This window comes from Flectobacillus rivi (assembly GCF_030056655.1).
In the GTDB taxonomy this organism is placed as follows: domain Bacteria; phylum Bacteroidota; class Bacteroidia; order Cytophagales; family Spirosomataceae; genus Flectobacillus; species Flectobacillus rivi.
The window spans coordinates 173,015-220,625 of record NZ_JASHIE010000014.1 but is presented as its reverse complement, the minus strand read 5'-3'; the positions used below and the strand labels follow the sequence as shown (position 1 = coordinate 220,625).

At 37.2% G+C, this 47,611-nt stretch carries 37 protein-coding genes, 2 tRNA genes and 2 rRNA genes (1 of these 41 only partly in view); 21 read left to right on the top strand and 20 right to left on the bottom strand.

Features of this window, described 5'->3' with window-relative positions:
- Positions 1 to 218: ribosomal RNA gene (locus QM481_RS19475) — 23S ribosomal RNA — on the top strand; the annotation flags it as partial.
- A gap of 95 nt (positions 219 to 313) precedes the next feature.
- A 5S ribosomal RNA gene (gene rrf / locus QM481_RS19470) occupies positions 314 to 425 on the top strand.
- A 343-nt stretch (positions 426 to 768) separates the two neighbouring features.
- Here the strand turns inward: rrf and QM481_RS19465 are convergent.
- On the bottom strand, positions 769 to 2,001 hold the full coding sequence (locus QM481_RS19465; protein WP_510186020.1) for a transposase: 1,233 nt from the start codon (positions 1,999 to 2,001) through the stop codon (positions 769 to 771).
- 388 nt (positions 2,002 to 2,389) lie between these two features.
- Positions 2,390 to 3,394 (bottom strand): helix-turn-helix transcriptional regulator, encoded by a 1,005-nt coding sequence (locus tag QM481_RS19460; protein ID WP_283382978.1) that lies wholly within the window; start codon positions 3,392 to 3,394, stop codon positions 2,390 to 2,392.
- A 128-nt stretch (positions 3,395 to 3,522) separates the two neighbouring features.
- On the opposite strand from QM481_RS19460, the gene QM481_RS19455 reads away from it, so the two are divergent.
- From QM481_RS19455 to QM481_RS19445, 3 genes are all read left to right on the top strand, one after another.
- Complete coding sequence (locus tag QM481_RS19455) at positions 3,523 to 5,043, top strand: TROVE domain-containing protein (RefSeq protein WP_283382977.1); 1,521 nt, start codon at positions 3,523 to 3,525, stop codon at positions 5,041 to 5,043.
- A 461-nt stretch (positions 5,044 to 5,504) separates the two neighbouring features.
- Positions 5,505 to 7,034: an RtcB family protein gene (locus QM481_RS19450; protein WP_283382976.1), complete on the top strand. Its 1,530-nt coding sequence runs from the start codon at positions 5,505 to 5,507 to the stop codon at positions 7,032 to 7,034.
- 105 nt (positions 7,035 to 7,139) lie between these two features.
- Positions 7,140 to 7,907: an Eco47II family restriction endonuclease gene (locus tag QM481_RS19445; protein ID WP_166550418.1), complete on the top strand. Its 768-nt coding sequence runs from the start codon at positions 7,140 to 7,142 to the stop codon at positions 7,905 to 7,907.
- Here QM481_RS19445 and dcm read toward each other — a convergent pair.
- Positions 7,883 to 9,118: a DNA (cytosine-5-)-methyltransferase gene (gene dcm / locus QM481_RS19440; RefSeq protein ID WP_374760919.1), complete on the bottom strand. Its 1,236-nt coding sequence runs from the start codon at positions 9,116 to 9,118 to the stop codon at positions 7,883 to 7,885. The two genes, QM481_RS19445 and dcm, sit on opposite strands and share 25 nt — an antisense overlap.
- A gap of 121 nt (positions 9,119 to 9,239) precedes the next feature.
- Between dcm and QM481_RS19430 the strand changes: the two genes are divergently transcribed.
- A complete protein-coding gene (locus QM481_RS19430; RefSeq protein WP_283382975.1) occupies positions 9,240 to 10,514 on the top strand; it encodes a replication-associated recombination protein A in 1,275 nt (424 codons plus the stop codon).
- Between the two features lie 123 nt (positions 10,515 to 10,637).
- Here QM481_RS19430 and QM481_RS19425 read toward each other — a convergent pair whose 3' ends face one another.
- Together QM481_RS19425 and QM481_RS19420 are read right to left on the bottom strand one after the other, a co-directional pair.
- The gene (locus QM481_RS19425; RefSeq protein WP_283382974.1) at positions 10,638 to 11,864 is read right to left on the bottom strand and encodes an S-adenosylmethionine:tRNA ribosyltransferase-isomerase; all 1,227 of its coding nucleotides are present in this window, start codon (positions 11,862 to 11,864) and stop codon (positions 10,638 to 10,640) included.
- Positions 11,865 to 11,929: 65 nt separating this feature from the next.
- Entirely contained in the window at positions 11,930 to 12,445 is a 516-nt protein-coding gene (locus tag QM481_RS19420) for an SdpI family protein (RefSeq protein ID WP_166550422.1), read from the bottom strand.
- A 414-nt stretch (positions 12,446 to 12,859) separates the two neighbouring features.
- Here QM481_RS19420 and QM481_RS19415 point away from each other — a divergent pair, with 414 nt between their 5' ends.
- Entirely contained in the window at positions 12,860 to 13,408 is a 549-nt protein-coding gene (locus QM481_RS19415; protein ID WP_095167950.1) for a cob(I)yrinic acid a,c-diamide adenosyltransferase, read from the top strand.
- Between the two features lie 29 nt (positions 13,409 to 13,437).
- Positions 13,438 to 14,502, top strand: a complete 1,065-nt coding sequence (locus QM481_RS19410; protein WP_166550423.1) for a branched-chain amino acid aminotransferase — start codon at positions 13,438 to 13,440, stop codon at positions 14,500 to 14,502.
- Positions 14,503 to 14,758: 256 nt separating this feature from the next.
- On the opposite strand, the gene QM481_RS19405 is transcribed toward QM481_RS19410, so the two are convergent.
- The gene (locus QM481_RS19405; protein ID WP_166550424.1) at positions 14,759 to 15,340 is read right to left on the bottom strand and encodes a hypothetical protein; all 582 of its coding nucleotides are present in this window, start codon (positions 15,338 to 15,340) and stop codon (positions 14,759 to 14,761) included.
- 370 nt (positions 15,341 to 15,710) lie between these two features.
- Between QM481_RS19405 and QM481_RS19400 the strand changes: the two genes are divergently transcribed.
- Positions 15,711 to 16,361, top strand: a complete 651-nt coding sequence (locus tag QM481_RS19400) for a response regulator (protein WP_166550425.1) — start codon at positions 15,711 to 15,713, stop codon at positions 16,359 to 16,361.
- A 219-nt stretch (positions 16,362 to 16,580) separates the two neighbouring features.
- Positions 16,581 to 17,051: a LytR/AlgR family response regulator transcription factor gene (locus QM481_RS19395; protein ID WP_166550426.1), complete on the top strand. Its 471-nt coding sequence runs from the start codon at positions 16,581 to 16,583 to the stop codon at positions 17,049 to 17,051.
- A 319-nt stretch (positions 17,052 to 17,370) separates the two neighbouring features.
- On the opposite strand, the gene QM481_RS19390 is transcribed toward QM481_RS19395, so the two are convergent.
- Positions 17,371 to 18,753, bottom strand: coding sequence for a BamA/TamA family outer membrane protein (locus tag QM481_RS19390; RefSeq protein ID WP_283382973.1), 1,383 nt, complete (start codon positions 18,751 to 18,753; stop codon positions 17,371 to 17,373).
- Positions 18,754 to 18,883: 130 nt separating this feature from the next.
- Here QM481_RS19390 and QM481_RS19385 point away from each other — a divergent pair, with 130 nt between their 5' ends.
- Entirely contained in the window at positions 18,884 to 20,218 is a 1,335-nt protein-coding gene (locus QM481_RS19385) for an MFS transporter (protein WP_283382972.1), read from the top strand.
- Positions 20,219 to 20,309: 91 nt separating this feature from the next.
- On the opposite strand, the gene QM481_RS19380 is transcribed toward QM481_RS19385, so the two are convergent.
- Both QM481_RS19380 and QM481_RS19375 read right to left on the bottom strand, forming a co-directional pair.
- Positions 20,310 to 21,971 carry an AMP-binding protein gene (locus tag QM481_RS19380; protein ID WP_283382971.1) on the bottom strand — a complete coding sequence of 554 codons (1,662 nt, stop codon included), beginning with the start codon at positions 21,969 to 21,971 and terminating at the stop codon, positions 20,310 to 20,312.
- A gap of 297 nt (positions 21,972 to 22,268) precedes the next feature.
- On the bottom strand, positions 22,269 to 23,042 hold the full coding sequence (locus QM481_RS19375) for a biotin--[acetyl-CoA-carboxylase] ligase (RefSeq protein ID WP_283382970.1): 774 nt from the start codon (positions 23,040 to 23,042) through the stop codon (positions 22,269 to 22,271).
- Positions 23,043 to 23,167: 125 nt separating this feature from the next.
- On the opposite strand from QM481_RS19375, the gene rsfS reads away from it, so the two are divergent.
- From rsfS to QM481_RS19355, 4 genes are all read left to right on the top strand, one after another.
- Entirely contained in the window at positions 23,168 to 23,554 is a 387-nt protein-coding gene (rsfS, locus tag QM481_RS19370) for a ribosome silencing factor (protein ID WP_095167965.1), read from the top strand.
- Positions 23,555 to 23,764: 210 nt separating this feature from the next.
- On the top strand, positions 23,765 to 25,861 hold the full coding sequence (gene ftsH / locus QM481_RS19365; protein ID WP_166550431.1) for an ATP-dependent zinc metalloprotease FtsH: 2,097 nt from the start codon (positions 23,765 to 23,767) through the stop codon (positions 25,859 to 25,861).
- Positions 25,862 to 25,998: 137 nt separating this feature from the next.
- Positions 25,999 to 26,805 (top strand): UDP-2,3-diacylglucosamine diphosphatase, encoded by an 807-nt coding sequence (locus QM481_RS19360; RefSeq protein WP_283382969.1) that lies wholly within the window; start codon positions 25,999 to 26,001, stop codon positions 26,803 to 26,805.
- A gap of 265 nt (positions 26,806 to 27,070) precedes the next feature.
- Complete coding sequence (locus tag QM481_RS19355; protein WP_283382968.1) at positions 27,071 to 28,615, top strand: glycoside hydrolase family 32 protein; 1,545 nt, start codon at positions 27,071 to 27,073, stop codon at positions 28,613 to 28,615.
- Positions 28,616 to 28,719: 104 nt separating this feature from the next.
- On the opposite strand, the gene QM481_RS19350 is transcribed toward QM481_RS19355, so the two are convergent.
- Together QM481_RS19350 and QM481_RS19345 are read right to left on the bottom strand one after the other, a co-directional pair.
- A tRNA-Val gene (locus QM481_RS19350) sits at positions 28,720 to 28,794 on the bottom strand.
- A 16-nt stretch (positions 28,795 to 28,810) separates the two neighbouring features.
- Positions 28,811 to 28,888 (bottom strand) — tRNA-Val (locus QM481_RS19345).
- A 484-nt stretch (positions 28,889 to 29,372) separates the two neighbouring features.
- Here QM481_RS19345 and QM481_RS19340 point away from each other — a divergent pair.
- A complete protein-coding gene (locus tag QM481_RS19340) occupies positions 29,373 to 30,206 on the top strand; it encodes a TerC family protein (protein WP_374760920.1) in 834 nt (277 codons plus the stop codon).
- 301 nt (positions 30,207 to 30,507) lie between these two features.
- Here QM481_RS19340 and QM481_RS19335 read toward each other — a convergent pair whose 3' ends face one another.
- Positions 30,508 to 30,957: a thioredoxin family protein gene (locus tag QM481_RS19335; RefSeq protein WP_095162007.1), complete on the bottom strand. Its 450-nt coding sequence runs from the start codon at positions 30,955 to 30,957 to the stop codon at positions 30,508 to 30,510.
- Positions 30,958 to 31,231: 274 nt separating this feature from the next.
- Between QM481_RS19335 and QM481_RS19330 the strand changes: the two genes are divergently transcribed.
- Positions 31,232 to 31,693, top strand: a complete 462-nt coding sequence (locus QM481_RS19330) for a (2Fe-2S)-binding protein (protein WP_166550568.1) — start codon at positions 31,232 to 31,234, stop codon at positions 31,691 to 31,693.
- Positions 31,694 to 31,698: 5 nt separating this feature from the next.
- A complete protein-coding gene (locus tag QM481_RS19325) occupies positions 31,699 to 33,858 on the top strand; it encodes a xanthine dehydrogenase family protein molybdopterin-binding subunit (RefSeq protein WP_283382967.1) in 2,160 nt (719 codons plus the stop codon).
- A 236-nt stretch (positions 33,859 to 34,094) separates the two neighbouring features.
- Here QM481_RS19325 and dnaN read toward each other — a convergent pair whose 3' ends face one another.
- The 3 genes from dnaN to QM481_RS19310 form a co-directional block, all read right to left on the bottom strand.
- A complete protein-coding gene (dnaN, locus tag QM481_RS19320) occupies positions 34,095 to 35,219 on the bottom strand; it encodes a DNA polymerase III subunit beta (RefSeq protein ID WP_166550436.1) in 1,125 nt (374 codons plus the stop codon).
- A gap of 125 nt (positions 35,220 to 35,344) precedes the next feature.
- Complete coding sequence (gldG, locus tag QM481_RS19315) at positions 35,345 to 37,006, bottom strand: gliding motility-associated ABC transporter substrate-binding protein GldG (RefSeq protein WP_283382966.1); 1,662 nt, start codon at positions 37,004 to 37,006, stop codon at positions 35,345 to 35,347.
- Positions 37,007 to 37,110: 104 nt separating this feature from the next.
- Positions 37,111 to 39,225 carry a peptidylprolyl isomerase gene (locus tag QM481_RS19310; RefSeq protein ID WP_283382965.1) on the bottom strand — a complete coding sequence of 705 codons (2,115 nt, stop codon included), beginning with the start codon at positions 39,223 to 39,225 and terminating at the stop codon, positions 37,111 to 37,113.
- A gap of 558 nt (positions 39,226 to 39,783) precedes the next feature.
- Here QM481_RS19310 and QM481_RS19305 point away from each other — a divergent pair.
- Positions 39,784 to 40,041, top strand: a complete 258-nt coding sequence (locus QM481_RS19305) for a hypothetical protein (protein WP_283382964.1) — start codon at positions 39,784 to 39,786, stop codon at positions 40,039 to 40,041.
- Positions 40,042 to 40,075: 34 nt separating this feature from the next.
- On the opposite strand, the gene QM481_RS19300 is transcribed toward QM481_RS19305, so the two are convergent.
- From QM481_RS19300 to QM481_RS19280, 5 genes are all read right to left on the bottom strand, one after another.
- A complete protein-coding gene (locus QM481_RS19300; RefSeq protein ID WP_283382963.1) occupies positions 40,076 to 41,197 on the bottom strand; it encodes an aspartate aminotransferase family protein in 1,122 nt (373 codons plus the stop codon).
- A 71-nt stretch (positions 41,198 to 41,268) separates the two neighbouring features.
- Positions 41,269 to 42,114 (bottom strand): hypothetical protein, encoded by an 846-nt coding sequence (locus QM481_RS19295; RefSeq protein ID WP_283382962.1) that lies wholly within the window; start codon positions 42,112 to 42,114, stop codon positions 41,269 to 41,271.
- A gap of 174 nt (positions 42,115 to 42,288) precedes the next feature.
- Entirely contained in the window at positions 42,289 to 43,248 is a 960-nt protein-coding gene (gene argC / locus QM481_RS19290; protein ID WP_283382961.1) for an N-acetyl-gamma-glutamyl-phosphate reductase, read from the bottom strand.
- A 90-nt stretch (positions 43,249 to 43,338) separates the two neighbouring features.
- Positions 43,339 to 44,541 (bottom strand): argininosuccinate synthase, encoded by a 1,203-nt coding sequence (gene argG / locus QM481_RS19285; RefSeq protein WP_166550443.1) that lies wholly within the window; start codon positions 44,539 to 44,541, stop codon positions 43,339 to 43,341.
- 96 nt (positions 44,542 to 44,637) lie between these two features.
- Positions 44,638 to 45,357 carry a GNAT family N-acetyltransferase gene (locus tag QM481_RS19280; RefSeq protein WP_095161987.1) on the bottom strand — a complete coding sequence of 240 codons (720 nt, stop codon included), beginning with the start codon at positions 45,355 to 45,357 and terminating at the stop codon, positions 44,638 to 44,640.
- A 612-nt stretch (positions 45,358 to 45,969) separates the two neighbouring features.
- On the opposite strand from QM481_RS19280, the gene aat reads away from it, so the two are divergent.
- Positions 45,970 to 46,602: a leucyl/phenylalanyl-tRNA--protein transferase gene (gene aat, locus QM481_RS19275; RefSeq protein ID WP_283382960.1), complete on the top strand. Its 633-nt coding sequence runs from the start codon at positions 45,970 to 45,972 to the stop codon at positions 46,600 to 46,602.
- A 135-nt stretch (positions 46,603 to 46,737) separates the two neighbouring features.
- On the top strand, positions 46,738 to 47,611 hold the 5' portion of the coding sequence (proB, locus tag QM481_RS19270) for a glutamate 5-kinase (RefSeq protein ID WP_166550445.1). It continues 161 nt past the right edge of the window; 874 of the gene's 1,035 nt are visible here — the first part of the coding sequence; it begins with the start codon at positions 46,738 to 46,740; its stop codon lies beyond the right edge, outside the window.

Genomic DNA, 47,611 nt, shown 5'->3' with positions numbered 1-47,611 from the left:
GTTGGACTGACCTCTGGTGTATCAGTTGTCCTGCCAAGGGCATAGCTGAGTAGCTACGTCGGGACCAGATAAGCGCTGAAAGCATCTAAGTGCGAAACTGACCTGAAGATGAGTATTCCCAATAAGGGCCGTTGTAGATGACAACGTCGATAGGTTGCAGATGTATGGGTAGAGATACCAGAGTCGAGCAATACTAATTACCCAAGAGCTTATGATATCTCTGTACTAAGGATTTAATTCTTACTTGTTCAACATCTTTCACGATATACGTCAATTGGACTATAAGACATAGAGAAGAGATTCTCGCAGGTTTTATGGAGCCGATAGGACTGGTGTTCACCTCTTCCCATCTCGAACAGAGCAGTTAAGCCCAGTACCGTTGATGATACTGCAATCAAATGCGGGAAAGTAAAAAAGCTCCAAAATATTACAAATTAGAAAAGAAGCCACTTCAAAAGAGTGGCTTTTTTCGTTTTACAAGATTCAGCACCGTTGAGGATACTGCAGGCTACGAGCCCCGGACTACGCATCGCGACCAATACGGGAAAGTAAAAAGGCTTCCCTTGAAAATTACCTTTTCCAGCAAAGACCTACGAAAAGTCCACTCAAGTACGAGTGGATTTTTTTATTTGATAACTAGTCAAACTATGAATAATACAATTTTCTGCCAGATTCAACTATCCAACCTTTTTACCTCTAAAGTTTGAGCATACCTATCTAACCCTATCATTTTAGGATCTATTCAATTTGACAGTAAAATAGGATTGTTTAAGCAGCTTGGGGAATCTCTTTTTTGGCTTTTTCTCGTCGTCTTACAATCTTAACAGCATTCGCTGTGTGGATTCCAAAAAACAGCCAAACTTTCTCTGTTTTAGGATTGTGAGCCTTGATTTTATTGAGTAAATAATGCTCTTTTTCCGTCCCAAAACTCCCTTCTAAACTAGTACTTCGTTGCTTATTTAAAATATCCTTTATTTTCTTAGTTAGCTTATCATCTTTTCCTGCTCCTTTCCGACAAAAGTTCGTTTGAATTTTGTTTTTAGTACAATGTTTTCGATTTTCATTGGTCGCATAAATCTTATCGGCTGATATATGAGAGCATTCTCCAAACATCCTATTGTGCTTTAGTATACTTATTTTCAATCTTTTACATTCATTAAAGGCATCGTAACTATCATGTTCAATTATATTAATTCCACCCACCTGCATCTTATGTACTTTGATACCAAACTCGACGGGTTTATTCTCTTTTCCTCTGACAATCGGTCTGATGTAGGGCTTGTAAATGCTTACGATTCGGTCTGAAATCTTAGCTTTGGGATTGTCTAGGTGATGTTTCTGTTGTTGATAAACTACCTTAATCGTCTTAAAAATTTGGGCATCCTGAGAACTTAAATTAACTGCTTTTGTTTGATTAAGAATTTGCTGAAATTCAGTAATCCCCTTCAATAATAAGCGTAAACTTGCTCGTTTTCTTGCCTTAGTTTTCTGATGAGATTTCTTGCGAAGTTTACTATATGTCAAATGTTTTTTGCGCTGGTCTTTGAACTTTGAACGTGGTTCTTTTAGCCTATTTAACTTACAAATTGCTGGAATTTGCTTTGCCCATAACCATTCACAGGATTCCCAAATAAGCTTGACATCAGTCGGAAAACGAATATAAACTTCATAGCAGGTTGCGTCTTCTAAAAGTATATTTTTATCTGGAATTTCGTCTTGCCAGTTCTCAATTATTTTGTGCTGAAACTCTTTAAAATCAACATATTTTCCAAGATATCCTCGTACCCTTGATACAAAAGAATTATCCTTAATCATTTTATTATCAGGCAGTAATGTGCCACAAAACATCTGAATTGCCCAGTCAGTATTGAATCGTTCCAGTAATTTCTCATCACTTAGTTTTAGATAATGTTTAAGAAACATAAGTCCGAAGTAGCCTTGTGGCGGAAGCCAAGAGGGAGCTCCTACCATGGTTTTTTTCTCAGGAAGAAGCTTTATCAATGACGCCCAGTCTATTGTCTGATAAATAGAGCCTAAATCTGTATTGTTCTTGAATAAGTACGGGGACGCCCAGTCAATTTAGTAAAATTTGGAGAATTGAGGTCGAATAGAGTATATTGCATGAGTATTTTAATTTGGTAGCACATCTAAAATACAAAAATCCCCGAAATATGCCAAATGTGCGCATTTTCGGGGATTGCTTTTTGATAAAAATGCTTGATAATCAATTGCTTATGCTCTAAAAGGGAAGCCTAAAAAAGCTTCAAAATATTACAAAGTAAACAGAAGCCATCTCGATAGAATGGCTTTTTCGTTTTACAAGACTCAATAGATATTTTAATGACCCGACAAGATGGAGTAAAGCTGAAAATCATGTTGCTTTTTCGAATTAATAATAATTTAAAGCACGGCTTAGTCTACCTTGAATGACCTTTCTTAGCTTTAGAGGAGCTAAAACTTCAACTCCATCACCGAAACCTAAAATTTCTTTTTCTAACTCAAAATTGATTTGTAAAGCTAATTCAATGGTGAGTCCTCTCTCATTTTCCTCAATAACCTTTTGTGAGTGATGTAAAGGTTTGGTAATTACATAAGGAGCATGCAAAGGAGTAAACTTTAATACTATTTGTTGTGGACGAAGATTATTTACAGTTACGCCAATGGTATTTTTATAGTATTCTTCTTGAACAATGGTATCATTTGGTAGATAAGTAATGTCTTCGGAGATGTGAAGGCTTTGGATTCTATCTAGTGCAAGATGTAAAATACTTTCATTTGCTCTTCTTTTACCTACTAGAAACCAACGGTTTTTAAATTCTTTTAACCACCATCCGTGAAATATAAAAACACCCTCCTGTCGTGCTTTGAATGACTTGTAAGTTATAACAAGAGCTTTTTTAGCTAAAATTGCATGATAAAGGTCGTCTAAAAATGAGAGTCCCTTCAGGTTCTCATTTTTTTCAAAATCAATAATTGAACTTCGTTTTTCTTGAGCACTATAAACATGTTCTTCCAGCTTATTGACCACTTCACTCAATTGTTCAAAATGAGAAAAACCTTTGAATTGCTTTAATAAAGACAGCGCTTCATTCATTTGAATAAGGTCTGTTTGTGTAATAGGTGATTTTGTGATACTAAAGTTAGGATCAGCATAGGTATAAAACTTTTTATCAACAACGATTATTGGGGCTTCATAACCTAATTTATCACTACGCATAACTTGAATATCTGCTTGAATGGTACGCAAGCTGATTCCTTTATCAATTCCTTCGTATTCATAGAGCGCATCTGATACTTTTTCTATTAAATCTTCCAAGGTCCATTTCCGCTGACGATTTTGTAAACAAGCATCGATTGTTTTGTAACGGATAAGGGCATTTCTATTAGTAGGCATACTTGATTCGATCTGTTTATAGATTTTTGAGATATTTTTACAAAAAAGTAAAAATAAATTGAACTACGCAAAAAGACTGCGTAGACACCATGCAATTTTGTATTAGAAATTTAAAACAACCTAATGTCATGAAATTCAATTTCTTAAAGAAGACTAATACTATTCTCAAAAATTATGAAGGAGTACCTTCGTATCAATTGAGTCCAGAAATGGAATTATATAGTGCTACGGTGTCGAGCCTGCTTCATGACAGTTTCTACGAAAAAGCTGAAGACCGATTAGTGCGCCTACAACAATTGATTGAAAAAGTATCGCCAGAATATTGCGCTAAATTAGCCGTATATGCGCGTCGTTCGATGAACTTGCGCTCTGTGCCAATTGTGCTTTCGGTAGAGTTAGCGAAAAAAGCTGAGGCAGGAGCATGGGTCGGAAAAGCTATTGAGCAAGTAGTTATGCGACCAGATGAGATCACAGAAATATTAGCCTATTATCAGCAAACTAATCAAAGAACAGGTACAAAGCGATTGAATAGACTTTCGAAACAAATTCAAAAAGGTTTAGCAAAGGCTTTTAATCAGTTTGATGAATATCAGTTTGCAAAGTATAATCAAAATACGGAGGTAAAGTTAAGAGATGCCTTGTTCTTGGTTCATCCGAAACCTAAGGATTTAGCACAACAAGCAGTTTTTGATAAAATCACCCAAGATACCTTATCAACACCATATACATGGGAAACTGAACTTTCTGCGCTTGGACAGCTTCGTTTTGAAAGTGAAAAGGCAAAAAATAAAGCCTTCAAAGACAAGTGGGAAGAGCTAATTCTGAGCAAGAAAGTAGGTTATATGGCCTTGCTAAGAAATCTGAGAAATATGCTGGAAAGTAATATTTCGGATGAATGTTTAGATATGGTTTTAACGTACTTAGCTGATGAAAGCGCCATCAAGAGTGCTAAGCAATTGCCATTTAGATATTGGTCTGCTTATCGAGAATTGAGTAATTTAACTGATGGTCGGGTTTCTGGCGTTTTTGATACGTTAGAAAAAGCAATGCTGGTAAGTGCTCAAAATATGAAGGGGTTTGGTGCTGATACTAAAGTTGTTTTGGCCTGTGATGTCTCTGGTTCGATGCAGCAAAAGTTATCTGCCAAAAGCAGCCTTATGTATTTCGATATAGGTTTGTTATTAGCTATGATTTTACAAAGTCGTTGCAAAAATGTAATTACAGGAATGTTTGGAGATACTTGGAAGGTTATACCCGTACCCAACAAAAATATATTATCAAATGTGGAAGCATTTCATAGACGTGAAGGCGAAGTAGGATATTCAACGAATGCACACTTGGTAATTGAGGATTTGCTAAAACGTGAGTATCGAGCTGACAAAGTCATGATTTTTACGGATACACAGTTATGGAATAACCAAAATAGGAATATAAATAGCATTCAAACGACTTGGCAAAAGTATAAGAGTAAATATCCCAAAGCAAAATTATATCTCTTTGATTTGGCGGGTTATGGTCAAAGCCCCTTGAGAGTAGAATCAGGAGATGTGTATTTGTTGGCGGGCTGGTCGGATAAAGTTTTTGAAGTACTCGATGCCTTAGAAAATGGACAGAGTATTGTGGATTTTATTCAAGCAATAGAATTATAAATACTGATGTGTTAAGTTCTAAGCATAAGGCTATCATATTGAAGATTTTGTAAAATGCCGTAAGGTTGAGATACTTCGCTCCAATATAGGGGAGGAATGGCGTGATTGAGTAATACAATGAGGTCATCTGGTTCGACTCCAGCAATGCAATGCCCCATTCTCGACCTGCCTATTGCTTTTACAAAAAACTACCAGAGTGCCGTAAAAGAGCGATACTTCGAATGTAATCGACTCCTTTTATCATCGCTTTTTGCTCATTGCCTTTGGTTTATTAAGATATTGAAGAGTGTCGTAAAAAAGCGCTACTTCGGCTAATTGTGTCGTAGGTTCGACTCCTACCTGTCTCGTACAGTAGCTCAGTGGTAGAGCAAATTAATAATGTCGCTTTTTGTCTGTTACCTCTTCAATCCCTTTTAAAATAGTTCTACATCTTTTAAAACAATTGTACAAATTCTAAAAAAATGGAAACAGAAATCATTACCCAAGAAGATTTACAACAATTGGGTGTACATCATGAAGAAGCCTATCCAAAATTTTTAAGGGTAGCCAATGGTTTGTTAAAAAATGAGGTTTATCCCAAGTCACATATATTGTTGTTGTTTGCTCAAATGATAGATTCGCCAAAGAAGTTTAGTTTTTCCAAAAACAAACTAACCAATTTGGCACTTTACACCAAGCATTTGAAAGAATTAGGTCAGGAACTTGTTTTATCAGAATATGGACAATCCTTGTTGGAGGCAGAGAAAAGCAAACCTAAATATGAATTACCTAAGACTGGTCGTCAGGCAGAAAATTACTTTGACTTAAGAGAAGAAGCATTATCGTACCGTATTTACGGAGGAAATTACATTGAGCAAGGCGCCTTGGACCAAATGCAAACAGCCATGAGGTTGCCTATTTCATTAGCAGGTGCATTGATGCCCGATGCACATCAAGGATACGGATTGCCTATTGGTGGGGTTTTAGCCACTAAAGCAGATACTGTTATACCGTATGCTGTTGGGGTCGATATTGCCTGCCGTATGTGTATGAGCGTATTTGATTTACCTGTGTCGATGATTCAACGAGAAGATAAATTGTTGAAAAAAATGCTTGAATACCATAGTTTCTTTGGGATGGGATCAGAGTCGAAGCAGAAATATGACGATACGCTTTTTGACCGCTCGGAGTGGACTGCGACAAAATTGATTCGTGACTTAAAGGATAAAGCATATCGACAATTAGGAACTTCAGGAACGGGAAATCACTTTGTTGAGTGGGGAGTATTGGAAGTGTTAGCACAGGATGAGCTGATGGATTTACCCGTAGGAAAATACCTTACGTTATTGTCACATTCGGGTTCAAGAGGCTTTGGAGGGGCTATTGCCAATCATTATTCAAAGATAGCTATGCAAAAAACTAGGCTTCCTAAAGAAGCTAAACATTTGGCTTGGCTAGATATGAATAGCGATGAAGGGCAAGAATATTGGTTATCCATGAATTTAGCAGGTGATTATGCCTCTGCCAATCATCATGAGATTCACAATAAAATTGCTGTTGCTCTCAATCAAAACCCACTGAAGCGAATCGAGAACCACCATAATTTTGCATGGGAAGAACGCCTTGCTGATGGAACCCCTGTGATTGTGCATCGGAAAGGAGCTACGCCTGCTGGTAGCCAAGATTTAGGGATTATTCCTGCCTCGATGACTCAGCCTGGCTATGTGATTCGTGGAAAAGGAATAAATGAAGGTTTAAATTCTGCTTCGCATGGTGCAGGTCGTAAAATGTCAAGAACCAAAGCACTTGGTATGTTGACAAAGGATGATTTGCAAACAGAATTAAAAAAAGCACAAGTACAACTCATTGGTGCCGATTTGGATGAAGCTCCTCAAGCATATAAGGATATTCGGAAGGTCATGGATGCCCAAACGGATTTAGTACATGTAATAGCGCAGTTTAGTCCAAAAATCGTTCGAATGGCCGACGGTCGTGAAAAGGCAGAAGACTAAAATCTTATGAACAATAAGCCTTCTATTCTCAGGAGTTTTTCTGAAAATAGAAGGCTTTGTTATTTTTAAATTTTATTTTTGATCCAAAATTTAAAAATAACATCTATGGCAAATACCTATTTATCATTTATTAGCGACGAGCACTTATTGAATTGTGTTGCTAATCTTTATAAATCCTATCAAAAGGCAAAAAATGATATTAATAAAAAGAAATTCTATAGTAATAAAATTGATGCTTTTAAAATGGTTTTTGATGTAAAATTCAATAATATGGATGAGGAAGCATTGATTCAGGCTGAGATTTTACGTCAAATAGATAAATCAATCAATAATTCAATCGGAACTTTTCATGAAGAAATACTTGGAGGAATAGCTGGTTACGAAAAAGGAAATTTGAGCGGATTTGATATTAAGGCTATTGACAACACGTTATTTGCTGATATTAAAAATAAGCATAATACGATGAATAGTAGTGCTGCTGAAAGTCTGTTTCAGAAGTTAAAACGATATGCAGATGATCATAAACAAGCAAAGTGCTATTGGGTACAAATATTAGCTACACAAAGTTTTTGCGAAAAATGGACTAGTATTATTAATGGTAAAGAATATAGCCATAGTAGAGTCTATAAAATATCGGGAGACCAATTTTATAAACTACTTACTGGAGTTGATAATGCACTATTTCAATTATATAGTGTCTTACCAAAAGTGATAGAGGATTATCTGAAAAGTATTAGTGCTGGAGAGTCTGAGAAAAAGCAAAACTCCGCACTAATCGAAATTAAGGATGGGTCTCAAAAATCTGGTAGAACCATCCTTAATGAAATTACGTATGAAAATTACCAGTATTATCTGGGTTTTGATAAACTGTAATACTGATTTAAAAATTTTACAATTGAATAACCTACCTCTCTGCCAAGATTAACAGGTACTGCATTACCAATTTGTTTATATTGTTGAGAGGTAGAACCAGCAAACTTCCAGTCATCTGGGAATGTTTGAATTCTTGCATATTCACGTACGGTGAATGGTCGAGTTTCTTCTGGATGACAACGTTCCGTTTGCTTTTGTGCAGGAGAACAAGTTAGGGTAAGACTAGGTTCGTCCCATCCAATTCTACGAGCCATTCCAGTTTTACCACCCCCTAGATAAAAACTTTTACCCATATAACTCTTTTGAACATCCAAAGGTAAATCACGCCAGTATCCTTTGGGAGGCACTAAATCTAATACAACTTTCTTTGATTTGGGATATTTGGCTCCATCAGACTCAGGTACGTCAGTGTCAAAAAGCTCACCCTTTTTTAAAGCATCAGCAAGGTTATATATCTTTTTATAAGGTTTAGGATACTCAAATGGAATATCTATATCTTTTCTGATTCCAACTAAGATAAGTCGTTCACGTTTTTGAGGTACCTTATAATTAACAGCTTTTAATACTTGAATAGGTACTACATTATAGCCAATTTCATTCAAAATTGAAATCATGCCTTGAAGTGTTTTGCCATTCTCATGACTTAGTAAACCACGCACATTTTCACCGACACAAATCAATGGGTTGATTTCTTGCACAGCTCTGGCAAATTCGTAAAATAACGTACCCCTAGCATCATCTAGCCCAAGCTTCTTTCCTGCATAACTGAAAGCTTGACAAGGAAATCCTCCAGTTACCAGGTCGACTTGATTATGGTATTCTGAGAAATTAAAGCTTTTTATATCTCCTTCTAATACATTCCAGTGTGGTCTGTTACGTCTTAGTGTTTCACAAGCCCATTTATCAATTTCATTTAAAGCTGTACACTCTATACCAGCCTGTTCGAGACCAATGGCTAACCCTCCTGCACCCGCAAAAAGCTCTACTACTGAATAAGGATATAATGGTTTTTCATAGTTTGAAATTTCTTTATCCTCTTTTGATTTGATAAAATCATTAAAAATATTTAATTGCTCTCGAGAATACACACGATAATTACTCATTGGTTCGCGTACGGCTTGAAGTTTACCTTCTCTATCCCATCTTCTCAAAGTTTCTTTACTTTTGCCTATTATTTCAGCCGCCTCATTTAGTGTTAAAAAATCATCCATAACCACCTTGTTTAACCTTATACAATGGTTACAAAATTAGGCTATTTTTTTTGATAAACAATTTGTTTTGGATTTATTTTGAAGCTGAGAATGTTTTATTTGAATAAAAAAGATAGAAATCATGCAACCATTAGCCGAAAGGATGCGTCCGCAGACGCTTGATGATTATGTGGGTCAAGACCATTTGGTTGGAGAAAAAGCTGTTTTGCGCAGAGCTGTTGAGGCTGGGCGGATTCCTTCCTTTATTTTATGGGGACCTCCAGGGGTTGGTAAAACTACTTTGGCGAGTATCATTGCTAAAACCCTTAAGCGCCCTTTTCATACACTTTCTGCTATTAGTGCAGGAGTAAAGGACATTCGTGAAACCATCGATTCTGCCAAGAAACAAAAGTTTTTTGATACGCCTTCGCCCATACTGTTTATTGATGAGATTCACCGTTTTTCAAAATCACAACAGGATTCTCTATTGGGTGCTGTGGAGCAAGGGGTGGTGACGCTGATTGGTGCTACCACTGAAAACCCATCTTTTGAGGTAATTTCGGCATTATTGTCTCGTTGTCAGGTATATGTACTGAAACCTTTGGAAAAAGATGATTTGATATTGATGTTGAATCAGGCTTTACTAAAAGATAGTTTTCTGAAAAATAGAGATATAGAAATTGTTGAATACGATGCTATTCTTCAGTTTTCGGGAGGTGATGGACGAAAGCTGTATAATATCCTTGAATTGGTTACAAATTTCCAGCAGACTGGAGAATCATTGAAGATTACCAATGAAATGGTGGTGGATAAGTTGCAGCAAAATATTGCGATGTATGACAAAGATGGCGAGCAACATTATGACATTATCTCAGCATTTATTAAGTCTATTCGGGGTTCAGATCCTAATGCGGCTGTGTATTGGTTGGCTCGTATGCTGGAAGGGGGCGAAGATATAGAGTTTATTGCCAGACGCTTGGTTATCTTGGCTGCTGAGGATATTGGTTTGGCAAATCCTAATGCTCTTTTGATGGCTAATACTTGTTTTCAGGCGATTCGGGTGGTTGGTATGCCTGAATCTCGGATTATCTTATCGGAGGCGGTCATTTATTTGGCGACATCTCCCAAAAGTAACTCTGCTTATTTGGCAATCGGCGAGGCACAAGAGTTGGTTAGACAAACGGGAAATCTCCCTGTGCCACTGCATTTGCGAAATGCACCAACAAAACTGATGAAATCTTTAGATTATGGCAAAGGTTATAAGTATGCTCACGATTATAAAGGGAATTTTGCCGAGCAAGAGTTTTTTCCGAAAGAGATAGAAAAAACAAAACTATTTGAACCACAACAAAATTCAGCAGAAGAAAAAATCCGTCAAAAATTACGGAATGATTGGGGAGAATGGTATCAGTATTAAGAGGGCTTTGGGATTTCGGCTATCAGCTTTGGGCAAATGAAAAATGTTTTTTCGTTTTGACTTAAAAGCTAATAGCCGACTGGTAAGCAGTTAGTATAAGATGTTATTATTCACAACTTATTATTATGGCAACAACAGCGATGAGTCGCCGTAACTTAAAAAGCGATAGTCTTTCTCCATAGCTTCTTGATATACTTTACGCCAATCTTCGCCGATAAGGGCAGCGATAAGTAATACCAAAGTACTTTCAGGTTGATGATAATTGGTAACAATTCCTCTACAAACCTTGAAATGATAACCAGGGAAAATAAAAATCTCGGTTTCCCCTGTAAGCTCTTCAATATCATTGCTTTCCATGAAATTTAGAATAGTCGCAAATGATTCTTGTCGACTAGGAAGAGTCTCCGTATGCTGATATGGATAGAGTTTTTCAATGAAAAATTCAGAATCACCTTTTCCTAATTTTACTCCAAACCAATACAAACTTTCAAGCGCACGCATAGACGTGGTACCCACTGGAATAATAGGACCTTCGTGTTGTACTAGCATCTGAAGATTATTTCTGGAAAAAACAATCTGCTCGTTGTGCATGCGGTGTTCTACAATATTTTCAACCTTGATAGGTTGGAAGGTTCCAGCGCCAACGTGTAAGGTCAAAAAATCTTGTTTGAAACCAGTTTCCTGAAGTTTTTGTAAAACCCTTTCTGTAAAATGTAATCCTGCGGTTGGTGCTGCTACAGCTCCTTTTTTCTCACTATAAACAGTCTGGTAAGTTTCATAATCAGAAGATTCTGTTTCGCGATTCAAGTAAGGAGGCAAAGGGATTTCACCCAATGACTGAATCAAATCTACGAATAGAATAGGAGTATCGTTACTCAAATTTTGCCAAGAAAGCTCTACATGATTTTGCTCTTCATCGGCTAGTTTGGCTGATACAATAACCTCATGACCATTGACTTGTAAAGTACGTTGAAGAATATCATTTTTCTTAAAACGCTTTTTGTTGCCAATCATACATTCCCAAATGCAGCTTTCGCTTACCTCCATAGCCAAATTGATGACCGCTGTTGGAGCAATGGGGTGTAATAAGAAAATTTGAATGGTAGCTCCTGTCGGTTTTTGAAAATGAATTCTTGCTGGAATTACTTTGGTATTATTAAAAACCAACAGACTACCCTGTGGAAGATAGTCTGTGATTTGATAAAACTGAGTATGTGTAATTTCACCTTGATGATATACCTGCAACTTGGACTGGTCTCTTTCGGTCAAGGGAAATTTGGCAATTCTTTCATCAGGAAGCTCATAAGTATAATCAGATAACTTTATATCTGTTATAGAATGCTCGTTCATGGTATTGTTAATTAAGTATTTGTACCGATACTTTTAGTTTCGGAATTAGAGCAATTGTTGTCAAATTAATCCTCTACTTCTACTACAGTTGGACTGGTATATAACAATTTGATAGGCAAATAAAATAACCAAGCCAAAGTAAGTACCACGCCCACTACTAGCAAGTAAGAATAACTTGTATTAAAACTGCGATCGTCGTTGAGGGTAAGAATAGCACGAAGAACTAAAATCAAAAAAGTATTGATAAAAGCAGGGAGAAAGTTCAACCAGTTGCCTATGGCAGCATTTAAGTCTTTACGATTGGCTTGCCATTTTTTATTAGGAATCCAAGAGAAAGACGTATCTGGTAATTTATTGATCATTTTTGCCAAGGAAATAGGCAAAATGTTGACAACCAGAGAAATGGCTAAGAAGAGATAGAAAATTTGGTCTTTAGGTAAGAAGCCATCACCTCTACCATTTGGCCCAAAGTGAACTGCTGTATAATCTGGTAGACCACGATAGGTAAACAACAATATTAGCGCAAATGCTAACATAGAGGCATAACGCCACGTTCTTGAGATAAATAATTCTACACTCATTTTTTCAGACTGTCTCTTATCTTTGGTAGGGTTGTGATTTAGTCAGATTTACGTTTTATGAACCAATGACATGAGACTGAGCGACTAAATCCCCATTTTTCAGACTGCAAAATTACTTCAGAAAGCTTAGGTTTTCTAATTTTGTGAAAACAATTCTCGATTGACTTTTTTCAGTTCTTGACTAATCGCATTAGGATGTTTGGTGTCGAATGGATATTGACTAGAGTTTGAAGGATTTACGCCAAATAAAATTTTGTTGTTATAACAATTATTTTTTGCAATTTTATAAGCAAAAATCCTCAAAAAAAACATAGCTTTGTATTATTAAGCATTTGGGCTAATTGATTGGCTATGAATTAGCTTCGAGAGGTAAAAAATTAGGTTAGTTGTAAAACTTTGACGGTTAAGTTCTTCATGAAAATTTATACAAAAAGTGGTGACCGAGGGACAACTTCGTTAGTAGGAGGTACAAGAATTTCGAAAGCAGAATTGCGAATTGAAGCTTACGGAACAGTTGATGAACTGAATGCTTACATTGGATTGTTGGGTGATTTTGAAGTAAATACAGATAAAAAAGCCCTTTTAAAAGAAATCCAAGATAGATTATTTACCATTGGTTCGATATTGGCTTCAGAACCAGAGCAAACAAAGAAACAAATTCCTGATTTGCACGAGAGTGATATCGAAGCTTTGGAAAAAGCGATGGATGTCATGAATGAAGACTTAGAACCTATGCGATTCTTTATTTTGCCAGGCGGGCATCAACATGTATCGTTTGGGCACGTAGCCAGAACCGTATGTCGAAGAGCCGAACGCCAAGTGGTACGATTGGCAGAAGAAAACGATACCGATTACTTGGTTATCCGTTATTTGAATAGGCTATCCGATTATTTATTTATACTTTGCCGTTTTATGGCCAAACAACTCGGTGTGGCAGAAGTGGCTTGGAAAGCCAGAGTTTAGTTGAGAAAATAGCATAACGCAATATTAATATGACAGATACAGTGCAAATCGAAATTCATCAGATTGAGAAATCGAGAATTGATGCGGTTGATTTCGACAACCTAGTTTTTGGACGCTCGTTTGCTGACCACATGTTGGTGGTTGATTACAAAGATGGTGCTTGGCAAACGCCTCAAATTGTACCTTATGGTCCTATTTCTTATACGCCAGCGATGATGTCGCTACATTATGGTCAAGCAATTTTTGAAGGTATGAAAGCCTACAAAAATGCTGAAGGTGAAATCCTCGTATTTAGACCACATGACAACTGGGCTCGTTTGAACAAGTCTGCTGTTCGTATGTGTATGCCAGAAATTCCTGAAGATATCTTTATGGAAGGTCTTTCGGCATTGTTAAAGCTCGATTCTGCATGGATTCCTGCTAAGCCTGGATGTTCTATGTATATTCGTCCTTTTATGTTCTCGACTGACGAATACGTAGGTGTTACGCCTTCAAAAACGTATAAATTTATGATTTTCAACTGTCCAGTAGGAGCTTACTACAGCAAGCCTTTGCGTGTGAAAGTTGAAACTCAATATATCCGTGCTGCTCATGGTGGTGTTGGTTTCTCAAAAAATGCAGGTAACTACGGTGGTTCATTATACCCAACGCAGTTGGCAGCACAAGAAGGCTATGACCAAATCATTTGGACAGATGCAGCTACACACCAATATGTAGAAGAAGCAGGAACAATGAACTTATTGTTCGTAGTTGATAACAAATTGGTAACAGCTCCAACAGGCGATACTATTTTGGATGGTGTGACTCGCAAATCTGTATTACAAATCGCTCGTGATTGGGGTATGGAGGTAGAAGAACGCCAACTTTCAGTAGCTGAATTAGTAGAAGGAATTAAAGCAGGTAAAGTACAAGAAGCATTTGGTGCTGGTACAGCGGCTGTTATTGCTCCAATTTCAACGATTGGTTTTGAAGGACAAGACTACGAATTACCTGAGCGCCCAGCAGATGCTTTCTCGAAAAGAGTGTATGAAGAAATTAACTCAATTCGTTTAGGTGTGAAAGAAGATTCAAGAGGTTGGGTATATAAAGTTTAGTGATTTGGAAATTATTTTCTCAAATAACAAATTGGAGACATCATCAATTTGGGTATTTGAGTTATGCTCCAACTGAGTATCAAAAAAAGCGGTCGAAAATTGTTTTTCGACCGCTTTTTTTGATATTATATTTCAAAGGAATACATCTTTAACTACAAACTATTGTGTCTCTACCGGTGAATTTCTTCTTAAAAGAATCACTCAATCACAAATCACTAAATTTGGAATGACTCCTTTTTGTTATTTGAATATTACCTTATTGAACTTCTTTGTCAGATTTGTTAGCAAAAACAATTTTAAAACCTGGGTCTTTTTGAGTACTTACATTTTGAAGCACTAGCAATTGCTTTCCATCAGCAATTTCCCAAGAGGTAGTTTTTGTTTTGTCTGTTCCAGCACCGTATTTTTTATTAAAGTACGATTTGAATTCTTGAAAAAGGCTATCAACTGTTGGCTGTTTTTCTATATAAACATCTATCGCAATTTCGCTTACTTTATTGGTTTTATCCTTACTATATAAAATGTCGGCAAAATTGAGGTCAGTATTGTCAAAATACTCTGTGTAGCTACGACCATTGTCTGGTTGAGTTTCAGAAGGAAGCGTACTTTCTTTGATACCGTCGAATGTATCACCTAACGATACACCTCTCGCCATTCCAGCATCTGATTTTAGAATTGACTGAAAAATAGGAGAGTAGTTGTTCAAATCTGAGCCTTGATTGTTAGTAGTGGCATCGAGACTATTGACTTGAATTTGGTCGTTACTTTTCTTTTCTTGGCAAGCTTGTAATCCACCTAAAAGAAAAATAGAACAGAAGAGAAGTATTTGTTTTTTCACAATAAATGAATGATTGAGTAACACTATGTATGGTTAACAAATATGCAGTAAAAGTATTGTGACAAAGGTAAGAAAACTTTCTGAGTCGTTTGTTAGGTTTCTATTAATACTCCACAAATGAGCGTCTTGCCGAATGAATCCGTTATTAATCGTATTAATAACAGAAAAAAAATAGCTTATGAGCTTTTGTGCTCATGGCAAATATACACATATCACATGATGATGTGGCGTTAACTCATTTTATCCTCTGATTGAAGGCTATCTCTAGCTTTTCTTTGTATATTTATGACGCTTATCACGGGTTTTATTCACCTTTGAAAGCAAAAACATCTATTACTGCTTGGAATTAATCAATAAAGGAAAATTAAACATGGATACATCACCCATCAAAATAGTTGTGTATGAAGATAATCCAGATCTTCGAGAGAGCCTTTCGGTACTCTTGAGAGGTTCTATGGGTTTTGAATTAGTCGGAGCTTTTGTGAACTGCGAAAACGTAGAGTCACAAGTAAACCTATACAAACCCGACGTGGTATTGATGGATATAGATATGCCCGTTGCCAATGGTATTAATGGTCTGAAGACAATAAAGAGAATAGCCCCACAGGTTAACGTATTGATGTTCACGGTATTTGATGATAACGAAAACATCTTTGAAGCTATCTGCTCGGGAGCAGTAGGATATATGCTCAAGCGCACTCCGCCTACCAAATTGCTTGAAGCAATCATTGATGCGCACCATGGTGGAGCTCCAATGACTTCCAGTATTGCCCGAAAAGTACTACAAATGTTGCCCCAACAACAACCACGTGTGGCAGACAATGTATCGTATAAGCTTACAGAACGCGAAACCGAAATTCTTAATTTGTTGGTAAAAGGGAATAGCTATAAAATGATTGCTGATAAATGTGGTATAACTATGGACACTGTACGTTCGCATATCAAAAAGATATATGACAAACTTCATGTTCATTCGCAAACAGAGGCAGTGGCAAAGGCAATTCATGAAAGAATTGTGTAAGAGTAGAAAACCATAGATAGTTCAAAATACTGAAAGTAGTATTTTACGAAGAGAAAATAGATGGATTTAGTGATTACTAGGTGTATTGGGGGATAGGTATCACATCATGATGTGATTGACAGGTACCATAAAAATCAGGAATTTTGTGATACCAATTTACCTAACCATGACTTAGTCCTTTAAATATTTATATTTTCCGAACGTAACTTATTAACTATCATGGTAACATCAAGAATTTCTAACTTGCCCTCTATTGCTGTATCTGTACCATCAACAGAATACAATGCCTACTCATTGGAGACACTTCGTCTACCAAAAATTTCTGACGTTGTAAAACGTGAGAATATCAAAGAAGGTTTTATTTCTTTGCCTGTTTGCTGCAAAAAAAGCATCTCTGTGGCTTGGAAAGACATCACTCATCTCGAAGCAACGAGCAATTATACCAAGTTTTACTTCAGTAATGGAAAAAACTTACTAGTTTCTCGTACAATGAAAGATTTTTTGAGTAAATTAGATGCCGAAATGTTTGTGAGAGTTCACAAGTCATTTGCGGTTAACCTGAACTACATTGTTCAGTACGATGTGAAAGAAGATATGTATGTGGAGTTGAAAGGTGGAGCAAAAATCAGTGTATCACGCCGTAAGAAAAAAGATTTCTTAGAAAAAAGACGTCAATACTTTGAAAACTAATCATAGTAAAAAATATTAGTGGTTAGGTATTTAGGAAACAAGGGCGACCCTTGTCGCCCCATGTTTTTAAAATAGCTAATCCAGCTAAAAAATATTTAAGATAATAGGTGTAGAACTATTAATTTGCACAGGGAGATGTTCTTAACGTCTCCTTTTGTCTTTTATATGGGTCAAGAATATTGAGGGAATCATGTCTGATTGTAGAGATGCAATGCTTGCGTCTTCCCAAGTGTTTAAAATAGAGCCTGTAAAAATGAAGAACTTATTTGTCAAACAATAAGTAGATACTTCTTTATACGATTGTTCCACTGCCTCTTCATTAGAATTCTCTAGTAATATTGAAAATAATCCCAGATTTTCCTTCTCTATTAATTGCCCAATGCAATTTTACAACTAGATTGTAATACGTTACTGCATCTACTCCCAATCCTGTAGAATACAAGGGTTTGTTTGCTAAAGCACTAAGGTTCTTATACACATATTCGTTTTGTACATATCCCCAGTCAACAAAATAATTTGGATAGATTTGAATAGGAATTCTATTAAACTGAGACGACTTAATCCATTTAATAGTTAAGGTCTTATCCAAAAGTTTGGTTCTTAGATTCATTCGTGCCCAAACATATTTTTGTCCATCAATCACATAGAGCTCATAACCTCGTACCAAGTCTGTACCATAGCCCAAGCCTCTCGTATTAAAGAAGGGTTGCTTATTAGGGAGTGATATTTTTCCTTCAGCTCCAATATTCAAAAAGAGATTATTGGCTAAGGCCCAATATTTATTGGCTGTGAGCGTAATATCCAATTGATTGAGATTATCTGATGGTAATAGCCCTAGTTTGTTGAGATATACCTCAAACCGATAACCTCGTAAAGGAAAAACTACATTGTCACGGAAATCGTAATTGAAATAATAGCTTAATTGAACATAGCGTTGGGTATTAGCTCCCTCCAAAAAGTAATTAGGATTAGCTTTTCGAATCGTATCGGCTATCCAGTTTTGATTGTATCGAAGTTCAAGGGTGTGATTATCGTAGAAATGATAGCGCTTTTTGAGTTGAGCAAAAGCATAAATTCTCTGTCGCAGACTATTATCTGACTTGATATAACTCAGGGTATCGTGCAAAGTACCAAAGGCAACATTTTTATTGGTAGAATAGGAAATACCTAGCCCTAAACCTGTTTTTTGTACTTTGTCGATATAGGGTATTCTGTAAAAAAGCTCTAGTTTTTGCGTAAATCCTACCTCTGCATTCAGAATCAATTTTTCGGCACGACCTCTAAAATTGGCATGAGTAATGTTAGCCCCAAATATTAATCTGTCTAGTCTTCCACCACGATTCCACCATTCATTATAATTTCGGTCAGCAATTTGAATATTGGGGTATCCAAGTATATACCATTGCTCTTGTACTTTAATCAAAATATCCAGCCTATTGGATAGGCTATCTTTGTTATGTTTGATCTCAACAAAATTAAATAAGCTCGTATTAAAGACCTTTCTTCTATTTAATTCAACTCTTTTTGCTAAATCGCGGGTGTTGATGGTATCTCCTTCATGAAAGTCTAGCTCTCGCTGAATGATATATGCCTTTGTACGTTGATTTCCTTGAATAGAAATATGACGAACAATCAGGGATGAATCACTTTCGACAGGTTGTGAAAAATGAAGGAGATGACAAAATAGAGTTACTAAAAACATACTTTGAGAAATAAGCTGTCGAGCAAATTCGGGGCTTAGGTTTGGTGAACTTAAATAATTGAAAAAGTTTCTTAAATAAAGCTAATTTATTCTTATTATTGTTTTCTATTTCCACAAATTAGCCATTTTTATGAAATCCTTAAAATCTTCACTTACCTTCTCACAAATCATTAATATGAATGTGGGATTTTTTGGCATACAATATAGTTTTGGGCTCCAACAAAGTGCCGTAAATCCTATCTATGACTTTTTGGGAGCAAGTCCCGACGAAATACCACTATTGAATTTGGCTGGTCCAGTTACAGGGTTATTGATACAACCGCTTATTGGGGCTTTGAGTGATAAGACTTGGCACCCTCGTTGGGGACGTCGCAAGCCTTTCTTTTTTATAGGAGCGCTCCTTTGTAGTTTGACGCTCTTTATCTATCCTTTTAGTAGTTCGTTGTGGATGGCAGCAGGTCTATTGTGGGTTTTGGATGCAGGCAATAACACTGCCATGGAGCCTTATCGTGCATTTATTGCAGATGTTTTACCCGAGGAACAACAAGCCACAGGTTTCTTGACTCAGAGTTTCTTTACGGGGCTAGGAATTACATTAGCTAACGTATCCTTGTTCGTTTTCCAAAAAAATATCACAGGTTCTTATGGACAAATTCCATATTGGGTATTTGGTTCATTCTTTTTAGGTTCATTATGTTCGATAGGTTCGGTGTTGTGGTCAATGTCAAAAACGGAAGAGATACCGCCAAGTGAGGAAGAATTAGCTAAAATACGAGCGAATAAAGGAGGTTTGTTAGAGCCTATCATTGAGATTTTGTCAGCTATCAAAGATATGCCGAAAGTGATGTGGCAATTGGCTTTGGTGTATTTGTTTCAATGGTATGCTTTATTTTGTTATTGGCAAAATGCTTCTAAAAGTATCGCCTTATCGGTTTGGAAAACAACACCTAAAGAAAACCCAGACTTGTATCAAGAGGCCGTAGGTTGGACAGGTTTAGTAAATGGCTGGTATAATGTTGCCACGTTTATGTCAGCTTTTGGCTTAGTTTGGTTAGCCAAAAAGAGTAGTCCAAAGCTCGTTCATATATTATGTTTGATTATGGCAGGTGTGGGTCTATTGATTTTTCCACATATTGAGAATAAGTATATGCTATTTGCTCCTATGACAGGTTTTGGTATAGCTTGGGCAAGTATGATGGGAATACCTTATTTGATGGTTGTATCCGAAATTCCAAAGGAGCGTTATGGCGTATATATGGGAATTATTAATATGATGATTGTAATTCCGATGATTATCCAAAATTTAACCTTTGGCTATGTGCTTGAACATTTCTTAGATAATGATTCTGGTAAAGCTGTAACTTTTGCAGGGATATTTTTACTAATAGCAGCGGCTGCCACGATGTTGATTAAATCCAAAAAAATGGAAGAAGGACAAGTGGTAAGCATGAGTGCAGGGCACTAATTGCTGGTGATTAAGTGTTGGCTTTCAGTTTTGAGAAAGTATTAAAAATATATTCTTCTCAATACTGAAAGCCAACATATTATGGTAAAAGTTAGTTCTCAAAAACTATTTCTTCTGGGCTTTCAAACCACTTCTCTAATTGCCCATGATAATGCTTTTCAATGACATTTCGCTTGATTTTAAGGGTAGGGGTAAGCATATTGTTTTCGACTGACCACGCCTCTTTCACAACGACTATTTTTCGTAAATGCTCATAGTTTTTGAAATGTGGATTAACTCTTTTGATCATTTCCCGAAAAACTTCACGTAGTTGTGTCTCTTCTGTATTTTTTCCAATCTCAGATAAAACTACCAATGCGATGGGCTGAGGTAAACCTGTTCCTACAACACACACCTGTTCGATAATTGGATTTACCGCCAACATTCCCTCTATGGGTGTAGGTACAATATATTCGCCTTTGGCAGATTTGAACATATCTTTTACTCTACCAATAATAGAAATATAGCCTTCTTCATCAATAGAAGCCATATCTCCTGTAGCCAGCCACCCATCTTTAAATAACTCCTGAGTCATAATGGGTTCTTTGTAATAACCTACAGTGTTCCATGGAGCCTTCATTAGTAGCTCTTGAGTATTGGGGTCTATTTTGATAGTAACGCCATTATGAGGTTTGCCAACGGTTCCCTTTTTATATTTTGGAGGCATAATTGTTGCTACGCCCATATTCTCAGTCATGCCGTAAGCTTCTCGGATTTGAATATCAAGCTTATGAAACCATTCCAGCAAGCTACTTGGCATTGGGGCTGCACCAGTCAAAATTAATTCTGCTTTTGCAAGACCTAATCCCTTTTTCACTTTATTTCGGATAATACTTTTTACAATGGGTATTTTGAGTAAAAGGTCGAGTTTGCTTTGTGGTAATTTTGATAAAATACCCAACTGAAACTTTGTCCAAATGCGAGGTACAGCCAAGAAATGGGTAGGATTGGCTGTTTGAAGATTAGATGCAAAAGTGTCCAAACTCTCTGCAAAATAGATCGTACCCCCAGAGGCTATTCCCGCAGATTCCACTAGAGTTCGCTCTGCGATATGACAAAGTGGCAAATACGAAAAAAAGCGAGCGTTTGAGGTGTCTAATAGCCCCACTTCCCTTGTATGTTCTAATGCCGAAATTAGTCCTTGATGTGTGAGCATAACACCCTTTGGTACACCTGTTGTCCCCGAAGTATAGACAATAGAACTTACCTCTTCATAACTAGCTAAAGCGAAAGAAGCCAAAGGATGGGTTATTTTAGTGATGGATTCCCAATTTTCGAATTCACTTGGAGCTCCTTCGTAATAACTAGGATAGGACACACAACGAATACTCGTGGGAATACCACCTTTCATAGATTCCCAAGCGTCTAACTTTCCAACAAATAAAACCTGACAATCTGAATGAACCAGCACCTGCCGAAGTTGCTCGTCGGTAAGAGTAGGATAAAATGGAACAGACACATGCCCGGCCATGCTAATGGCCAAATCGGTCATAATCCAATGGGCGCAGTTTTTGGACAAAATCCCAATATTACTACGTGGAGGCAAGTTCTGGGAAAGAAGCCATTGTGCCATTTTCCGAATTTGTTGCCCAGCTTCCTGATAGCTAAAATCTCTAAATTCGGTGCCATGTGGCTGTTTTAGAAATATGCTGTCTGGTGTATGAGTTTCCCAATGGCAAAAATTTTCAACCATTGACTTAAATTGTCTTTTCATATCAAAATAGCAATTGAGGCTAAATAGGCATTATTTGAGGTGACTATGGGCACCTCTTAACAAAACCTGTTTTACAGTTTCTTTAGAAATTTTGAAGACAATTTAAGAATAAAATTGAATTTTGATTATATTTGTTTGAATTTTTTGGTGAGAGTTGTGGCGTAATACAAACCAATATCTAACCCCGATGTCATGAATAGGCAGGCTATCGTAAGAGTTCTTTTGATGTGTTTTCTAACGATGTTGTTAGGATATATCTTTTTCCAGAGTTTTGCTTCGTTTATACCACGACATTAACTAAGGGTTAATGACAAATTGAACTTCTTTGAAGTCAAAATACAACAACTCTTCGTCTTCAGTTTCAATCGCCAATTTACCCGTTTGGTCAATTCCGATAATTTGCCCTAAAAAAAGTTCACCATTTTTTCTGAAGTAATGCCATTCTTGGTATCTGTACATTACTCTGAGGTATTGTATTTTGAGAGATTCATAATACCCCTGTTTTATTTGCAGATAATATTTTTCAATTTTTTCAGCTAATTGAGCAAGCAAAGTATTTAAATCATAGCTTTGTGCAGCATTTGCCGCCAAGCTCAAAGATGAAGCCGTTGCAACGCCAAATTGAGTTTGGTTAATATTAAGTCCGATTCCAACAACAGAGTACCCAATATTGTATCCCTGGAGCGTATTTTCGATTAAGATACCACCTAATTTTTTGTCATAATGATAAATATCATTTGACCATTTTATCGTTAAACCCTCTGGCAGATATTGACTCAAAAATTCATGAACACCCAAAGACACCGCTACATTGAGCTGAAATTGATCTGAAGCACGAAGAAATGTAGGCTTGAGTATCAATGACAAAGTAAGATTCTGGCCTATTGCAGCTTCCCACGAATTTCCTCGTTGTCCACGACCCGTAGTTTGGTGGTCTGTAATAATAATCGTTCCTTCAAAAACCTCTTGCGATTGAATCATTTCAGCCGCAATGTCGTTAGTAGAATGACAAGTTGGCAGATATTTAATAATTTTGCCAGTAAATAAAGTATTGGGTTGAATTTTGTACAAGGTTATTTCGTAATTTTAGGTTTCTAAATACAAGAAAAAAAGGGCATCCATAGCCATATTTCAGAATTATTTGTACAAATATACTAGCCCTACTCCACAAGAGAATAACACATAAAGAATTTAGCATGGTAGATATCACAGCAGAAAAAGAAACAAGTTCAGAAGAACTTTGCAATTTAGTAGTAAAAGGAATGCAAGAAAAGAAAGCATTAGACATCGTAGTGATGGATTTGAGAGGAGTAAAAAATGCCTTTGCTGATTTTTTTGTAGTGTGTGCAGGTACGTCAGATACTCAAATTGATGCTATAGCCGATTCAGTTGATAAAGAAGTATGGGAAGCTACTCGTACAAACCCTAAAAGTATCGAAGGAAAGTCAAATCGTGAATGGATTTTATTGGATTATTACGATGTAATTGTTCACGTATTCAAGAAAGACAAAAGAGAGTTTTATAAACTTGAAGAACTTTGGGGAGACGCTCAGTTTACCTATATCGACGACGAAGCCGCTTAATCAGCAGTTGTAACCTCTCATAAATGTATTTTACCACTTCTCACGATTCATCAGCTTAAGAAACAATCTGCTTCAACTAGACGTTGATATGTGTAGAGTGGTAAAATTTCAGGATTATGACTATTGCCTAACCTTGTAAAATCAGGGCTACATCTTTTGGGTCATTATCCTAAACCAGAATTATGAATTTAAAGTGTAATTAAAAAAACAATGGCAGAAAATAATAGCGGAGATAACAGACAATCAGACTTCCCAAAAAATTCTCGTCGTCCCAACGTTCCAAGCGGCGGATTTCAGGGTTGGTTAGTAGTAGCTTTAATTATTGCTTTGGTGAGTATTTACTTCCTAAGTAAAACGCGTGTGTTAAAAACCATCGAGCCGCTACAATTTGAACAAATGGTATTGCATAAAGAAATTGCAAAATTGACCATTATCAAAAATAAAGACATCGCAGAGATTACGCTTAAAAAAGAGGCTTTACCAAAATATAAATCTGAGTTAGGTGACCAGCAAGGAAATGGAGTAATGAGTCAAAATTCAGGTCCTCATTTTGAATTACCTATCAACTCCGCTTTCTCATTCGAAACTGAGCTCAACGATTTACAAAAAGATATTCCTCGCGAGCAACGTATTCACGCTACTTCTGAAGAAAGAACAGGAATCTTTGAATTCTTGATGGGACCAGGATTACTAATCTTGATGTTTGTCGGAATTTACTTTATGTTCTTCCGTATGGGTGGAGCAGGTGGACCTGGTGGACAAATCTTTAATATCGGGCGTTCACGTGCAACGCTTTTTGATGGTGAGGCTAAAGTGAAAATCACTTTCAACGATGTGGCAGGTTTGGACGAAGCAAAAGAAGAAATTCAGGAAATTGTAGAGTTCTTGAAAAATCCTAAGAAATTCACTGACCTAGGAGGTAAAATTCCTAAAGGTGCATTGCTCGTAGGCCCTCCAGGAACAGGTAAAACCTTACTTGCAAAAGCAGTAGCTGGCGAAGCAGGCGTTCCATTCTTCTCACTTTCGGGTTCTGACTTTGTCGAAATGTTTGTGGGTGTAGGTGCAGCTCGTGTACGTGACTTGTTTAAGCAAGCAAAAGAAAAAGCACCTTGTATCATCTTTATTGATGAAATTGATGCTGTAGGTCGCTCTCGTGGACGTGGTGCAATGCCAGGAGCTAATGACGAGCGTGAAAATACCTTGAACTCTTTGTTGGTTGAAATGGATGGTTTTGCAACTGACTCAGGTATTATCATCATGGCGGCAACAAACCGTCCAGATGTACTAGATTCAGCTTTGTTACGTCCAGGTCGTTTTGACCGTCAAATTTCGGTTGATAAGCCAGACATCGTAGGTCGTGAAGCTATCTTCAAAGTACACCTAAAGCCTTTGAAATTAGCTGCTGATGTAGATCCTAAAGAGCTTTCAGCACAAACCCCTGGTTTTGCAGGTGCCGAAATCGCTAACGTTTGTAATGAGGCTGCCCTTATCGCTGCTCGTCGTAACAAGACCGCGGTAGATATGAAGGATTTTCAAGAAGCAATGGACCGCGTGATTGGTGGTTTGGAGAAAAAGAATAAATTGATTTCTCCTGAAGAAAAGAAAATCGTTGCTTACCATGAAGCTGGTCACGCGATTGCGGGCTGGTTCTTGGAACATGCCAATCCATTAGTAAAAGTAACTATTGTACCTCGTGGTATTGCTGCATTGGGTTATGCACAATATTTGCCAAAAGAGCAATTCTTGTATCGTACCGAGCAGTTAATCGACGAAATGTGCGTTACTTTGGGTGGTCGTGCCGCTGAGGATATTATCTTCGGAAAAATCTCAACAGGTGCACAGAATGACCTTGAGCGTATTACCAAGTTAGCGTATAGCATGGTGACTATCTATGGTATGAACGACAAATTAGGTAATATCTCTTACTACGATTCAAAAGGTTCAGAATATAATTTCAATAAGCCTTACTCTGAAACAACTGCTCGTGAAATTGACGTAGAAGTTCGCCAGATTATTCAGACAGCTTACCAACGTACGGTTGACTTGTTGAGCGATAAGCGTGAGAAGTTAGAAATTTTGGCACAAGAATTATTGAAAAAAGAAGTTCTTTTCCAAAGTGATCTTGAAAGATTAGTAGGTCCTCGTCCTTTCGAACAATTGACAACTTACCAAGAGTTTATTAAAGGTGAGGAGGAAAAAGAGAAAGCTTTAGAGCGCCAGAAAGAACAAGAAGCTGAACAAGAGCAACCTTCAGCTTCAGAAACAACAAGTGTTGATTCTACTGATACAGAAGATACACTTGCTTAAGATATGTTTTAGAAAAAGCCCTTCGCCATCGGTGAAGGGCTTTTTCTATTTAATGGCTTTCCACTTAAATCATCTTTTGTTACAATTACTTTCTTTATCTTCGCATAAACAAAACTTCGTATTTGATATTTGTAGGCATGATTTCTATTCAACTTCAATCTAATAAAAAAATATATTTCGCTTCAGATTTTCACCTTGGTTATCCTACACCAGAAGAAAGCCTTGCTCGTGAGAAAAAAATAGTTCGCTGGCTTGATCAAATCAGTGCTGATGCACAAGTTATTTTTTTAGTGGGAGATATTTTTGACTTTTGGTTTGAATACAAAAATGCTATTCCCAAAGGCTTCATTCGTTTGCAGGGGAAATTAGCTGAATTGTCAGATAAAGGTATCGAACTAATCCTTTTCACAGGTAATCATGATATTTGGATATTCGATTATTTTACGAAAGAAATGGGTATTAAGGTATACCGCGACCCACAGCAATATAGCATTCAAGCTTCTGGACAAACAAATCCTATGAAGCTTTATATCGCTCATGGCGATGGTTTAGGTCCTGGTGACAATGGATATAAGGTATTAAAACGTGTATTCGAAAATAAGGTTTGTCAATGGGCATTTAGTTGGTTACATCCTCATGTAGGTATCTCTTTAGCTCACTGGTGGTCGGGTAGTCGCAAGGACCCCGAACGTATCAATAGAGAGTTGGTTTTTAAAGGAAAAGACGAGTGGTTGCTAAATCATGCGCTTGAAGTGGAACAAACCCAACATTTTGACTACTATATTTTTGGACATCGCCACTTACTGCTTGATTTAGCGGTTGGCGAAACGGGTGCCAAATATATCAACCTTGGTGAATGGTGTTACGATTCTGCCGAAACGAGCTATCACTATGCTGTTTGGAACGGAACAAATATGCAAATAGAGTCGGCACTAGAGGTATAGCTTAAATAAAATTTTCCCCAAGCGTTGACATTTTTGTCTGGCTTGGGGAAAATTTTTATATAGACTAAGCTGACCTATTTCAACAGAATATATTGAAAATGGAAATCATAAAAATAATTACAAAAGTCTCTATCCAATAGTCAGTAAATAATTACCTATTTTACCTTTGTTTTAAAGCAATTGGACTGATAAGAATACCTCTTGTCTAATTTGTTATTTTACAATTTTCTATAATATCTACAATTTACCCCACCCGAGTTTATCTATGAAAAACTTTCTGAAAAATGTATTGCTGTGTTCTATTGGCAGTTTACCGCTGGTAAGTTTTGGCCAAAAAAAAGAACAAGAAACCAATCATCTACGACCAGTTATCCATTTTACCCCTCAAAAAAATTGGATGAATGACCCTAATGGATTACTATTTTATAAAGGGCAATATCATCTCTATTTCCAGCACAATCCTTTTGGGAACCAATGGGGACACATGAGTTGGGGGCATGCCACAAGCTCTGATTTGTTGCATTGGACCGAACATCCTGTAGCTATTCCAGAAGATACAACCATGATATTTTCGGGTAGTCTTGTACATGATGAGCGCAACACCTCTGGATTTGCAACTTCTCCTGAAGGTAGTCTAGTGGCGATTTATACGGCTCATATTGATGGTAAAAAACAATCACAGTACATTGCATACTCCAATGATGGTGGAATGTCTTTTACTAAGTATGCCAAGAATCCCGTAGTTGATTTAGGGAAGAAGGACTTTCGTGACCCCAATGTATTTTGGCACGCTGGTTCTTCACAATGGGTTATGACGGTGGTTTTACCGCTCGAATACAAAGTGCTATTTTATGGCTCGAAAAATCTTAAAGATTGGTCATTATTAAGCGAATTTGCTAATCAAGGGGATACACGTAAGCCTTGGGAATGTCCTTCGCTTGTAGAATTGCCCGTAGAAGGCTCAAATACCTCTAAATGGGTTCTAATGTTATCTTCAAATGGTTCGACGGAAGGATACACAGGAATGCAATATTTTGTAGGAGATTTTGATGGGAAGACTTTCACCAACCTCAATGCTCCCCAACAAGCTATGTATGTTGACTACGGGAAAGATGTGTATGCAGGTATTCCCTACAACGGATTACCCAAAGAACAAGCAACTTTGGTAGCATGGATGACTAACCTAAATTATACAGGTGATAACCCCACATTCCCTTGGCGAGGACAAATGACGATTCCTAGAAAGTTGTCTTTGAGAAATACCTCTGGTGGATTGAGACTGGTTCAAGCACCTGTGATTTCTTCGAAGTTTTTGGAGAAGCAGTATTCCTTCGAAAAAGAAAATTTCAAGATTAAAAATTCAATAGAATTGAGTGGAGGAACCTTATTTGCGGATAATGCTTATTTGATTGAGGCTGAAATAGAAGTAAAATCTGCTAGTAAAGTAGGTTTTAAAATTGCACAAGAAGTAGACTCTTTGGATAGTAAAAAGAACAAGCTTGAAACAAAAGTATATTATGATGTTAAAAAGAAGAGCTTGATTTTGGATAGACTTAAATCTTCGGTAAAACATCACCCTCAGTTTCCGAGTGTTGAACAGGCCAATTATGAATTGAAAGATGGAGTGTTAAATTTGCAAATTTTAGTAGACAGAATGTCTGTCGAAGTATTTGCTAATGATGGGCTAACTACAATAACGGATTTAATTTTTCCATCCGAAAAAGGGAAAGTACTTTCGATTTTTACGGAAAATGGTAAATCTAACGTAAGAAAATTAAAGATTTGGAATTTGAAAGGTGAATCAAAGTAAGTGAGAAATGAATGCAATCACTAGGAGCAAAGGCAAAAGGTCTTTGCTCTTTGATTTGTACAAAAATAAAAAAGCCCTCAAACTTTCGTAAGAGGGCTTTTTTGTGGTCCCACTAGGATTCGAACCTAGGACCCCCTGCTTGTAAGGCAGGTGCTCTGAACCAGCTGAGCTATGAAACCTAAAATGAAAATAAAGTGGTGGTCCCACTAGGATTCGAACCTAGGACCCCCTGCTTGTAAGGCAGGTGCTCTGAACCAGCTGAGCTATGAAACCATTTTATTTTGTGTCGTTGTCGTTGCGTTTAACGTGGTGCAAAATTACGCTGTTGAAATGTATTATGCAAGTCCTTTTGCGAAAAAAAATCACATTTTTTTGAAAGTTTTTAGTAACGTTTTTGTTATCAGAGAGTTAAATGATGAAAAAATTTTACATTTTTTTCAAAAAAACTACTCGACTTTTCTGAAATTCGTAATTTTTGGAGAAAAATTGTATTTAATCCTCTTTTTTTACCTCTAAAAGGTAGAACGAAAAATAAAATATTTTCAAAAAAAACGTCTGAAACCATTTAATAAACGATTTTTACCAATAAACCGATAAAAATAATGGCTTGTAAGCAAAACTTTCCTTCTATAGAAAAGAAGATTTTTTTAATTCACAAAACCTAATAGATTTGTAACAACAAGAACAGACAATCACTCCTTGTTTTGTTCGAGGAGAATTTTAAATAATAATTTCTTAAACCAACTTTTTAAAAATGATACAACAACTATTAAGTCCAGATGCTATCATCAGTTTAATTACACTTACATTTCTTGAAATTGTACTCGGTATCGACAACATTATCTTTATTTCGATTGCTGCAAACAAATTAGCGGTAAAAGATCAACCCAAAGCTCGTAATATCGGTTTGTTATTAGCCATGATTTTCCGTGTAGTATTGCTATTTGGTTTGTCGATTATCATTTCTTTACAAGAACCTTTTGTTCACATCGATTGGGGTTGGTTTAAAGCAGGTATTTCTGGACAAAGTTTGATTTTATTTGTAGGTGGTTTGTTCTTGCTTTACAAAGCTACTTCTGAGATTCACCACAAATTAGAAGGAGACCCGAACGAAGACCACGTAGATCGTCCAAAAGGAAGTGCTGCTGATAAGTTGACAGCCGTAGTTTTACAAATCGCTCTGATTAATATCGTTTTCTCTATCGACTCGATTTTGACAGCCATAGGTTTGACGCATAACTTACCAGTAATGATTTTATCGGTTGTATTGTCAATTTTGATTATGATGGGCTTCTCTGGTCCTGTGGGTAAATTTGTTAATGACCACCCATCAATTCAAATGCTAGGGTTAGCCTTTTTGATTATGATTGGCTTTATGTTGATTGCAGAAAGTGCTCACGGCTCTCACGTGTCAATCTTTGCTTCGGAAATTGGTACAGTACCGAAAGGATATTTATATTTTGCAATTGCCTTCTCATTGTTAGTAGAATTCTTGAATATGAAGACTCAAAAAGCAAAACCTGTACAGTTGCATGATTACAAAGTGCAAGCTAAAAAAGAAGGTTTGTTGGAGGATGAAGATGAGAAATAAGTCGAAAATAAGGTAGATTGGTCAATTACGACTTGAAACTTTTCAACGAAGCTGTTTAAACAAGAGATAGAATGCTTGAGTTAAAGTCAACAATATGACTTGTTCTTGACCAATAATTTCACTTAGCAGGTGGATTTATTCACCTGCTAAGTGAACGTTTAAACAGCTTCAATCTCAACAAAAAAGCGAATAGAATACTCTATTCGCTTTTTTGTTGTATAAATACCTAAAGATGGTTCCTAAAAAACAAAAGCCAGCGCTTTATGAGAGGCTGACTTTTGACAATTGTTATTGGATAATATTATTTTACTTTTTGAGCTGTCTGAAGGATTTCTTTAGCTCCTCCTTGTGGCACACCAAGTAATGTTTTCTTTACTTTTCCATTGCTATCCATGAAGAATAATGTTGGATAACCTTCTACTGGATACATTTGCGCAACAGCTTCACCTTCCGCACTTTCATAGTCAACAGCTACACTGATGAATTTGCTATTCATAAAGTCTCCAAGAGCTTTATCTGTAAAAACTTTTGTTTTCAAATATTTACAAGGACCACACCAAGTAGTGTAACAGTCAACAAGTACTAATTTTTTTTCTTGTTTTGCTTTAGCTAAAGCCTGTTTAAAAGTACCGCTGAAAAATTGAATACCAGTAGTTCCTTCAGACTTTGATTTAGAAGTAGGGTTATTTTCGGCAAAAGAGTGGATTGTAAATAAAGTAAGTACAATCGCGAAAAATCTTGATTTGAGCATCGTAATGAAATTTAAAGCGTTTGTTAATTTAACGTGAAAATCGACCTTTTTAGTTTCTGATGCAAGAATTTTATCTCAAGTACCTAAAAAAAGCTACAAACGAACCTTATTTGAATATTCTTGACAAAAATTTGTACAAAACATGGGGTTGCCAAACTTCCGAGCACTGAAATTGTTTATCTTGTAGACTTATTACTGACCGATAAACTTAGTCAAAATGAACTTAAATTTGGTCACTTGCTAAGCTGTTTTATTATAAATCAACAAACTTACGATGCTTCTGAAATTTGATTTAAATGGTAAAAGCCAGAGCGTGGACGTTCCAGAGGATATGCCATTGCTTTGGGTACTTCGAGATACACTTCAACTAAAAGGAACTAAATTTGGGTGCGGAAAAGGCTTGTGTGGCGCTTGCACCGTTCACCTTGATGGCAATGCTATTCGCTCGTGCTCAATACCAGTTTCACAAGTTCAAAATAAAAAAGTGGTAACGATCGAAGGGCTTGGACAAGGGCAATTACATGCTGTACAACAAGCATGGATAGAAGAAGGCGTGCCCCAATGTGGCTATTGCCAACCTGGATTTATGATGGCTACGGCAGATTTACTACAAAGAATTCCTAATCCAACAGATGCTGATATTGACGATAATATAACCAATATCTGTCGTTGTGGTACATATTATCGAATGCGAAAGGCGATTCATAAAGCTGCTCAATTAAATCAAAAAGCCTAAAGACCATGTGGAAAGCAACGAGAAGAAATTTTTTGATAAAAACTGGAGCTGGTCTAGGACTAGCTTTAGGTTTGGGTTGGGTAGGAAAAAAAGCAATTAGAGGTTTTTTTGTCGAACAAGCAGATAAGGGTGCTTTAGTACAATTTAGTACCGATACCGAGCCACAATATTGGTTTGAAGTACAAAAGGATAATACCATTCTATTTCATTCTCCTAAAATCGAGATGGGGCAGGGGGTGTTTTCGGCTTTAGCACAGATTGTGGCAGAAGAATTGGAGATTTCGGTAAACCAAATTAAGGTAGTGCATAGCGCAACTTCACATGGACCTATAGATCCCAATACAACAGGAGGTAGCGATTCTATTTCGAGTACCTTTTCTCAATTGTCGATGCTCGCCGCTTTGATGCGTGAAATGTTGCGAGAACGTGCAGTTGCTTTATTAGAAATTCCACTTTCTGGTCTTAGTGCTCAGAATGGTCATGTAATTGGTCAAGGTAAAAAGTTGTCTTATGCACAAATTGTTGCACAAACTTCAGAATGGTCTTTGCCAGCTACAGAGCCAACACTGAAAAAGCCTGAAAAGTATCAGGTAATAGGCAAACCATTACCAAGAGTAGATTTGGAAGCAAAGGTAAAAGCTGAGCCTATTTTTGGGATAGATGCCACTTTTCCTGATATGGCATACGCTGTTGTGGTACGCTCACCCTATTTCGGCGCTGTTAGGGGCCTCGTAAATGCTCAAGAAGCCTCAAAATCTTTAGGAGTAATCAAAGTGGTCGAGCAACCTGACTTTGTGGCTGTAGTGGCAAAAAGTAGATATGAAGCATTGATAGCAAAAGAAAAACTCCAGATAGAGTGGACTAGTCCTACGCCCTTGCTTCAACAAAAAGAAGTAAATGAGATTGTCCAAATTGGAAAAGGAGACCTTACTGTAGTACAGGGAAATGGCGATTTGACGGGTCTTGAAGAAGGTGAAGATAATATAGAGTTAGAGTTTCATACGCCTTTGGGGGCGCATGCCCAAATGGAGCCTAACGGTGTAGCTGCGTATTACAAAGATGGAAAGGTAGTGGTCAAAATGAGCACACAGTCTGTCAAAAATACCAGAAATGAAATTGCAGAAGCTACAGGTATTCGAGCAGAAGATATCGACATTCAGCCAACCTTTATGGGAGGTGGTTTTGGACGTAGGCTTTATACTCCACATGCTTATGAAGCTGTAGTTTTGTCACAAGAAATAGGTTTGCCAGTTCATGTATTGTTCGAAAGAGAACAAGAGTTTCAGAATGGGTATTTACGACCACCAACTCATCATAAACTGAGTGCTAAGCTGAATAATGGTAAAATTGAAGCCATTGAACACCAAATTGCAAGTGGAGATGTGGCATTTGGTTCGAGTTTAGTGCCAAGCTTTGCGCCTACTGTTTTGGGTGCCGATTTTGGTGCTTGGCGAGGAGGGTTGTTTCACTACGAAAATATTCAGAATAACAGTGTAAAATATTGGCGTTGTCAGTTACCCTTTTTTACAAGTTGGTGGCGTGGATTAGGACTGATGGCAAATTCTTTTGCTATAGAATCTTTTATCGATGAATTAGCTAAAAAAGCAAAGCAAGATCCTTTTAGTTTCAGAATTGCACATATCAAGCAAGATGAACGTGGTAAACGACTCATTGGTGTTTTAAAAGAAGTACAAAAAATCAGTGGCTTTGGTCAAAAAGTACTTCCAGAAGGTCATGCGATGGGTGTCGCCTGTGCAACGGATGTGAATACTCCTGTGGCGCAAGTTGCTGAAGTTAAAATTGAAAACGGAGCAATTAAAGTCCTTAAAGTGTATTGTGCTATAGACCCAGGCTTAGTAATCAATCCTGATGGGGTAAAAGCCCAGTGTGAAGGAGCTATTTCGATGGGATTGAGCGCAAGCATGTTTGAAGAACTGAATATCGAAAATGGCAAAGTGATGCCTAACCAATACTTGCAGTATCAAATGGCTCAAATACGAGATATTCCAGATATTGAAGTTTCAATACTTTCATCAGGAGATACACCTCGTGGGGTAGGAGAGCCCCCTATGGGACCTATAGCACCAGCAATTGCCAATGCCGTTGCTAGCTTGACTGGTACCCGTATGACCAAGATTCCATTTAAGCAATATCAGTTTAGCTAGGTGTAATATTGAGAGAATGAATGAGTGAATGTTTTTAATATGAGCGGCGCAATGCTTGCTTCTAAAGAGTTGTCACTCGAAATATAGTATCAAAAAAGGCGTTCGAAACTAGTTTTCGAACGCCTTTAAGTGACAGTCAATATATGTCCTTTATTATTGAATAATGCTACTATACAATAGGTAAAGTGATTGAGATTTAATTAAAAATAATCACTCATTCACAATTCACTAAATAACTATGCGTAGCTATTCAACATTACTGGCATAACTAGCATCAAGATATTTTCATTTTCCTTTGTTTCGGCAGGGATAATAAGACCTGCACGATTAGGAGCTGACATTTCAATAGAAATCATGTTTGAACTCAAGTTGTTCAACATTTCGATTAAGAATTTTGCATTGAAACCAATTTCCATTGGCTCTCCTTCATAATCGCACATCAACTTTTCGTTTGCTTCATTTGAGTAATCCAAATCTTCAGCCGAAATCACTAAGTCATTATGACCTAATTTCAAACGAATTTGATGTGTAGTTTTATTTGAGTAAATAGAAATACGTTTCAAAGAACCCAACAATTCTTGACGGTTGATTGTCAATACATTTGGATTATTTTGAGGAATTGCATTTTCGTAATCAGGGAAACGCTCGTCGATTAAACGACAAATCATTTTGATATTATTGAAGCTGAAAAATGCGTTCGATGAACTAAAGTCAGCTGTTACCACGGTGTCATCAGAAGGCAATGATGATTTCAATAAGTTCAAGGCCTTGCGAGGAATAATCATGCTTGACTCTTGCTCTGACTGAATATCGCTACGACGGTAACGAATCAAACGGTGACCGTCTGTTGCTACAAAATTGGTGTATTGCGAATTTAATTGAACATATACCCCTGTCATAGCTGGACGCAAGTCGTCGCTAGAAACAGCAAAAATGGTATTGGCAATAGCCGAACCTAATATATCCGCTCCAATTTCTACAGATAAGCTTTTGCTTACTTGCGGAACCTTAGGGAAGTCAATAGGGTTTTCGCCAGAAAGTTTATAACGACCGTTTTCGGTAATAATTTCAGTTCCAAAAGTCTCAGTATCTACTTTGAAAGTGATTGGCTGGTCTGGTAAGCCTCTCAAGGTATCGAGTAACAAGCGTGCAGGAACAGCGATTGCACCAGTATCTTGAGATTCTACTTCTAGAGTAGTAATCATCACTGTTTGCAAATCTGAAGCTGTTACAGTTAGCTGACTGTGTTCGAGTTGGAATAAAAAGTTCTCTAAAATTGGTACAATTGGGTTATTTGTGATAACGCCATTTACCGTAGAGAGTTGCTTTAATAGAACTGATGAAGATACGACGAATTTCATTAGTGCTGATTGATTTATTTGGAGTCTTTAGGTAAAAAACATTCAAAAGAATGTGTATTTACAAGCTCAAAAGACATGTTTAGTTATGCTACAAAAGTACGAATAAGCCTTGAAATAAACTTGGATTAGGCAAATTTTCTCTTACGTGAATAGTTAAGGAGAAGCCCAACCAAAACCAAGATGATCATTGGAACAACCAAGTTAACGACTTGCCAATACTGGCGTTCATTTTGAAGAGCTGACTTGTCGAGCGGACGAAGTGTAATTACCTTATTTCGAGCCGAAATAACACCGTTATCATCCAATAAATAGTCGAAGGTATTCAATACAAAATCTCTATTGGCAAAGGTATTTCCTGAAAAACGATCAAAACCTAAGGGAAGAGGAGCATTGTTCTTTTGATCAAAATCATTTACAGGAATATCTCCATCGGAGCATACGACAATTTTGGTGCTAGCACTATTAGCTTTGAATGTGCTGGCACGTGGGTCACTTGGTAGAATACGATTTTTGTACAATGACTCAAATTTGCCTTCCAACAACATACCAACGGTTTGTACACCTCCTTTGTATTGAGTCGCATCCAAATCTTTACTAGCAAAATTATAAGTCAAAATTGCTGGAGCATTCAATAACTGAGTGTACTGCGAAGTCATTAGTAAAGGTGTCTTGTTGATACCATCTGCACGGACAGTATCTAGGCTACCAACATACTTGGTGTAAACTGCGTCAAGGTTTTTAACGATAGGTGATTTTCCAAAAGTGTTAATTAATGGGAAATATTGCCAAGGGACCAATTGAATATTTGATTTATCTCCAAAATTGCCAATATCCATCGGGATAGCCGCACACATCTGCGCATCTTTAATCAGATTGTGATTTAGGCGAACCCCATACTTGAAAAGTAAATCGTCGAGATTAAGATTATTAATAGTTGACAAATTACCTTCACGAGATGCTGAATCTACTTTTACTGCGTCTACGAAGAAAACAGCTTTGCCTCCTTTCATAATAAATTGGTCAATCTTGTATTTATCCTCTTCGTTAAAAGCTTGGTCTGGCTTCAAGATACATATTGCATCAAGTCCATCCAACGTTGGAGAATTGCGTAAGTCGACAGGATAGAGGGCATAGAACTTTTTTAATGCACCAATCATACTCAATTGATTGACCTCAGGTAAGGATGTGTAGTTAGTAAAGAAGCCAATTTTTTTCTTTTCCTGTAAAGTCAAGGCTTTAATAGCAGAAGCTAATTGATATTCAACTCCCTCATAAGACTGATTAAGAATCTCTTGTGGAGAAGACATTTTATTTCCTTTCAACAAAAGTGTTGCTATTTCTTTATCTTGATAAGTAATAATAGCGCCTGGCAAAAGTAATGTTTGAGTGCGTTTCCCGTCTTCAGAGTTGACAACGTTGGTTGGAGGAATACCTTTTTGGGCAAGTTCCATAATTTTTTGGTTGCGCAATTTAGTATCCTTTATTTCAGCATTTAGGTCAATAAAACGATAGTTGATATGTGTACCTCCATAAATTTTGAATTCATCGAGCGTTTCTTTTACAGCACTTTCCAAACGTTTAAATCCCGCAGGAATATCATTGCCCGTGAGATACACTTTGATATTGATATCTCCTTCAAGATTTTCTAATAAATTTCTTGTGGCAGGGGCAATCGTGTATCGTCCCTCTTCAGTAAGGTCGAGACGAAAGAAATAATAGTTAGCTAGTATGTTGAGGCCAATAATAAAGCCTAATGCGAGTGCAAATTGAATGATTTTGTTTTTCATATTTTCCTTAACGATGCCAAGGCGATTTTCTTGCAAAGCTACTAATAAAACAAGAAAAGCACCTCTTTTGAGGTGCTTTTCAGAATATTTTCAAAAGAAAAATCCTAATAGAATCTAGCTCTGTTGTCTACAACTTTAGCATTTTCTTTGATTGCCTCGTTGATATAGAAAGAAGCTCTTTGAGCAGCCATCATACGAGCAGAGTTTTTATACATAGTCAAGTCAGCGATTGCTGGTGCAGGAGTTGATTTAACCGCTTGAACGATAAATACACCTTGTTCACCTTTAAATGGCTTTGATTTTTGACCAACTTTCAAACCGAATGCTTTACCTAATGCAGTTGGATCAGCACCAGCACTTGACAATACGCCTTGTGCCAAAGTAATATCAGTAGCAGTTTCAACTAAAGCACCTGCACCATATTTTTGTGCCACTTGCTCCAAGCTTCCTGAAATACCACCCAATTTGTTGATAATTTGTTCTGCTTTCAATTCAGCTCTAACACGTGCTGTTAATTCGTCACGATAGTCAGCAACTTTTACTTCGTCTTTTGACGTTTTATTTGTCAAAATAGCAACGATATATTGGTTGTCATTTTGGAATACATCCGAAACAGTTCCAACTTTAGTATCATCATTAAATGCCCAACGAACAATGTCACGAGCATTAGTCAAGTTATTTACATTGCTAGAACCTTCCAACATTCTTTCAGCACGAAGCATCAAGATATTTTTATCTTTCTTCACAGCAGCATCAAATGCTTCAGCACTTGTGTTTGCCGCAGCAAAGTTATCAGCCTTACGTAAAACTTCGTCCATTGTTGCTTGGCTAGGAGCGATAGTACGGTTGATAGCGGCCAATTTGTAACGAGTATTTGATTTTGGCTCAGTTACTTTTACAATATGGAAACCAAAGTCAGTTTCAATCAAACCTGGAATCAAACCTGCACCACTAAATCCAAACACAGCTTTCTCGAATGGTTTTACCATTGAACCGTTGTTTTTAAAGAAACCTAAGTCACCACCTTGTTGAGCAGTTCCATCCATACCATTCAAACGAGCAAGTGCTTCAAAGTTTGCACCACCTTTGATTTGCGCCATGATACCTTCTGCACGTTTACGAGCTGCTGCTTTTGACGAATCGCTTGTGTTTTCTGGACGAATCAAGATATGACTAGCACGTAATGTAAACAAAGAATCTTTCTGGATACCACCATATTTGTAGATAGAGTAAACATTGTTTTCTTTGAATGGACCGTAGATACCACCTGCAATCATTGAACCTAATTGTGTTTTTACTGCTGCTGGAACTTCTGCCAATGAAACCAAATATGGAGTCTTAACATCTGAGTTCATCATAGCAAATGCAGAGTCATTTTTAGCAACTGCTAAATCCTTCGCCAAACGCTTGATGTCGTTGTAGAAAGAAGCTGTATCTTGCTTTGATGGAATCACAGGGAACGTTACATATTGGATAGAACGAGTGTTTTCGCCCTTAAACAAGTCTTTGTGTTTTGCTAAGTATTCTTCCAATTGGCTGTCTGTTACTTTTATAGTAGAGTCAGCAATAGAATAAAAAGGAACATACAAATATTGAACATCAGCTTTAGCAGTTTGAGCTTGATAGTCTTTTTGAGCTTCGATATTAGTTGTGTATGTCGATAATCTCAATAAGCTTTCATACTTAGATCTCAAACGGTCTTGACCCAATGATTTCTCAAAGTTAGCCCATGCTTGTTGTTGTGCCGCTGGCATAGACTTCAAGTTTTTCAAAAACTGAATAACATAGTTTTTATCAAACTGACCAGTCTGTGGGTTTGTAAACTGTTGTCTAACTGAAGGGTGAATATTGTTACCTTGAACCATATCAACTAGTTCTTCTGGAGAAACAGAAAGTCCAAGTGCTTCATATTCTTTACCGTAAGCGAAATCCAAAATATATTGGTTCCATACTTGCTCACGCATCATGGCTAATTCTTGCTCGCTTGGTCCACGACCTGTTTGAGCGGAGTAAGCTTTAGAGGCTTCTTCTACTTTGTTTTGAAAATCTTTCGAGGAGATAGACTCGCCAGCGATTTCTCCCACCTCGTCGCTATTCCCACCAAAGAAGCGAGACTTGCCTTGGAAAATGTCGCTCCCTAATAGGAATAGAATTAAACTCACGGCAATGGCTGCCGCTGCAATTCCCGATTTTTCTCTGATTTTGGTAATTAATGCCATATTTAGTACTTTAAAACGTTATGCTTTAATGGGTGAAACGAGACTCGTAGGTTGGTAGTAAAAAGGGACAGTTGTTCTTCACCAATTACGAGATACAATATTCTGCACAAAAGAACCGCAAAATAATCATAATACTTTGTAATATCAAAATAGCTTTATGGCATCTTAAATAAGATAGATGAGTTTTTCTTTTTTTTGTTCAATTTTCATATCTGAAGTAATAGAAAAATACCTAGTTTTACTTGAATAATACCCAAAGTATAATCGTTTGATTGTCAAAGTTTTGTTTGATAGATAGAGCAAATATAGGACATCTAAGGTTTAATACTGATTTATGTCAGATTAACTAAAGAATAATAAAATAATTATGAATTAATTTTAGTTTATATTGTTACTTCCGAACTGTTTTTCAGTCTTTTATAATGAATCGTGTAGTCGCCATCTATGCGCAGGTATCATTATTTTATAGAACTTATTTATTAAACTCCTTAAGATAGTTAGTTGTAAAAGTTAGAATTTTCTCTCTGGCTATTTCTGACTTCGACTATCCCGCACCACATGTTGAGAGTAAAATATATACTTTTAGTTAAACACTTTGAAGGTCAAGCCTCCAAAGATGAAGAACAAGAAATAGAACTCTGGCGGAATGAAAATATAATTAATAATCTGACGTATCTACGACTCAAGCGCGTTTGGGAAGAAAGTTCAAGACGTGAATTACCTGTGAGTAAATCACAAAAAGAGGAGAAAATGTGGAAGAATATTATCGATAAGATTATTTCCGAAGAAGAGCCTGTTCAATCAGGAAGCAAGTAGCTTTACACTACTCACTTCCAGTATCTACATATATCTATTTTAGAACACTTTGAAGTGCTTCTAAAAATCTATCACACTCGGTTTGTCCCAAGGCTAAGCTTGGTAATAAACGTAAAGTGTGTTTTCCTGCATAGCCACAGAATATGTGGTGTTTAAATAAAAGCGTATCCCTGATTTCATCTACAGGTTGCTCAAATTCAATACCAATCATGAGTCCTCTACCTCTAAGCTCCTTGATCCCTTGAATTTGCTGGAGATTACTCATTAAATAATCACCCATCTTTGACGCATTTTCAATCAAGTTTTCTTGCTTCATCACGTCCAAAACTGCAACTGCTGCTGCGCAAGCCAAATGGTTGCCACCGAAGGTTGTACCCAACATTCCAAATTTTGCTTGAAACTTTGGTGAAATTAGCACACCACCGATGGGAAATCCATTGCCCATTCCTTTTGCTGTAGTGATTAAGTCTGGATGAACATCTGCATACTGATGCGAGAAAAATTTACCCGAACGACCATAACCACATTGAACAGAATCAAGAATCAATGCTGCACCAGTTTTATCGCAAATTGCTCGTGCTGCTTTCAAGAATGCTTCTGATGCTACCTGAATACCACCAACTCCTTGAATACCTTCAACGATAACAGCACAAGTTTCATCTGTTACACCTTGCTCTAAAGCTTCAATGTCGTTAAATGGCAAGAAAGTCACATGCTCAGAATAATTGACTGGTGCAACAATTGCCTTATTGTCGGTTACAGCCACAGCTCCAGCGGTACGTCCGTGAAATGCCTTGGTAAATGCTACTACTTTTTTACGACCATTGAAAAATGATGCCGTTTTTAAAGCATTCTCGTTAGCTTCAGCACCTGAGTTACACAAGAATAAGGCATAATCTTCGTAACCTGATAGTTCACCTAATTTAGTTGCTAATTCTTCTTGAATAGGAATTTTTACTGAATTAGAGTAAAAACCGATATTATTCAATTGAGTTGTAAGCTTCTCAACATAGTACGGATGCGAGTGACCAATAGAAATCACGGCATGACCTCCGTACAAATCAAGATATTCTTGACCATTTTTATCCCATAAATAACTGCCTTTTGCTTTTACAGGCTCAATATCATATAGGGGATAAACATTGAATAGATTCATTTCTTTGTGAGTTTTGAGATAGTGAAAATGGCTCCCAAAAGCAAAGAAGAGGATAGACTAAGTCTACATTCTTACTTCTTCATTTTGCCGATAGTGAAGCCTAAAACAAAATAATCTTCTAAATACCAAATGCTTTGTTTAGCATAATCGCCGTCACGACCTGTTGTACGGATGTCGTTTAGACGAGAAAAACCTCCTTTGATGTCGTTGCGTAAGAATACGTGTTTGGTAATATCGAACTGTAAACCTGCTTTTAAGGCAAATCCATAACCGGCAACATTCCAATAATTGTTTTTACCTACTGTAAATAAGCGAACATCACTTCGGGGAACAAATGCTCCTACGCTACCACCTACAATCCAATCAAGCCCTTGTACACCATTTTTTGCCTTCCAAAGTCTATCATAACGGTCTAGGTCAACACTGGCAAAGTTGAAGCCATCAGTATGCTCAAAGGTTAAAAAGTCTTTTGAGTTAACTGTAATTGGCTTATGGTCAAAAGTCCCCACATAAGCAGGATTTACGGTAATAGCAGGGTTAGATACCTGTGCCGAGATGGTTCCTGTAATAGTACTCTGTTGGTCGTTGACCATCACATATTTCATGTGGTCCCAACCGATAGATATCGCCCAGTGGTCGCTAAAAAAATATCCCCCACGAATATTGAACTGTGGAATAGAAAAAAGCGCTGGGTCATAATATTCGCGACCAAGTGGAGAAGGAGCATCCTTTGCTACTACATCATGTAACGTAAAGTTGTATCCTTGACCAATAAACGTAATATCAGATTTGGTATAAGTGGAGCGGTTGTATCCCCAATAAACAAATCCTTGTCCTTTGCGACTATACGGTTGTTTTTCTTGAGCGATGCTCAGTGTTGGTAAAATAAGCCCAAGTAATAGTACTAGCTTTTTCATTTTTGAGAGAGTGATTGTTTAAATTGTTGGTAAAGAGAATATGACTCAATCGTTGAAATTTTGATGAGTAACCTCCAAATTCAAAATTAAGCATTCACTCGACTTGGAAAGATGATATAAATCAGTCTGAATAGAACCTACACCAGAATTTCTAAGTCAGAGCAAAGCACATTCTTAGAACCCAACACTTTTTAGCGCCAAACCAGTTCGTTCAGGTAACCCAAAAATTAGGTTCATATTTTGTACTGCCTGACCTGATGCTCCTTTTGTAAGATTGTCGATGATACTAGAAATTAATAAATTGCCATTGTGTAATTCTAAGTGAATCAGACATTTGTTGGTATTTACCACTTGTTTTACATCTATTGCCGCATCGCTTACTGTGGTGAAAGGATGATTGGCGTAGTAGTTTTTATACAATTCTTTCGCTTCAGCTAAAGTACCCTCAAACTTTGTATAAACGTTTGCCATGATACCTCTAGTAAAGTTGCCACGGTACGGAATAAAATTAATAGGCTGATCAAAATCAGCTTGAAGTTCATTGAGCGTCATGCCAATTTCGGTCAAGTGCTGATGGGTGAAAGCCTTATAAATAGAAATATTGTTGTTACGCCAAGAGAAATGGCTTGTTGCCGACAACGACTGTCCTGCACCTGTAGAGCCAGTTACTGCTGAGATATGAATGGCATCTTGAATTAATCCTGCTGAAGCTAATGGTAACAAGGCCAATTCGATAGAAGTCGCAAAGCAGCCAGGGTTCGCAATATGCTTGGCACCTTTAATTTTGTCTCTTTGTAATTCTGCCAAACCATAAACAAATCCTTCAGATTGGTCACGATAGTCTGTGCTTAGGTCGATAATGCTAATTCCCTTAAAGGCAGGATTAGCTTCCAAAAACTTTTTCGACTCGCCATGTCCTGAGCAAAGGAATGCTACATCGATATTAGTATGCAATTCGTCTGTAAATACCAATTCGGTATCACCCAACAAATCTGTGTGCGTAGCATAAACAGGTTTTCCAGCTTGAGACTTTGAGTTCACAAAGGTAATTTCTACTTCTGGGTGATTGATTAAAATTCTGAGTAACTCTCCACCTGTATATCCTGCACCACCGATAATTCCTACTTTAATCATGTTTTTTATATGATAAAAAAATGCGACAAATTTTCGTGCGTAGCCCAAGCTAAACACGAAAATTTGTCGCATGAAGTAAAACAAATATTCTTATTGCTGTTGGGCTAAGTCTGTAACTTTACGGTGAATCATTGTTTGATTCGACACAATTTTAGAGAATCCTCGGACATCATCACCTGTCCAAGCATTATTCATTTCACCATAAGAACCAAATACAGAAGACATTAAGTCATACTGTGATTCGATACCTACTACAAAGTAACGGTATGGTGCCAAATGAATTTCAACAACACCCGAAACGTTATCTTGGGTATCTGCCAAGAATGTTTCGAAGTTACGCATTACTGGCTCCAAGAATTGCCCTTCGTGTAGCATAGTGCCATACATTTCAGCAATATTTTGTTTCCAGTAAAGTTGTTGCTTCGTTAAGGTATGTTTTTCAAGCAAGTGATGAGCTTTGATAATCAACAATGGTGCTGCCGCTTCGAAACCTACACGACCTTTGATACCAATGATTGTATCTCCCACGTGAATATCACGACCAATACCATAAGGAGCAGCAATTTCATTAAGCTTAACTATGGCTTCAACTGGTGATAATGTTTCACCGTTAAGACCTACTAATTCACCTTTTTCGAAATGTAATTTTACAGTTTCTTCACCAGATTTGGTTACTTGTGTTGGCCAAGCTTCCTCTGGCAAATATCCATTTGAAGTAAGTGTTTCTTTCCCTCCAACTGATGTTCCCCACAATCCTTTATTGATTGAGTAAGCCGCTTTATGCCATTCTCTTACCACACCTTTTTCTTTAAGGTATTCGATTTCGGCTTCGCGCGACAGTTTAAGGTCACGAATAGGAGTGATGATTTCTACCTCTGGAGATAAAATTCTGAATACAACGTCAAAACGTACTTGGTCGTTGCCTGCGCCTGTACTTCCGTGAGCAATGGCTTTGGCACCAATTTGGTTAGCATACTCTGCCACGGCAGTAGCTTGGAAAACACGTTCGGCAGATACTGATAATGGATAAGTATTGTTTTTCAATACATTACCAAATACCATATAGCGAATACAATCATTGTAGTATTTTTCAACTACATCTAATGTTACGTGTGATACCACGCCCAATCCGTAGGCTTTTTCTTCAATGTCTTTCAATTCTTCTGCTGAAAAACCTCCTGTGTTTACCAAGGCAGAATGTACTTCATAACCACGGTCTTCTGAAAGATATTTCACGCAAAAAGAGGTATCAAGGCCTCCTGAAAATGCTAATAATACTTTTGGTTTACTCATTTTTTTATTTCGAAAGAATGGCTTAACAGTACCTTACTTTCTGGTTGTTTATATGATCAAGATACACTTCAATTAATGCTTGATTTTGGCTTTTTATTAGGCAATACCTCTTCTTAACTTACGTTCTTTGCTTCTTTCTGCCATTTTCAAGAACATTTTTTCTTTAATAGAAAGTAAACGTTCAAGTACTTTTACATCTTTCAAGAAGTCCCAATTGCCACGTGCAGGCTCAGACTCGCTTGTAACAAGGGTTTCAGCTTCACGTTGCTTAGCTTTTTTCTCCCATTCTGGGTCAAAAATCATCCCTGTACACAAGCAATGCTTACGGTCGGTACGAGAAAGTACATCATAGTTGACACATGACTGACAACCTTTCCAGAAGGCATCGTCAACAGGTAGTTCGCTGAAAGTGGTAGGCTCATAACCCAATTCTGAGTTAATTTTCATTACTGCCAACGAGGTAGTAATACCAATGATTTTGGCATCAGGATATTTGCTACGAGACAACTCAAATGCTTTGGCTTTTACAGCCTTAGCAACACCATATTTACGCCATTCAGGCTTTACAATCAAACCTGAGTTTGCTACGAATTTACCGTGTTCCCAAGTTTCGATATAGCAAAAGCCAACAAAAGCGCCGTTATCATCGATAGCGATGATAGCCTTTCCTTCGTTGATTTTATCACGTAAATATTGTGGAGAACGCTTAGCGATTCCTGTTCCGCGAGCTTTAGCGGATTCTTCCATTTCAAGGCAAATAGCCTCAGCCAGATGTAAGTGTTCAGCGGATGCGACCTGAACTTTATATTGATTCATTGAATGATAGCGATAGCGTTAACCTGCTACGGTTCAAGGAGTTAATTCGATAAAAACAGAAAATAAACTAGATAATGAGATAACCTGCCACATAGGCAAGCAAAGGAAGAGTTAGGGTCAAACCCTAAAAAAGAATGGTCGCCTGCGTGGTAACGCAGTAGGCTCAACGATGATATGTAAAAAAAGGTTTTTCACTATGGTATTGTAAGGTTGTGTGAAAATCGCTTGAAAGCTCAAGTGTTTTTTTACTTAATTTAGGACGACCTGTTATTTTTTTGTAAGTATTAAAACTAAAAATCGTGCAAAGTTTACCAAAACAAAATGTAAGATGCAAGATTTTTTTTTAATAGTTTGAAAATTTAATACTATACATCTCTATTGAGTACCATTTATTGGACTTATTGAATGTTTTTTGGGAGTATTTATACTTATAGCTACCCATTAATAGCTTAAGAGGTTTGAGTTTGGAAATATGCTAATAATTCCCTAAAATTGATTTGAGAGGCACTAATAAACTAGAGGCATTTGAGTGAAATTACTGGAGAATTTTAGAAAAAAAATCTATTCTGTCACTGAAAAACACTTTGATTTGCCAATTGATAAATATTAAAAATGGATGAATTAACAGCGGAAGATTTGATGTATGGATACATGAATGGCATATTCCCAATGGCCGATACCGACGGCTCTTTGTATTGGTATTCGCCAGACCCACGTGCCATTATTCCTATCGACACCTATAAACCCGCAAAGTCTTTACGACCAATTTTGAATAAGAATTTGTTTGAGATTCATATCAATCGAGATTTTGAAGCGGTGATGCGCCATTGTGCCCTACCACGTAATGGCGAGCCTGAAACATGGATTTCGGAAGAAATTATACAGGCATATTGCGATTTGCATCAAATGGGTATGGCTCATTCTGTGGAGGCTTACATAGGTGACAGACTTGTCGGCGGGCTTTATGGTGTAGCAATAGGAGGAGTGTACTTTGGTGAATCTATGTTTTATCTAGAACCTAATTCTTCGAAAGTGGCTTTTCACTATTTAATTGAAAACCTGCGAAAGCAACAATATGAGTTGCTCGATACACAGTTTATCAACGACAATGTGAAAAGATATGGCGCTATTGAAATTCCTAGAGCAGATTATTTATTGTTGCTACGAAAAGGAATCCAACAGCCTAGAAGTTTCGTCCCTGACACTCCCAGTATTTATTTTGACCCAAATCAGACAGAAGGATAATGAGTTGAGAGATATGAAAATCAAGGCATATGATTCTTTTGTTTTTTCATTCCTCTATCTTTGTGGTATAACTGTCAACAGTTATTATGAGAACGCATTGTTCTGTTAACCCCAGTATGATAGAATTTATATAAAATGTCAAAACCAGTTTTAGTTATCAAATTTGGAACAGCCTCCATTACGCATAAAAGTGGAGAATTGAACGAGGCTGTTTTGCAAGAAATTGCTCGACAAGTAGCAATTCTTCATCAGGATTATCATATCGTATTAGTATCCTCAGGTGCAGTAGGAGCAGGAAAAGGCTTTATCAAAGAATATAAAGGAACAATCACCGAGCGCAAGGCTGCGGCAGCTATTGGTAATCCTTTGTTGTTGGCCAAATACACCAATTATTTTTCTCAATATGACATTGCCATTGCTCAAAGCCTTTGCGAGCGACAACATTTTGCCAATCGTAATCAGTTTTTACAACTGAAAGAGACCTACCAAGAGTTATGGGATAACGGCATTATTCCGATTGCCAATGAAAATGACGTAGTAAGTAATTTGGAGTTGAAGTTTTCTGATAATGACGAATTGGCTACACTAATCGCCACAGGTTTTGGTGCTTCAGCTTTGTTGCTTTGTACATCTGTGGGGGGCTTACTAGATGACCAAAAACAGATTATTCGTTTTGTTGAACAAATTGATGAGAAGGTCTTAGGATTTGTAGATACTGATAAGTCTGCTTTAGGATTGGGGGGTATGGTTTCAAAACTGAATTATACCCGTTTGGCTACCCGCATGGGAATCAAAGTGGTAATTTTTGGGATGAACAAGCCAAATGGGATTATCGAGGCGGTTGCTGAAAAGATAGGAACAGTGTTTGCCCCTCAAGAAGCTAGCTTGACGGCTCGCCAAAAATGGCTAGGCAGTGGAAGTATTATTTCTGGTAATGTCGTAATAGATGCAGGTGCTGTAGAAGCGCTAAACAAACGAAAAAGTTTATTAGCGGTTGGTATAACTGAAG

Coding starts and splice junctions, on each gene's coding strand:
- QM481_RS19460 (WP_283382978.1), bottom strand. CDS start 3,394: ATGCCTACTAATAGAAATGCCCTTATCCGTTACAAAACAATCGATGCT.
- QM481_RS19455 (WP_283382977.1), top strand. CDS start 3,523: ATGAAATTCAATTTCTTAAAGAAGACTAATACTATTCTCAAAAATTAT.
- QM481_RS19450 (WP_283382976.1), top strand. CDS start 5,505: ATGGAAACAGAAATCATTACCCAAGAAGATTTACAACAATTGGGTGTA.
- QM481_RS19445 (WP_166550418.1), top strand. CDS start 7,140: ATGGCAAATACCTATTTATCATTTATTAGCGACGAGCACTTATTGAAT.
- dcm (WP_374760919.1), bottom strand. CDS start 9,118: ATGGATGATTTTTTAACACTAAATGAGGCGGCTGAAATAATAGGCAAA.
- QM481_RS19430 (WP_283382975.1), top strand. CDS start 9,240: ATGCAACCATTAGCCGAAAGGATGCGTCCGCAGACGCTTGATGATTAT.
- QM481_RS19425 (WP_283382974.1), bottom strand. CDS start 11,864: ATGAACGAGCATTCTATAACAGATATAAAGTTATCTGATTATACTTAT.
- QM481_RS19420 (WP_166550422.1), bottom strand. CDS start 12,445: ATGAGTGTAGAATTATTTATCTCAAGAACGTGGCGTTATGCCTCTATG.
- QM481_RS19415 (WP_095167950.1), top strand. CDS start 12,860: ATGAAAATTTATACAAAAAGTGGTGACCGAGGGACAACTTCGTTAGTA.
- QM481_RS19410 (WP_166550423.1), top strand. CDS start 13,438: ATGACAGATACAGTGCAAATCGAAATTCATCAGATTGAGAAATCGAGA.
- QM481_RS19400 (WP_166550425.1), top strand. CDS start 15,711: ATGGATACATCACCCATCAAAATAGTTGTGTATGAAGATAATCCAGAT.
- QM481_RS19395 (WP_166550426.1), top strand. CDS start 16,581: ATGGTAACATCAAGAATTTCTAACTTGCCCTCTATTGCTGTATCTGTA.
- QM481_RS19390 (WP_283382973.1), bottom strand. CDS start 18,753: ATGTTTTTAGTAACTCTATTTTGTCATCTCCTTCATTTTTCACAACCT.
- QM481_RS19385 (WP_283382972.1), top strand. CDS start 18,884: ATGAAATCCTTAAAATCTTCACTTACCTTCTCACAAATCATTAATATG.
- QM481_RS19380 (WP_283382971.1), bottom strand. CDS start 21,971: ATGAAAAGACAATTTAAGTCAATGGTTGAAAATTTTTGCCATTGGGAA.
- rsfS (WP_095167965.1), top strand. CDS start 23,168: ATGGTAGATATCACAGCAGAAAAAGAAACAAGTTCAGAAGAACTTTGC.
- ftsH (WP_166550431.1), top strand. CDS start 23,765: ATGGCAGAAAATAATAGCGGAGATAACAGACAATCAGACTTCCCAAAA.
- QM481_RS19360 (WP_283382969.1), top strand. CDS start 25,999: ATGATTTCTATTCAACTTCAATCTAATAAAAAAATATATTTCGCTTCA.
- QM481_RS19355 (WP_283382968.1), top strand. CDS start 27,071: ATGAAAAACTTTCTGAAAAATGTATTGCTGTGTTCTATTGGCAGTTTA.
- QM481_RS19335 (WP_095162007.1), bottom strand. CDS start 30,957: ATGCTCAAATCAAGATTTTTCGCGATTGTACTTACTTTATTTACAATC.
- QM481_RS19330 (WP_166550568.1), top strand. CDS start 31,232: ATGCTTCTGAAATTTGATTTAAATGGTAAAAGCCAGAGCGTGGACGTT.
- QM481_RS19325 (WP_283382967.1), top strand. CDS start 31,699: ATGTGGAAAGCAACGAGAAGAAATTTTTTGATAAAAACTGGAGCTGGT.
- dnaN (WP_166550436.1), bottom strand. CDS start 35,219: ATGAAATTCGTCGTATCTTCATCAGTTCTATTAAAGCAACTCTCTACG.
- gldG (WP_283382966.1), bottom strand. CDS start 37,006: ATGAAAAACAAAATCATTCAATTTGCACTCGCATTAGGCTTTATTATT.
- QM481_RS19310 (WP_283382965.1), bottom strand. CDS start 39,225: ATGGCATTAATTACCAAAATCAGAGAAAAATCGGGAATTGCAGCGGCA.
- QM481_RS19305 (WP_283382964.1), top strand. CDS start 39,784: ATGTTGAGAGTAAAATATATACTTTTAGTTAAACACTTTGAAGGTCAA.
- QM481_RS19300 (WP_283382963.1), bottom strand. CDS start 41,197: ATGAATCTATTCAATGTTTATCCCCTATATGATATTGAGCCTGTAAAA.
- QM481_RS19295 (WP_283382962.1), bottom strand. CDS start 42,114: ATGAAAAAGCTAGTACTATTACTTGGGCTTATTTTACCAACACTGAGC.
- argC (WP_283382961.1), bottom strand. CDS start 43,248: ATGATTAAAGTAGGAATTATCGGTGGTGCAGGATATACAGGTGGAGAG.
- argG (WP_166550443.1), bottom strand. CDS start 44,541: ATGAGTAAACCAAAAGTATTATTAGCATTTTCAGGAGGCCTTGATACC.
- QM481_RS19280 (WP_095161987.1), bottom strand. CDS start 45,357: ATGAATCAATATAAAGTTCAGGTCGCATCCGCTGAACACTTACATCTG.
- aat (WP_283382960.1), top strand. CDS start 45,970: ATGGATGAATTAACAGCGGAAGATTTGATGTATGGATACATGAATGGC.